Genomic DNA, 42,703 nt, shown 5'->3' with positions numbered 1-42,703 from the left:
GAGGCCCCTGGTCATGGGCCGAGTCCGTGCGATAGGCCCGGTGCGGCTTGCAGGCGAANGACAGGNACGTCTCAATAGAGATAACAGTGTTCTTATGGACGTTGCTGCGGGGCATGCGCAGACTGTGGCGATGGCCTTCAATGGAAGATCTCTCTAGATAGGCCTTAGGTCAGCACGAGCTGCGACTCGCCTCTGCTAACGCAATACCCGATCCAACACGGCCCCAAACCGCGCCGCATCCTGAAACCCGACAACGCGAGCATCAGCAACAGGCGCGCCTCCCGGTTCAAAGAACAGAATCCCCGGCGGCCCAAACAACTTGAATCGCTTCAACAGCTCGCGATCATCCGCATTGTTCTGCGTCACATCTGCCTGCAGCAACAACATACGCGACATCTTGCTGGCCACAGCCGGATCGGAAAACGTAAATCGCTCCATTTCGCGGCACGACACGCACCAATCCGCATAAAAATCCAACATCACCGGCCGAGTACTTTGCGCCAACAACGCATCCAGCTCGGCCGTATTGCGCACGCGCGTGAATTCCACATGACCCGCAGCAGCAACAGCCTGCCCTGCACTCTCACGCTGCACCAAATGCGACAGCGGCTGCAATACATCACGGCCACCACTGGCCGCTCCCACCAGCCACGCCGCACCCGCCAACGCCAACAATAAACCGATGCCCTTTGCGAACATACGGGGAGCCCCGGCAGTACCAGGCAGCGCGTCAAAAGCGCGCAACATTACCGCGCCCACGATGGCAAGGAAGGCCCAGCCCGTCATCTGCAGCCACGTCGGCGTGATAGGAATCAACATCCACCATGCCGTCGCCAACAACAACATGCCAAACAAGCGCTTGACGCCATCCATCCATGGGCCGGCCTTGGGCAGTAATGCCCCCGACGACGCTCCCACCACCAGCAAAGGCACACCCATGCCCCATGCCAGCGCAAACAGCGCCGCTGCCCCCAACACCACATCACCGGTCTGGGAGATATACAACAAGGCGCCCGCCAGCGGCGCTGCCACGCAGGGGCCCACGATCAACGCCGATATTGCCCCCATCGCCAGCGCGCCCGTCACGCGACCGCCAGGGATCCGCGCCGAACGGGCGGTCAGCCAGCTTTGCACCGCGCCTGGCACTTGAAAATCAAAGGCACCAAACGTTGCGACAGCCAACAGAACCAGCACTGCAGCGAATATCGCCAAGATCCAGGGTGTCTGCAACCACGCAGCCAAACCCGCTCCGCTCAGGCCTGCCGCTACACCGAGCGCCGTATAGACCACCGACATACCCAACACATAAGCCGCTGCCAAACCCAACCCGCGCCAGCGCCAGCGCCCTGGACGCTCGTCACGATTTCCTCCGACCACAATCGAAGACAGGATAGGAATCATGGGCAATACGCATGGGGTCAATGCCAACAGCAGCCCGAGCACCCAGAACACGCCGGCCGTCTTTAACCAACCCAAGCCGCTGATGGCATCCGCCAATCCGGTATCACCCGCTGACAATAGCGCTCCCAAGCCCTCAGACGACCCTGAGCGGTCCTGGACGCCGTTTGAAAGGCCAACCGTGGCCGCACTACTGATGGCCAAACCTGGGCCCGATGCGCGCGCATCAGCGCTATCCAGTGCATATCCTCCAGCCACCGGCTTGAGCTGGACCGTATGATCTGCCGGGGGATAGCACAGCCCCGCGTCTGCGCACCCTTGGCTGGTGACTTTCAACACAAAGGGCTGATCGCCGGCAACAGGCACGGTGATCGTCACCTGACGGTGATAGACCTCCATGTTCTTTTCGAATGTGGGGTCGTATTTGACTTCCCCTTGGGGATAAACCGGCGCTCCCAGGGTAACCGCCTCCGAGGGGTCGGCCGACAGCGCAAACCGCTCGCGATACATGTAGTATCCCGGCGCGATTCGATATTGGAGTTGCAGCGTTTGCGGACTCGTCATGACGGCCGTGAATGCAAATGCTTGCTCAGGCGGCAGAAAATCGTCCTCCGACAACGCAGCAGCCGGACGCCACGCAAGCAATACCCAGATCGCCAGCGCGAGCAGGACACTCCACCCATACCGCCTTGCCGACGGTGCACGAACCATAAACTGATGCATCACATTCTCTTTGTTACCCAATCCGCGAGACCGCCCATTTACAAACCGGAATGGCCACTCACTCACCACAAGGAAGATCAAACAGAGCGGCTCATCATTCCATAGGCGTGCCATTGGCCTGCTCGCGCACCCAATCCAGATACGGCGCGCTGCCGCCAATCACCGGCACGACGATGATTTCAGGCACCTCATACGGATGTAGTTTAGCCAACGCCTGTACGACGGCATGCTGTTGGCCAGCGGTCGTCTTGATCCACATCGGGATCTCATCGGCCCCCTCGATCTGACCTTGCCAGCGATAGATGGACAAAATGGGAGCACCGAGGTTCACACAGGCTGCCAAGCCATCTTCGACGAGGACATGGGCGATACGTTTCGCCAGCAACATATCCGGGGCGTTACTGATGACCAATACGATATCGTCTTCGCGCAACATGACGGCTCCTGAATACGGCTTGCACCGCAGTGTCGATCAGGTATCTTACTTCGTATGCCGTGCTGCGCGACGCCAGGACTGATCGTTACTCCGCCTGATCGGGGTTCGAGAAAAGCTGGCTCCACGTGGCATTACCCTTTGTGAAAGGCCATATCGCCATGTCAGACTCATGTTTGTTTTGCCGCATCGCACAAGGTCAAATTCCCGCCCACGTAGTGCACGAAGACGACGACACGCTGGCATTCCTGGACATCCACCCTGTCCGGCCAGGCCATGTGCTCATCATTCCCAAACAACACCACCCGTACTTTGAGGATATCCCGCAAGAGCAGGCCAACCATATCCTGGCCCTGGGCCAGTCCCTGTCACGGGTGATGAAGGCCCTATACCAGGTAGAGCGCGTCGCCTTTGCGTTTACCGGGATACATGTCGCGCATGCTCACGCGCACCTCATCCCCATGCACGAACTGCAGGACGTCACCTCTACGCAGTACATCGCCCAGAAAGATCTGGAATTCATCATGCCGCCGCAGCCGCCAGCCGAACAATTAGCGGCAACAGCGGGCCAGCTACGCGAAGCCCTCAAACAAGATTCCTGATTGGTCTCTGCCAGGTCTTCGTATGGCCACGGCCCCGTCTGATTGCGATCCGCGTCAAACAGGGATGATTGGTGAGCCGCAAAAACAAAGGCGAGCTCGAAAGCTCGCCTTTGCGCTTATCCACTGACCGGATTATTCGGCAGCGTTGTCAGCCTCAGTTTCCTGGACTTCAGGACGATCAACCAATTCCATGTAAGCCATGGGAGCGTTGTCGCCTTGGCGGAAACCCATTTTCAGGATGCGGGTGTAGCCGCCGTTACGGGCCGCAAAGCGGGGGCCGATTTCAGCGAACAATTTCACCACTGCATCGCGATCGCGCAGACGGGCAAAAGCCAGACGCTTGTTCGCCAGAGTGGGTTCCTTGCCCAGGGTGATCAGGGGTTCAACGACGCGGCGCAGTTCTTTCGCCTTGGGCAGCGTGGTCTTGATCGCTTCGTGGGTCAACAACGAAACGGCCATGTTGCGAAACATGGCAAGACGGTGGCTGCTAGTACGATTGAGCTTACGCAAACCATTACCGTGACGCATGATAAGTTCCTTTTGAATCTAAAGGCGGCGCATGCACCGCCAGGTTATCCGAATCTTCTATCGGCCTGTCGCCAGGCCGCGGTCCGGTGGAAAATCGTTAAATGAAGCGAATGGCTTAGGGACGTTCCAGACCCAACGGCGGCCAGTTCTCGAGCTTCATGCCCAAGGTCAAGCCACGTGCAGCCAGGACTTCCTTGATTTCGTTGAGCGACTTGCGACCCAGGTTCGGGGTCTTGAGCAGCTCGTTTTCGGTACGCTGGATCAGATCGCCGATGTAGTAGATGTTTTCGGCCTTCAGGCAGTTGGCCGAACGCACCGTCAGCTCCAGGTCGTCGACCGGGCGCAACAGCACCGGATCGATCTGCGGCGTGCCGCGGACCGGGGCTTCGTACGAATCGCCAGCACCTTCCAGCGCGGCAAACACGGAGATCTGGTCCATCAGGATACGGGCCGATTGACGGACGGCTTCCTCGGGCGAGATCACGCCGTTGGTTTCGATGTCCAGCACCAGCTTGTCCAGGTCGGTACGCTGTTCAACACGAGCGCTCTCGACGGCGTAGCTGACACGGCGCACGGGGCTGAACGAAGCATCCAACACGATGCGGCCGATGGTGTGCGTGCGGTCTTCGGACAGCGCGCGCACGTTACCCGGCACATAGCCACGGCCCTTTTCGACCTTGATCTGCATTTCCACTTTACCGGCGTCGGTCAGGTTGCAGATAAGGTGATCGGGGTTGATGATCTCGACGTCGTGCGGCAGTTCGATGTCGCTGGCCAATACGGCGCCAACACCGTTCTTGCGCAGCACCAAGGTGACTTCGTCGCGATTATGCAGCTTGAACACCACGCCCTTCAGGTTCAGGAGGATGTCTACGACATCTTCGCGTACACCAGGGATGGTGGAATATTCGTGCACCACACCGGTCATTTGGACTTCGGTGGGCGCATAGCCCGTCATCGAAGACAGCAAAATACGGCGCAGGGCGTTACCCAGCGTGTGGCCGTAGCCACGCTCGAAGGGTTCCATCACGATCTTGGCATGGTGGGTGCCGACCGGTTGAACTTCAATGGAACGCGGCTTCAGAAAACCTTGAGTGGACATGTACAGTATTCCTTTTCAATACCCTCGGCTCGTTACACCGATAAGGCTGATGGAAACAACAACATCAAGCAACGTCGGATCACCCGGCGTGTCTTGAAAGCAGCAGCAAAAAGCTGTTTATAACAACCGCAAAACCCGCTTGCGTGAATTTCACGCCAAGCGGGTTGCTGCGGGACTTGCCATCGACGATCAAGGCAAACAGCGCAACATGACTGCCGCGCTGGCCATGATTAACGCGAGTACAGTTCGACGACCATCGATTCGTTGATATCGCGAGCGACATCAGCGCGATCGGGCATCGCCTTGAAAGTACCGGCCATCTTGTTCGTGTCGACTTCCACCCATTGGGGGATGCCGATGCTCGACGCCAGATCCAGCGCTTCGCGGATACGACCTTGCTTCTTGGCTTTTTCGCGAACGGTGATCACGTCACCCGCTTTGACGATCAGCGAAGCGATGTCAGCGGTGTGGCCGTTGATTTCGATAGCGCGGTGGCTGACCAGCTGGCGAGCCTCGGCACGCGTCGAGCCAAAGCCCATGCGATATACCACGTTGTCCAGACGCGATTCCAACAGTTGGATCAGCGTTTCGCCGGTGTTGCCACGACGGCGCTCGGCTTCAGCGAAGTACTTGCGGAATTGCTTTTCCAGCACGCCGTACATGCGCTTGAGCTTTTGCTTTTCACGCAGCTGCAGACCGTAGTCAGAGGTGCGGGCACCCGAAGTGCGGCCATGTTGGCCGGGCTTGGAATCCAGCTTGCACTTGGAATCCAGCGAGCGGCGAGCGCTCTTCAGGAACAGATCGGTACCCTCGCGGCGCGAGAGCTTGCATTTGGGTCCAGTATAACGAGCCATGTGGATTCCCTTTAGATACGACGACGCTTCGGCGGACGGCAGCCGTTATGCGGCACGGGCGTGATATCGGCAATGCTCGAGATCTTGATGCCCAGTGCATTCAGCGCACGCACGGACGATTCGCGACCAGGACCGGGGCCCTTGATACGCACTTCGAGAGTCTTGATGCCATATTCCAGCGCCACGCGGCCTGCCGTTTCGGCAGCCACCTGTGCGGCGAACGGCGTCGATTTACGCGAGCCCTTGAAGCCTGCGCCACCCGAAGTCGCCCACGACAGGGCATTGCCCTGACGGTCGGTGATGGTGATGATGGTGTTGTTGAACGACGCGTGAACGTGCGCAATGCCGTCCGAGACGTTCTTCTTGACCTTTTTGCGTACGCGCGAGGCGCCGCTGGTAGAAGCTTTCGCCATAATCTAGTTCCTCGATTATTTCTTCAGGGACGCAGCAGCACGACGCGGTCCCTTGCGGGTGCGAGCGTTGGTGCGAGTGCGCTGGCCGCGCACGGGCAAACCGCGCTTATGACGCATGCCGCGGTAGGTGCCCAAATCGATCAAACGCTTGATCGAGAGTTGCACTTCGCGACGCAGGTCGCCTTCGACCGTGAACACACCAACGTGTTCGCGGATGCGTTCCAGTTCAGCGTCGGTCAGATCCTTGACCTTTTTGGAAAGGGGTACATTTGCAGCTTCGCAGATCTTGCGAGCGCGCGTACGACCGATGCCAAAAATGGCGGTCAGGCCGATCTCGGCGTGCTGTTGCGGCGGAATGTTAATGCCAGCAATACGGGCCATGACTGTTCCTTGAATAAATCCGTTGCGTGTCGCTAACCAGGGTTAGCCTTGACGCTGCTTGTGACGCGGGTCGGTGCAGATAACACGCACCACGCCGTGACGTTTAATAACTTTGCAGTTGCGGCAAATCCGCTTAACCGATGCCATTACTTTCATGGTTGACTCCTAATTTTCCGTAATCCGGGTTGCTCATTTCGAGCGGAACACAATTCTTGCCCTTGTCAGGTCATAGGGCGTGAGCTCCACAGTGACCTTGTCGCCCGGCAGAATCCGGATGTAATGCATACGCATCTTGCCGGAAATATGGCCTAACACCACGTGGCCGTTTTCGAGCTTGACGCGAAAAGTCGCGTTGGGGAGGTTTTCTAGAACCTCGCCTTGCATCTGGATGACGTCGTCCTTAGACATTCTCTTTGCTACCGCATCGGCAAACCTGAGGAGCCCTTGAAGTTCGCCTTTTTAAGGAGCGAATCATACTGGTGTGACATCATGTAGGCCTGGACCTGGGACATGAAATCCATCGTCACCACTACGATGATCAACAAGGACGTGCCACCAAAATAAAACGGTACATTCCAACGCATCACCAAGAACTCTGGGAGCAGACACACGAGGGTGATATACAGCGCACCCACCAGCGTCAAGCGCATCAGAATCTTGTCGATGTAGCGCGCTGTTTGCTCGCCCGGGCGGATGCCAGGCACGAACGCACCACTTTTCTTCAGGTTATCTGCCGTTTCGCGGCTGTTAAACACCAAAGCCGTGTAGAAAAAGCAGAAGAAAATAATCGCAGCCGAGTACAACGTGATGTAGAGCGGTTGACGAGGCTCCAGAGCCGCCGCCAGGTCACGCAACCACAGCATACTGTCACCCGTCGAGAACCAGCTGGTAATCGTGGCCGGGAACAGAATGATCGACGATGCGAAGATCGGCGGAATCACCCCAGCCATGTTCAGCTTCAACGGCAAGTGCGAGCTTTGACCACCGTAGATCTTGTTGCCCACCTGACGCTTGGCGTAATTCACTGTGATCTTGCGTTGCCCGCGTTCCACGAACACCACAAAAGCAGTGACCAACACCACCAAGGCCACGATAAACAAGGCCGACACCACCGACATTGCGTTGGTACGAACCAGATCCAGCAATCCAGCCAGCGCCGAAGGCAGCCCGGCAACAATACCCGAGAAAATCAGAATCGAGATACCGTTACCCAGACCACGCTCGGTGATTTGCTCACCCAGCCACATGACAAACATGGTGCCGGTCAGCAACGTCACGACCGTCGTGAAGCGGAACAGCATGCCTGGATCAATGACCAGGCCAGGCTGCGACTCCAGCGCCACCGAAATACCCACCGCCTGCACCAGCGCCAGCACGACCGTGCCATAGCGAGTGTATTGGGTGATCTTGCGGCGGCCGGCCTCGCCCTCTTTTTTGAGGGCTTCCAGCGACGGAACCACGACAGACATCAACTGCATGATGATCGATGCAGAGATGTACGGCATGATCCCCAAGGCGAAGATCGAAAAGCGCGACAACGCGCCGCCCGAGAACATGTTGAACAGGCCCAGGATACCGCCCTGGTTCTGGCGGAACAGGTCCGCCAGTGCGTCCGGATTAATACCCGGCACGGGGATGTGAGTCCCCAGCCGGTAAACCACCAAGGCCAGGACCAGGAACACGAGACGGCGTTTCAAATCGCCGTACTTCGGTCCGGTTTTGCCCAGTGCCTGTGCGTTAGCCACGTATTACCTCGCAATCAAGCAAGCGAGCCGCCCGCGGCTTCGATGGCGGCGCGAGCGCCAGCCGTCGCGGTGATGCCCTTGAGCGTCACTTTGCGCGAGAGTTCACCCGACTTGATGACCTTGGCGTAGCGGACTTGTTGGCCCACGACTCCAGCAGCCTTCAGTGCTTGCACATCGATTTCGTCGATGGGCAGGGCTTGCAGTTCCGACAAGCGGACTTCGGCGTACAGGTGCTGACCCAGGGGCGTGAAACCACGCTTGGGCAGACGACGCTGCAGCGGCATTTGACCGCCTTCGAAGCCGACTTTGTGGAAGCCGCCCGAACGCGATTTTTGACCTTTGTGGCCACGGCCGGCGGTTTTACCCAGACCCGAACCGATACCACGGCCAACGCGGCGCTTGGCGTGCTTGGCGCCCTCAGCGGGCTTCAGCGAATTGAGTTGAATATCCGACATCGTGATTCCTTAGGCTTCCGAGACGGAGACGAGATAATCCACTTTACGGATCATCCCGCGCACCTCGGGCGTGTCGACCAGAATGCTGCTGCTGTTCAGGCGGCGCAGACCCAGGCCACGAACGGTGTCGCGGTGGGATTGCTTGGTGCCGATGACCGAGCGCACGAGGGTAACTTTGATCTGCTTCTGAGACATGATTTACCCCAGGATCTCTTCGACGGTCTTGCCGCGCTTGGCAGCGACTTCCGACGGAGTCAGGGAAGCGCGCAGCCCATTCAGCGTGGCACGGACCATGTTGTAGGGATTGCTCGAGCCGAGGCTCTTGGCAACAACGTTACGCACACCCATCACTTCGAAGATAGCGCGCATCGGGCCACCGGCGATCACGCCGGTACCTTCGGCTGCCGGGGAAATCAGCACGGTGGAAGCACCATGCTTGCCCACGACGGTGTGATGCAGCGTGCCGTTCTTCAGCGCAACCTTGAACATGCCGCGACGGGCCTGTTCCATGGCTTTCTGAACGGACACCGGCACTTCACGCGCCTTGCCCTTGCCCATGCCGATACGGCCATCGCCATCACCCACCACGGTCAGCGCGGCGAAGCTCATGGTGCGACCACCCTTGACCACCTTGCTGACGCGGTTGACCGCGATCATCTTTTCGCGCAGGCCGTCGTCGTTCTCTTTTTCCGCGGCGCCTTTGCCTTGTACTTTAGCCATTTGACAAATCCTCGCTTAGAACTTCAGACCGGCTTCACGCGCGGCATCGGCCAGCGCTTTCACGCGGCCATGGTAACGAAAGCCCGAGCGATCGAAAGCGACCAGTTCGATACCGGCAGCCTTTGCCTTTTCGGCTACGCGCTTGCCCACCAGCGTGGCAGCGGCAGTATTGCCGCCCTGACCGGTTTGGCCGGCCAGTTGCGCACGCACTTCGGGTTCCAGCGTCGAAGCGCTGACCAGCACGCGATCGCCTTCCGGCGAAATGATGTTGGCGTAAATGTGCAGGTTCGAGCGGAAAATCGAGAGGCGGTGAACGCGCAACTCGGTGATCTTCCGGCGGGTAGGAACCGCACGACGCAAACGGGAAACTTTTTTGTCCATGATTCGTCCTTGCGTGCGCCGTTATTTCTTCTTGGTTTCTTTAATGACGACGCGTTCGTCCGCATAGCGCACGCCCTTGCCCTTGTAGGGTTCAGGTTCGCGATAAGCGCGGATTTCAGCGGCCACTTGACCGACGACTTGCTTGTTGGAGCCCTTGATGACGATTTCCGTCTGGGTGGGGCACTCAGCCTTGATGCCGGCGGGCAGCTTGTGCACGACGTCGTGCGAGAAGCCCAGCTGCAGCTTGACAGCGTCGCCTTGGATCTGGGCACGATAACCCACACCCACCAGGTTCAGCTTGCGCTCAAAGCCCTTGCTCACACCGGTCACCATGTTGGCGACCAGAGCGCGCACGGTGCCCGACATGGCGCCAGCGTGGCGCGAGTCGTCAGCGGCGACGAACGTCAGCTTGCCGTTGTCTTGTGCAATCGTGACATGACCGGTCAGCTCTTGGCTCAAGGTGCCCAACGGGCCCTTGACGGTGATCTGATCCTGTTGGATGTTGGCTTCAACACCCTTGGGCAGTTCTACCGGATATTTAGCGATACGTGACATTAGAATTTCTCCTTAGGCCACGTAGCACAGGACTTCGCCGCCGACGCCGTTTGCACGGGCCTTGCGGTCGGTCATAACGCCGCGCGAGGTCGAAACGATGGCCACGCCCAGGCCGTTCATGACCTGAGGAATGCTGCTACGGCCCTTGTAGATACGCAGACCGGGGCGCGAAACGCGTTCGATGCGCTCGATAACCGGACGGCCAGCGTAGTACTTCAGGGTGATTTCCAACTCAGGCTTAGCCTGCGTGCCTTTGACTTCAAAGCTGTCGATGTAGCCTTCATCCTGCAGCACAGCGGCAATAGCCGCCTTCAGCTTCGAGGAGGGCATGCTCACCGTAACTTTGTCAACTTGCTGCGCATTGCGAATGCGAGTCAGCATATCGGCGATGGGATCGCTCATGCTCATGTTTTTTCTCCTACCAGCTGGCCTTGGTGATGCCGGGGATTTCACCCTTCATCGCCATTTCACGCAGTTTGTGGCGAGTCAGCCCAAACTTGCGGAAGACACCACGCGGACGACCCGTGACCACGCAGCGGTTACGCTGGCGAGTCGGGTTGGCATTGCGCGGCAGTTGTTGCAGCTTCAGCCGAGCTTGGTAACGTTCTTCGTCGGTCTTCGACTGATCGTCGATGATCGCTTTCAATTCGACACGGCGAGCGGCGAACTTGTCAGCCAGCTTGGCGCGCTTGATATCGCGATTGATGAGGGAAAGTTTAGCCACGTCATCAGCCCCTTAGTTACGGAACGGGAAGCTGAAGGCGGTCAACAGTGCCTTGGCTTCATCGTCGGTCTTGGCGGTGGTGGTGATGCTGATGTTCAGCCCACGCAACGCGTCGATCTTGTCGTACTCGATTTCGGGGAAAATGATTTGCTCTTTCACCCCGATGTTGTAATTGCCGCGACCGTCGAATGCACGACCGGAAATACCGCGGAAGTCGCGCACGCGAGGCAACGCAACCGCCACCAGGCGATCCAGGAATTCGTACATGCGCTGGCCACGCAACGTCACCATGCAACCGATCGGGTAGTTTTCGCGGATCTTGAAACCAGCGATAGCCTTACGGGTCTTGGTGATGACGGGCTTTTGGCCGGCGATCTTCGTGAGGTCAGCAACAGCGTGCTCGATGACCTTTTTGTCGGCGACGGCTTCCGAGACACCCATGTTCAGGGTGACCTTGGTGATGCGCGGCACTTCCATTTGGCTCTTGTAGCCAAACTTTTCTTTCAGGTCAGGAGCAACTTTGCTCTTGTAGAGTTCTTGCAAACGAGACATGTCTGTCGCCCCTTACGCCTTGGCGCCGACAACGGCACCATTGGAACGGAACACGCGGACCTTGCGGCCGTCGACTTCTTTCACGCCGACGCGATCGCCCTTGCCGGTGGCCGGGTTGAACAGCGCCACGTTGGAAATATGGATCGGCAAGGTCTTTTCGACGATACCGCCAGGGTTGTTGGCCATGGGATTGGCCTTGACGTGCTTTTTGACGACGTTAACGCCTTCGACCAGGACGTGGTCGGCATCAACGCGAGCCAGCACGGTGCCACGACGCTTTCTGTCGCGGCCGGTCAGGACGATGACTTCGTCGCCTTTACGGATGTTGTTCATCGTGGGCTCCTTACAGCACTTCGGGGGCCAACGACACGATCTTCATGAAACGCTCGGTACGCAATTCGCGCGTAACGGGTCCGAAGATGCGGGTGCCGATGGGCTCCAGCTTGGCATTGAGCAACACGGCGGCATTGCCACCGAAGCGGATCAGCGAACCGTCTTTGCGGCGCACACCCTTGGCGGTACGAACCACCACGGCGTTGTAAATTTCGCCTTTTTTGACGCGCCCGCGCGGAGCCGCATCTTTGACGCTCACCTTGATGATGTCGCCGATACCGGCATAACGGCGCTTGGAGCCACCGAGCACCTTGATGCACATAACAGCGCGCGCACCGGTGTTGTCGGCCACGTCCAGCGTGGTCTGCATTTGGATCATGATTTTTCCTGTTCCAACTTAACTGGAATTACGATTTCCCGACCAGGGGATAGCGCGATTCCTGCCAGTTTTGGTCCCGTCAGGTCCGCCGAACGCCTTGAAGACATCTTCAAAACACTGCAGCGACCCTGGGTTGAAATCCTGCGGATACTTTCCCCGGTACCCTTATCGGCCTACCTCAGCCATCGGGCTGTAGCACATCGCCGGTACAGGCAACTCGGGAAAGTCTGTAATTCTAGCCTGCCCCATGATGGGATGCAAGCCTTTTGTGTAAAAAGTGTGCAATACGGCCACACCAGTAAAAAAGCGGCAAGGACGGATCGCATCCTCACCGCTTTTTTCCAAGAAGGCAGGCAACCGGGCAACCCCTGTAGCCTACCTACCCGGTTTGCATCATTAGATGATGCGGACTGCTTCGATCAAGCGCACCACGCTCCAGGACTTCGAGCGGGAGATCGGACGACCTTCAGCGATTTCGACGGTGTCGCCTTCGTTGTACTGGTTCGACTCGTCGTGTGCTTTGTATTTAGCAGAGCGCATGACGATCTTGCCATAGATGGGGTGCTTGACGCGGCGTTCGACCAGAACGACGACCGTCTTGTCCATCTTGTTGCTGACGACCTTGCCGACCAGCGTACGCTGGCGCTTGGCGACTTGAGTGGTTTGAGTTTCGCTCATGATTATTTCCCTGCCTTCTCGGTCAGCAAGGTACGAACGCGAGCGATGTCGCGACGTACATTGCGCAGCTGGGTGGTATTGCCAAGCTGCTGCGTGGCTTTCTGCATACGCAGACCGAATTGTGCCTTCAGCAGGCTCTCGAGCTCGGTGGTGAGCTCGGCGGCGTCTTTCGAACGGAGTTCGCTAGCTTTCATTGTGTACTCCTTAAGCACCGATATGACGCGCGACGAACGTGGTCGAGATCGGCAGCTTGGCAGCGGCCAGGCGGAACGCCTCGCGCGCCAGCTCTTCGCTGACCCCTTCCATTTCGTAGAGCACCTTGCCGGGTTGGATCTCGGCGACCCAGTACTCCGGGTTACCTTTACCATTACCCATCCGGACTTCGGCAGGCTTTTGCGAGATCGGCTTATCCGGGAAAATACGAATCCAGATACGGCCGCCACGCTTGATGTGACGGTTGATAGCACGACGAGCGGCTTCGATCTGACGGGCGGTCAGACGGCCACGGCCGGTGGCCTTCAGACCGAACTCGCCGAACGACACATGCGTGCCGCGCGTGGCCAGACCGGTGTTGCGGCCCTTCTGCTCTTTGCGATATTTTCTGCGAGAGGGTTGCAGCATGGTTATTCTCCTTCAGGAGCCGGAGCCGCATCCGCCTTGCGGGGACCACGGCCACGACCACCCGGACGACCCGGACGATCGCCACCAGGACGATCGCCACGCGGCGCGCGACGCGGACGGCGCTCTTCTTCACGCGGGGCTGCGGTTTCCGGCGGCAATTCGCCGTTGGCCAGCATGTCGCCCTTATAGACCCAGACCTTGATGCCGATCACACCGTAGGTGGTGTGGGCCTCAGAAGTGCCATAGTCGATATTGGCTTTCAGCGTGTGCAGCGGCACACGGCCTTCGCGGTACCACTCGGTGCGAGCGATTTCGATACCGTTCAGACGGCCCGAGCTCATGATCTTGATGCCTTGGGCGCCCAAACGCATGGCGTTTTGCATGGCACGCTTCATGGCACGGCGGAACATGATGCGCTTTTCGAGCTGTTGCGAGATCGAATCAGCGATCAATTGAGCGTCGGTTTCCGGCTTGCGGATTTCCTCGATGTTGACGTGCACAGGCACGCCCATCAAACGCTGCAGATCCGCCTTCAAGTTTTCGATGTCTTCGCCGCGCTTGCCGATCACCACACCCGGACGGGCCGAGTAAACAGTGATGCGTGCATTCTTGGCGGGACGCTCGATGATGACGCGACCAACAGAAGCGCTCTTGAGCTTTTTCTTCAGGTATTCGCGGACGCGGATGTCTTCGGCCAACATCGTGCCGAAAGCTTTGTCGTCTGCGAACCAACGCGAAGACCAATTACGGGTGACCGCGAGACGGAACCCAGTGGGGTGAATTTTCTGACCCATCGTGACTCCTTAGGCTCCGACCTTGACCGTGATATGGCAGGTCTGCTTCTCGATGCGGTTGCCGCGGCCCTTGGCACGAGCCGAGAAACGCTTCATCGATTGCGCCTTGTCGACGAAAATCGTGGTGACTTTCAATTCGTCGATATCAGCGCCGTCGTTGTGTTCGGCATTGGCGATAGCGGACTCGACAGCCTTTTTCAGGATGCCAGCGGCTTTCTTGGGGGAAAAGGTGAGGATATTCAGCGCCTGAGCAACCGACTTGCCGCGGATCAAGTCCGCAACCAGACGGGTTTTCTGGGCCGAGATGTGAACCCCACGGATAATGGCAGTAGTTTCCATCGCTTACCTCTTCGCCTTCTTGTCCGCTGCGTGGCCCTTGAACGTACGGGTCAGCGCGAACTCGCCGAGCTTGTGACCGACCATGTTCTCGTTGATATAAACGGGAACGTGCTGGCGACCGTTGTGCACCGCGATCGTGAGACCGATGAACTCGGGCAGGATCGTGGAACGGCGCGACCAGGTCTTGATCGGCTTCTTGTCTTTGCCCGCGACAGCCTTGTCCACCTTGTTGATGAGGTGGGCGTCGACAAACGGGCCTTTCTTGATCGAACGTGACATAGTGTTCGCCTCTTACTTGCGCTTGCGCCGTTGGACGATCATATTGTTCGTCCGCTTGTTGCGACGGGTCTTGAAACCCTTCGAGGGCGTGCCCCACGGGCTGACCGGTTCGCGTGCTTCACCGGTACGGCCTTCGCCGCCACCGTGCGGGTGATCGACCGGGTTCATGGCAACACCACGAACCGTCGGACGCACACCGCGCCAACGCATTGCACCGGCCTTGCCGATTTGGCGCAGGCTGTGTTCTTCGTTACCGACTTCACCGATGGTGGCACGGCACTCAATGTGAACGCGACGGACTTCGCCCGAACGCAGACGCACTTGAGCGTAGGTGCCTTCACGGGCCAGCAACACCGCCGATGCGCCAGCCGAACGCGCCATTTGGGCGCCCTTGCCGGGGATCATTTCGATGCAGTGGATCGTGGTACCCACGGGGATGTTACGGATGGGCAGCGTGTTACCAGCACGGATCGGGGCTTCGATACCCGAAACCAGCGTGGCACCCACTTCCAGACCGCGCGGCGCAATGATGTAGCGACGCTCGCCGTCGGCGTAGCACAGCAAAGCAATGTGCGCCGTACGGTTGGGATCGTACTCGAGGCGTTCGACCTTGGCCGGAATGCCATCTTTGTTGCGACGGAAGTCGACGATACGGTAGTGCTGCTTGTGACCACCACCACGATGACGAATCGTGATGTGACCGTTGTTGTTACGGCCGGAACCACGGGTCTTCTTTTCGAGCAGCGCAGCGTGCGGCGCGCCTTTGTGCAGGTTCGGGCTGACAACCTTCACCATGCCACGGCGGCCTGCCGAGGTCGGTTTTACTTTGACGAGGGCCATTTACTTCACCTCCGCAAAGTCGATTTCCTGGCCTTCTTTGAGCGCAACATAAGCCTTGCGCTCGGTGCGACGACGGCCCATGAAACGGCCAAAGCGCTTGACTTTGCCCTTACGGTTGAGGACCTGCACGGACTCGACCTGCACTTTGAACAGCAGTTCGACGGCAGCCTTGATTTCCGGCTTGGTAGCGTCAGCCACAACACGGAAAGCGACTTGCTGATTTTTTTCGGCGACGAAGGTGGCCTTTTCGGTCACCACCGGAGCCAAGATGACTTGCATCAAGCGTTCGGCGTTCATCCCAGCATCTCCTCGAGTTGAGCGATGGCCGGCTTGGTGATCAGCACTTTCTTGTAGTGGATCAGCGACAACGGATCGGCATAACGGGGCTCGACCACGGCAACATGCGGCAGGTTGCGGGTGGCGAGATAAACATTTTCATCAACGTTGTCCGTGATGATCAACACCGAATCCAGACCCAGGGTCTTCAGCTTGGACACTGCAACCTTGGTCTTGGGGGATTCGAGGTCGAACGTGTCGACAACAGCGATGCGGTCTTCGCGAGCCAACTGGGACAGGATCGAACGGATACCCGCGCGATACATCTTCTTGTTGACTTTTTGGCTGAAGTTTTCTTCAGGCGAATTCGGGAAGGTGCGACCACCCCCACGCCACAACGGCGACGAGGTCATACCAGCGCGAGCGCGGCCGGTACCCTTTTGACGCCAGGGCTTTTTGGTGGTGTGCTTGACTTCGGCACGGTCTTTCTGAGCACGGTTGCCGCTGCGGGCGTTGGCCTGGTAGGCCACGACCACTTGGTGAACCAGCGCTTCGTTGAAGTCGCGACCGAAAATGGTGTCAGGCGCGCTAAACGTCGCGGCTTCACCTTGGTCATTCAGGAGCTTGAGATCCATGTTGCTTACGCCCCCTTCTTGGCCGGCGCCTTGATGGCCGGACGCACGACGACATCGCCGCCAGCGTGACCGGGGACAGCGCCCTTGACCAACAGCAGACCGCGTTCGGCGTCAACACGCACGACGTCGAGGTTTTGAACGGTACGGGTAACATCACCCAAGTGACCAGACATGCGCTTACCCGGGAAAATACGGCCCGGATCTTGTGCCTGACCGATCGAGCCCGGAACACGGTGCGAACGGGAGTTACCGTGCGACGCGCGCTGCGAACCGAAGTGGTGGCGCTTGATCGTACCGGCGAAACCCTTACCGATGGTGGTACCCGTGACATCGACTTGCTGGCCGGCTTCGAAAACCGATTCAACAGCGATGACGGCGCCCGGCGTGAACTCGGCCAGACGGGCCGGATCCAGACGGAACTCTTTCAGGATGCTGCCGGCTTCGGTGCCAGCTTTGGCGTAGTGACCAGTTTGAGGCTGGGCAACACGCGAGGCACGACGGGTGCCATAAGCCACTTGGACTGCGGCGTAGCCGTCAGCTTCCAGAGACTTGATCTGGGTCACACGGTTGTTCGACACGTCCAGCACAGTCACCGGGATGGATTCACCTTCCTCGGTAAAAATGCGGGTCATGCCGACCTTGCGACCCACCAGACCCAGCCGATGCGCGGCGGGCGTGGGCGTCGAATTCGACATTGTTTTCTCCATTCCCGACTGCGATTGGTCGGGGCTAATCAGGCGAAAGGTAAAGGCTTTCACCCTACAGGGCCAAGTAACCAAAACCGCTTGCTTTACTACTGCGCTATTGCTACTGCACTAGCATGCGGCCAGGGTTGCTGTTGCCACAAAATGGCAAGCTTGGCATATTAGCATGATTTTTCCTGACAGCACAAGTAGTTAGGCGTAGACCGCTGTGCAGTGAGGAGGCCGGCTGCCGCGTATATGCAACACAAAATTTGCCGGATACACCTCAGCCGGCGGGCGACGCCCAAAAGAAAAAAGCCACACTCCCGGGGAATGTGGCCATTTTCAATGCCAGGCAGTTGACAGACCTGGCAGAGGCCCGATCGGGCCAGACAGCTTATTGCAGTGCGATTTCCACGTCGACACCAGCCGGCAGATCCAGGCGCATCAAAGCGTCCACGGTCTTGTCGGTGGGATCCACGATGTCCATCAAGCGCTGATGAGTACGGATTTCGAACTGATCGCGCGACGACTTGTTCACGTGAGGCGAACGCAGCACATCGTAACGACGGATACGCGTGGGCAGGGGCACCGGACCACGAACCACGGCGCCAGTGCGCTTGGCGGTGTCGACGATCTCGGCGGCAGACTGATCGATCAGCTTGTAATCAAAGGCTTTCAAGCGGATGCGGATCTTCTGGTTTTTCATGGTGTTTCCTAAAGAACGAAAAGCGAAGGCAGTTCAGAGGATACTGCCTTCGCTGGTGGGGGGTCGCCTTAGGCGATGATCTTGGCGACGACGCCGGCGCCGACGGTACGGCCGCCTTCACGGATAGCGAAGCGCAGACCTTCTTCCATGGCGATCGGAGCCAGCAGCTTGACGGTCATCGACACGTTGTCGCCCGGCAACACCATTTCCTTGTCCTTGGGCAGGTCGATCGAGCCGGTCACGTCCGTCGTACGGAAGTAGAACTGCGGACGATAGCCGTTGAAGAACGGCGTGTGACGGCCACCTTCTTCCTTGGACAGAATGTACACCTCGGCGGTGAACTCGGTGTGCGGCGTGATCGAACCCGGCTTGGCCAGCACTTGGCCACGCTCGACGTCTTCACGCTTGGTGCCGCGCAACAGAATACCCACGTTGTCGCCCGCTTGACCTTGGTCCAGCAGCTTGCGGAACATTTCCACGCCCGTGCACGTCGTCTTGACCGTCGGCTTGATACCCACGATTTCGATTTCTTCGCCGACCTTGACGATACCGCGCTCAACGCGGCCCGTCACCACCGTGCCACGACCCGAGATCGAGAACACGTCTTCCACAGGCATCAGGAACGCACCGTCAACCGCACGCTCAGGCGTCGGGATGTACGTGTCCAGCGCATCGGCCAGCGCCAAAATCGCTTGCTCGCCCAACTCGCCCTTGTCGCCTTCGAGCGCCAACTTGGCCGAACCCTTGATGATCGGGGTGTCGTCGCCGGGGAAGTCGTACTTCGACAGCAACTCGCGAACTTCCATTTCCACCAGCTCGAGCAACTCGGCGTCATCAACCATGTCGGCCTTGTTCAGGAACACGATGATGTACGGCACGCCAACCTGGCGGCTCAGCAGAATGTGCTCACGCGTCTGCGGCATCGGGCCGTCTGCGGCCGAGCACACCAGGATCGCGCCGTCCATCTGCGCAGCACCCGTAATCATGTTCTTGACGTAGTCCGCGTGACCCGGGCAGTCAACGTGCGCATAGTGACGGTTCTGCGTCTCGTATTCCACGTGTGCCGTGTTGATCGTGATACCACGCGCCTTCTCTTCCGGCGCTGCATCGATCTGGTCGTAGCCGCGGGCTTCGCCCCCGAACTTCGTCGACANCACGGTCGTGATCGCCGCCGTCAACGTCGTTTTGCCGTGGTCAACGTGACCAATCGTACCCACGTTCACGTGCGGCTTGGTACGTTCAAACTTGCCTTTTGCCATGATCTCTATCCTTTGACTTTCAAGGAAACTGGGATGATTGCCGCGCCTCGTGAGATAGTCGAGACGCGGCGACGGTATTTACTTTACTTTGCCCGAGCGGCGATGACTTCGTCAGCGACGTTCTTGGGAGCTTCGGAGTAATGCTTGAATTCCATGGTGTACGTGGCACGGCCTTGCGTCAACGAACGCAAGTTCGTGGCGTAACCGAACATCTCGGCCAGAGGAACCTCTGCCTTGATGGTCTTGCCACCGCCAACCATGTCGTCCATGCCTTGGACCATGCCGCGACGCGAGGACAGATCGCCCATCACGGTACCGGCGTAGTCTTCCGGGGTCTCGACTTCAACAGCCATCATGGGCTCGAGCAGCACGGGGCTGGCCTTGCGCATGCCGTCCTTGAAGGCCATCGAACCGGCCATCTTGAACGCGTTTTCGTTCGAGTCAACGTCGTGGTACGAACCGAAGAACAGCGTGACCTTGACGTCCACCACCGGATAACCGGCCAGGATGCCCGAAGGCAGCGTTTCCTGGATGCCCTTGTCAACCGCAGGGATGTATTCGCGAGGAACCACACCGCCCTTGATGGCGTCGACGAATTCGTAGCCACCACCCGGCTCGAGGGGTTCGAGCTTGAGCACCACGTGACCGTACTGACCACGACCGCCCGACTGCTTGACGAACTTGCCTTCGACTTCGTCGCAGGTCTTGCGGATGGTTTCGCGGTAGGCCACCTGGGGTTTGCCCACGTTGGCTTCCACGCCGAACTCACGCTTCATGCGGTCGACCAGAATTTCCAGGTGCAATTCGCCCATACCGGAAATAATGGTCTGGCCGGATTCTTCGTCGCTGCGCACGCGGAACGACGGGTCTTCCTGGGCCAGGCGCGACAGGGCCAAGCCCATCTTTTCCTGGTCAGCCTTGGACTTGGGCTCAACAGCCTGCGAAATCACGGGCTCGGGGAACTCCATGCGCTCGAGCAGAATGTGGGAATCCACATCGCACAGCGTCTCGCCAGTGGTCACGTCTTTCAGACCCACCACAGCGGCGATGTCGCCAGCCAGAACTTCCTTGATTTCTTCGCGGTTGTTGGCGTGCATCTGCAGCAGACGGCCAACGCGCTCTTTCTTGCCCTTGATCGGGTTGTAAACGGTGTCGCCCGACTTCAGGACGCCCGAGTACACACGCACGAAGGTCAATTGACCCACGAACGGATCGCTCATCAGCTTGAATGCCAGCGCCGACAGCTTTTCGCCGTCGTCAGCCTTACGCGAAACAGCATTGCCTTCGTCATCCTGACCATCGACCGGCGGAATGTCGATCGGGGAAGGCAGGTAGTCGATAACAGCGTCCAACATACGTTGCACGCCCTTGTTCTTGAAGGCAGTGCCGCACAGCATGGGCTGGATTTCGCCAGCGATGGTGCGTTGGCGAATGGCGGTGTTGATTTCGGCTTCGTCGAGCGTGCCCGATTCGAGGTACTTGTTCATCAGTTCCTCGGTGGACTCGGCAGCGGCTTCGACCAGCTTTTCACGCCATTCGTTAGCAACGCCTTCGAGTTCAGCCGGAATGTCGACGTAGTCGAACTTCGTGCCTTGGCTGGCTTCGTCCCAAATGATGGCCTTCATCTTGACCAGGTCGATGACGCCCTTGAAGGTGTCTTCGGCACCGATTGGAATCACGATAGGTACAGGATTGGCACGCAGACGCGTCTTCAGTTGGTCGTAGACCTTGAAGAAGTTGGCACCGGTACGGTCCATCTTGTTGACGAAAGCCAGGCGGGGCACGCCGTACTTGTTGGCTTGACGCCACACGGTTTCAGACTGCGGCTGCACGCCACCCACGGCGCAGTACACCATGCAGGCACCGTCGAGCACGCGCATGGAACGTTCGACTTCAATGGTGAAGTCCACGTGTCCCGGGGTGTCGATGATGTTGATGCGGTGCTCGGGGTAGTTGCCGGCCATGCCGCGCCAAAACGCCGTCGTAGCAGCGGACGTGATGGTGATGCCACGCTCTTGTTCTTGCTCCATCCAGTCCATGGTGGCTGCGCCATCATGCACTTCGCCAATTTTGTGGTTGACGCCGGTATAGAACAGGATACGTTCAGTCGTGGTGGTTTTCCCTGCATCGATGTGCGCAGAGATACCAATGTTGCGATAGCGCTCGATCGGGGTTTTGCGGGCCATGGTGGGTTAGTCCTTAAATTACCAGCGGAAATGGCTGAAGGCCTTGTTGGCCTCGGCCATCTTGTGCGTGTCTTCGCGTTTCTTCATTGCGGCGCCGCGGCCTTCCGCAGCGTCGATCAATTCGCCAGCCAAGCGCAGATCCATCGATTTTTCGCCGCGCTTTTTGGCGGCCTCACGCAGCCAACGCATTGCCAAGGCCAGGCGGCGCACGGGGCGCACTTCAACCGGCACTTGGTAGTTGGCACCGCCCACGCGGCGGCTCTTGACTTCGACGATCGGCTTGATGTTGTTGATCGCCAGGCTGAAAACCTCGATCGGCTCTTTGCCGGTCTTGGTTTGGACTTGCTCGAGGGCACCATAGACGATGCGCTCGGCGACGGCCTTCTTGCCGTCCAGCATGACGACGTTCATGAACTTGGCGAGTTCGACGCTGCCGAACTTGGGATCGGGCAGAATCTCGCGTTTGGGTACTTCGCGACGACGGGGCATGTTGCTTCCTTGTGTCTGTTCAGTTGAACCGAGTCTTGTGACACGGCCATGGCCACCCAATAAGGCGGCCCCTTACGTGCCGCGCACCGTCCTGAATTAGAGGTTGGCGCGGTTGCACTGTTTCGGCGGCGCTTGCGCGCAACCGGGGGTACTGCTGAAACTGTGGTGAGTAAGGCTTGATTAGGCCTTTTTCGGGCGCTTGGCGCCGTACTTCGAGCGAGCCTGCTTACGGTCTTTGACGCCTTGCAGGTCGAGCGAACCACGAACGATGTGGTAACGCACACCCGGAAGATCCTTTACACGACCGCCACGCACCAGAACCACCGAGTGTTCCTGCAGGTTGTGGCCTTCACCGCCGATGTACGAGATAACCTCGTAGCCGTTGGTGAGGCGAACCTTTGCGACTTTACGCAAAGCGGAGTTCGGCTTCTTGGGGGTGGTGGTGTACACGCGAGTGCACACGCCGCGACGTTGCGGGCAGTTTTCGAGCGCGGGGCTCTTGCTCTTGATGATGCTGACTTCGCGCGGCTTGCGCACGAGCTGGCTAATGGTAGGCATGACCTTTGAAATCCCTTTTACGTACCACTGGTAAGTACTTGAAGTACTCGTGTCTCTGGCGGATCGCCCCAAGAGGGCCGGCACACCAGTGAGAGGCAGTTCACGCAAAACCGCCTCAAACGTTTCTTACGTAAAAGAGCGGGTCTTGCAGACAAAACGCACAAAGGCCACCAGTCGTGGAATTGGCAAACCTTTATACGCGAATAAAGCAGTAAGCCCGTCAGCATAACCCAGAAGACGGCCCATGTCAAAGACTCCTGTATATCGACATGGAGCCCAATGAAAGGAACGCTAATTTACCGAGTACCGTACGACGGATTGATGACAGCTCACGCTTGCAGAGGTTTTTATCGGCCGGTCGTCCGAAGCGCTCTGGGATAGACGCGGACGCAAGACAGCCAGCCGAGGACGGCGCTTTTTTTATTGATCGGCGAACAGATAGCCGCTGCCATAGACGGTACGAATCGGCAGAATGACCCCTGCCAGCTCGGCTTTGCGCCGTAAACGGCTGACGATGACGTCGATGCTGCGCGAACCGCCGACCCGAGGGGTGGTGCCGGCAGCGCCGTCGAGATGCTTGTTCAACTCGGCCCGTGCGACTGCCTGCCCCGTCGCCTCCAGCAAGGTGCGAACGATATGGCGCTCGTTGGCGGACAGCGAAATGGAGACGCCCGAAGGTGCCATCAACGTCCAGTTCTGGTCGCGCAGTTCCCAGCTTCCGGTGGGATGGTTCGTCGCGACCGGTTCGGCGGTGTTGTCCGTCGCCGCTTGGGTGCGGCCGGGCAGCCGGCGACCAAGCGCCATCAGAACGCCAACGAGCTCACGGATGTCAAACGGGGACACCAGACATGCATCTGCGCCACTTTGCAGGCAGCGCAAACGGTTTTCCACCTGGAGATTGGTGCCCAACGCCACAACCCCCAGCGTAGGGGAAGTGCGTAAACGCGACACCAGGGCGTAACCGATCTCATCGAGCTCGCCAATGTCCAGGACGGCGGCATCGTAACCCCCGGCTCCCAGTTGGCCGAATAACTCGAGAGGCGTAGCGCAGCCGTGGGCGGCGATACCCGCTTGTTGCATGGCCGCAACTGATTTCCCGCAGGCAATCGAGTCGGGCATCATGATTAGGACTTTCAACTGCTTCATAGTGAAATTTCCAGATCCACCCCGGAACTCCTGCCCCCGCAGCCGACCTGCACGTATTGATAAGAATGTCGACAGTGTGGCGCCTTATTGCGCAAAACCTTAGTCAAGATTCGTCAACTTTGCGGTACTTAACATTCACACTGCTCGGCATTAGAGCAATAGTGTATCCCGCGGTATCATTCACGCTGTACGTGGGTTTTCACGTACTCGGAGCGGCAACGCGCCCCGCCGTAGAATTTAATGCAGCCAAGGGCTCCCTCACCTCAAACTCACTATGCAGATTGCCTCGCTGGAAGACGACCTGGACCAGGCCCGGCATATTCAGCAGGTTCTTGTTTCTGCTGGGTATACCTGCCATAGCTATCAGAACGGCCGCGACTTGTTGGCCGCTCTGCGCAGCCAGTCCTTCGACCTTATCTTGCTCGATTGGCAAGTCCCGGACATTGCCGGCGACGAGGTCTTGAGACATATACGCGCCACATTGGGCATGCAGATCCCGGTGATTTTCGTCACCAGCCGCACCCTCGAACAGGATCTGGTCGAAGGCTTGCAAGCTGGCGCCGACGACTATGTGGTCAAACCGCTACGTCCCGCCGAATTGCTGGCGCGCGTAAGCGCGTTGTTACGACGCTCGCAGGCAGCCTTGCCCGTGCCAGGGCCTTTTTCCGTGGCTGACTATCGTATTGACCCGGCGACCCGGTCGATTTCGCTGCGCGATCAAACGGTAACCCTTGCCCCGAAGGAATTCGAATTGGCTCAGCTCTTCTTCCGGAATGTGGGCCGGCTATTGTCACGCGATGTGCTCGCCGAAAGCGTGTGGAACCGTGAAATTCCCGCCACATCCCGGACGTTGGATACCCATTTGTCGAACATACGGCAAAAATTGCGGCTTCACCCGGAAAATGGGGTCCGATTGGTATCGTCATATGCCTTGGGTTATCGCCTGGAATTGATTGACGGCAATACAACAGTGTCCCCGGCCACTATCTAAGTAAGTACAACGGGCCGGGTATGTTCCCGAAAATTGATAAGTATTGCCCGCTTTTCATCGGAGAGTTTTCCACATGATATGGCGCTTTATCCGCCTGCTTGCCACATGGAGCGCGCTCGCTGTCAGCCCATTGGTCATGGCCCAGCCTGCGGGTGCGCTTGGCGATGATTTTGTCTACCGCATCCGGTCCGGCGATACGTTGATTGACTTGGCCAATCTTTACACGCGCAATAGTGCAAACTGGACAATATTGCAAAGCCACAACGCGGTCGGCGATCCCCTGCGCCTGGTGATAGGTTCGGAGTTGCGGATTCCTTTTGCATTGATTCCCGAAATCCCGGCGCCCACCACTGCAATGCACGTTAGCGGCCAGGCACAGGTCGACGGCATTCCCCTGCGTACAGGAATGTCCCTCAACGAAGGCGCCACGGTAACAACGGCTTCCGATGGGTTTGTTACCTTGCAGCTATCGGATGGCACCAAAATCACGCTACCAAGGGGGAGCGCGACGCAATTGGAACGTCTGCGCCAATTCGAAGGGGCCGCGCTGACTGACTCGATCTTGCACGTGGAGCAAGGCGAAGTCGATTCACACGTTGCGCCGTCGGGCCAAGGGGTAGGAAGATTCGAGATCCGCACGCCCGTCGCAGTCATGGGCGTGCGAGGCACCCGTTTTCGAGTACAAACAGCAGGCCAAGGCGCTCGCAGTGAGGTCCTTGAAGGCAGCGTACGCGTGAAGACATCGTCTGCTTCGAGCCAGCCCGTCGCCCTGTCCTCTGGCTATGGTGCGGCCATTGGCGCCAATGGAGCCCTCAATGTCCAACCACTCTTGCCCGCTCCCCAGCTTGGCCCCCCACAACGGGCGGGCTCCGGCCTATGGACGGCGCCCTTTTCTCCCGTACCGGGAGCCGTCGCATATCTGGTGCAGGTGTCTCGTGACCCGGAAGGTCTGGAGCTAACGTCGTCAGAGCAATTTGATAGCGCCGATATCCGCTTTGCAGCGCGCCGCCCCGGGACTCACTACGTGGCCGTACGCGCGATCGACGCAGCCGGCTTGGGCGGACGCGACGCCTATCTGGCATTTGAGGGCGCCAACGCGCTCATGTCCGCCTCGGGCCAGCCGATCATGCTTGGCGACGGTGGTGTGGTCACACTGACCGACTATTGAACGTCTGAGCGCCGCTCGAACCATGCCGATCAATAGAATAGATATCCGGCTCGAGCGCTCATACTTACGCCTGTTGCTCGGCGTCTCATTGGTGGCGTTTACGGCTTTGCTGGGCTGGCTTAATGGACTGGGGCGCCTGGATCAGCTGATCTACGACCGCGCTATTTCGCTGATCAATCGCCCTGCTCCAACCGATGTATTGATCGTCACGATTGACGACAGCGCTATCAATACCTTGGGGCGCTGGCCTTGGCCGCGCTCCTTACATGCCATGTTGCTGGAGCGCCTGCAGACTGCGCGTGCGGTGGGCTTGGATATCGTTTTTTCCGAATCCAACGTCCAGCGCACAGAAGACGACCGACTGTTGGTCAATGCCGTCCAACGGCATGGGCGTGTTGTATTGCCGATTGTCCTGGATAACCTTGACCGTCCTACCCGCGCGGAGCTGCCTCTGGCCTCGCTTGCCCAGGCTGCCGCCGGCTTGGGCTATATCAATGTCGATCCCGACGACGATGGTGTCCTCAGGCGCACGACATGGGCACGCAACACCGGAAATCTGCCATGGCATCAATTTGCGCTGACCATGTTGGAGGTAGGTGGTGATGCCCCGCAGGTGCGCCGCTTCTTGCCGCAATTACCGCCTGACGCCACGACGTTGATTCCGTATGCAGGTCCGCCAGGACATTTTCAATCCGTCTCGTATCTGGCGGTCTTGCGCGGCCAGGTTCCACCAGAAGCGATAAAGGATAAGTACGTCATCGTCGGCGCGTGGGCGACAGGCTTGGGGGATGTCTTTCCTTCACCGGTATCGCACAACACCAGCGGCATACAGGGCGTAGAGGTCATCGCCAACCTGCTGCAAGCGGCCCGCGAAGGGTCCATATTGGTACCGGCTCAGACTTGGCAAACAGCCCTGGCCGGCGCTATTCCCGTATTACTGTTGTGCCTGGCACTGCCCAGGTTGTCGCCTCGTCAGGCAATCCTGTGCAGTGCCGCCCTGCTCGGCGCGATTCTGGTCAGCACAATCGCCATCCTGTTTTTGTGGAACATATGGATCCCGCCCACTGCAGCACTACTCGGCGTCGCCCTCAGCTATCCGATATGGAGCTGGCGCAGCCAGGAAGCCGCACTGCGCTATATGAGCCGGGAAATGAAGCGGCTGCGCGTCGAGTACCCACCTGTACTCGACGAAACGACTCATTCCTTCGAGCACCGTATCGGACGTTCGCTGGATCATCACGTCCATGAGCTCGACCGCACGCTGACTCATGTACGTAACTTGCGCCGTTTTGTCGAGGATGGCCTGGACGGCATGCCCGACGCGACGATGGTGATCGACAAAAAAGGCCGGCTGCAATACAAGAACCGTCCCGCCGATGTGTATTTTGTACAACTCGGGATCCGGCTGCCCCGTATCGGACAGACTATCGCGCCAGCCCTCGAGCAGGCGTTTATCGCCCCTGCAACGCGCCAAACCGTACGCCAGGCACTGCTGCCTCCCGCCGACAACGATCAAGCGACTGACGGAACAAAAGACACCGAAACCGCGGCGGCTCGTACCAGCGTCGAAGTCCGCGATCGCGCAGAACATGATCTATTGATCCGCTGCGCGCCCATCCGCACGGCGCAAGGCGCTTATGCCGGTATGGTTGTCACGCTGAGCGACATCAGTACTGTGCGCCAGGCCGAACGTCAACGTGAGGAAACCCTGCGATTTATTTCTCACGATATGCGGGCCCCTCAAAACTCCATCCTGGCGCTCGTGGAGCTCGCGACAAAACCGCAGCAGACTGCGTCCGGGGCTGCCGATTCCCGCGTTGAGCAGACAGGACAACGCCCAGCCCCCCTGGTGCACGATGGCCAGCAAGGCGCGACAGATCACCCGCCTGCCCAAACGCTAACTCGTATTGCGCATCTGGCCAATCGTACCCTAAGGCTGGTGGACGACTTCATTCAGCTCAATCGTGCTGAATCCATGAGCATCGCCCGCGATCGGCTGGATCTTGTGGCCATGCTGCACGAGATCTCCGATGATTTCTGGGCCGCTGCACAAGCCCGCGCCATGACCCTGGACGTGCACTCATCTGTGCCTGTTGCCCTGGCGTATGGCGACTCGACACTTATCCTGCGCGCGCTCAGCAACCTGATCGACAACGCTCTCAAATATAGCGCCGACAACAGCACGATCCATGTGCGTCTTTCGCCCGATGCGGACACGTGGGCCATTGACATTCAGGACACCGGCCCTGGCATCGCGGTCGAGGATCAGGCACGCTTGTTTGAACCTTTTTTCCGCACGAAAACGGTACAAGACTCCACCACCGAAGGCTCGGGACTCGGCTTGGCTTTTGTGCACGCAGTCGCACAGCGCCATGGCGGCAGTGTTACGTTGAAAAGTGAGCTTGGCGTTGGCTCACGATTTACGTTCCGTTTGCCGGTAGGAACCGTCAGCGAAACAGATGCGTAATCACCGCAGGTTTGCCGGCGGTCACGACGAGTGTCGTGTTGTAGGGCGGCTGTGCGCTGTTGCGTATCGTCACCGCGTATTTACCCGGGCGCAACATGACGGTTTTTAACGGCGGGGTGACGCCGCGTGATACCCCATCAATCACGATCTCTCCCCATGGCCGTACATTAATGCTCACCCGCACGGGAGCCGGTGCCCTGCGCTCGGGTTTTACCGTAGCCGCTACTGGCGCAGTCGGAGTGACGGATGCCGTCGCGGTGGTATTGGGCTCATCGCCCTTATCCCCACTGGACGGTACCAGGAACCTTGGCGTCAAGTCAGGCGCTCGCGCTATCTGCAAACGAGATTCGGCAGACACGCGCTCGCCGCTCTCCATCGACTGCGATCGAGGCGCCGATGTCGGTTGTGTGGCAGACGAGGCGGTTTTTGCATCCGAACCACTTACCGCCAGTTCTGAATGCGTGATGACGGGCTCCGGCCCGCCGGACAAACGTCCCCACCAATACACAGCCACGCCCAGCGTGGCGATACCCAGCAGCACCGCCTGGATCACGGCCCGCAACGACGGTCCACGCGCAGGCCCACTATTACCGGCGTGGACAGACGATGGCAGCGGTGCAACCGTTTCTGCCGCGGGTTCGAATGGTTGCACCAATCTGGGCAAGGCCAGGAGTTCGGCGTAGGCCTGCATGGTCTGCGGCCGATCTGCCGGATTGATCGCCAGCCCGGCATCGATGGCTCGCAGAAAAGTGTCTGAGTACTTGCTGATTCCCAGCGTCTGCAATGGCTGATGTGTGTCCGCAACGCGGCGTTCGGCCGCTGGAGGCGGCTGTTGGCCTGCCACCAGAGAATAAGCGACGGCGCTCAACGCATAGACGTCTGTCCAGGGGCCTCGCGGCCAATCGGCGGATTCGGTATACAGCTCAAACGGGGCATAACCTGGCGTCAGCGTTCGAGGTCTCGACGAAGGTCCGTTCTCTGCCGAGAGGGCCATTAAATGCGCCCGGCCCGACTCGTCCAATCCGACCGAATGAACAGAAATGTCTCCGCAGATTCGGCCGGCCCGGTGCAATGCCTCGAGTTCAGGAATCAGTTCGGCAATAATGCGTTGAATACGTCCTTGGGGAACCCCGCCCGCAATCGTGGCGGCGATCGCGCTCAGCGGTCGATGTGCAAGTGGCGCGGCGCCGGCAAAGGGCCCGCGCGGTGTCGAAAAACCCGCAGAGGAAAGCATGGAAGCACTAAACGAGAAAGACGATCCTGTATAACAACATGTCGTTGCCCCTGTACTTGCCTGCCTATGATACGCGGCAAGCCGAGGGTGTTACGTTTTATAACGCCAATTATCAGTTAAAAGCACTTTTTGTGCATGACAGCACCCGCTATTAACGCATACAGCGGATATTATCCGAGCATCCTCCCGGTAGCGTTTCATAATCGATACGCCCGGAACAGGATGTGACGTTCCTTTTTACACCGGCATAGGCTTAATCGTTCATGAAGACTCGTGCTTTCTTGCCCATTTCGCTTTGCATCCTGGCCCTTCTTGGCGGTTGTGCCGGGATGGGGAAACTCAGCGAAGGCCCTCCTTCGCAGGCCGCACAGGATGCGTTAACGCAGGTTCAACAACAGTACTCCGCAGGCCAATACGGCACCGTCATCCGTACCGTAGCGACTTCCGACGATATTGCGACGGCGCCTAAATCGCTACGCATTGAGGCCTACAAATTGCAGGCTTTCAGTTATTGCGTACGCAATTATGCCCAACTTTGCGAAGAAACTTTCGTACGAATTTTGCAAATAGATTCAGATTTCACGCTGGCTCCCAATGAAGCCGGTCATCCGCAGTGGGGCCCCGTCTTTACGTCCGCCCAAGCCCGGTTCAATAAGTAATGTGACCGCGTAAAAGCAAAAACGGCCGCTGATTATTCAGCGGCCGTTTTTGCTTGAGCGCCGGCAGGTATTTAACCTGTCGACGCTCGTTGGCACCAAATTCGCCGTTAGACGGCAGAATTCTCGTCACCAGCACCTGACTGCGGTGCATCGGAAGCATCGCCCGACGCGCCCACCTCAGCGGCAACCGGCGCATCCTCGAAGGGATTCGCCTGCTGCCGTGCGGCTTCGCGCTCGGCGGCTTCGAGAGCTTCCTTGTCCTTGCGGGCAATGTGGTACGCCAGACCCGTACCTGCGGGGATCAGACGGCCAACAATGACGTTTTCCTTCAGACCACGCAGATCGTCGCGCTTGCCCATGATGGCGGCTTCGGTCAGGACACGCGTGGTTTCCTGGAACGATGCAGCCGAAATGAACGAATCCGTCGACAGCGAGGCCTTGGTGATACCCAACAGCACGTTGTCATACGTGGCTGGACGCTTGTCTTCGGCGGTGACGCGATCGTTCTCGTTCAACAACTCGGAACGCTCGACTTGCTCGCCCGGGATGAACTCGGTGTCGCCGGCATCGACGATGTTCACACGGCGCAGCATCTGACGAACAATCACTTCGATGTGCTTGTCGTTGATCTTCACGCCCTGCAGACGGTAAACGTCCTGCACTTCGTCGACGATGTAGGTCGCGAGCTTTTCGATACCCTGCAGACGCAGGATGTCGTGCGGATCGGCCGGGCCGTCAACAATCATTTCGCCCTTGTTCACCACCTGACCGTCGTGCACCAGCACCTGTTTTTCCTTGGGAATCAGGAACTCGTGGCTGACGCCTTCCAGGTCGGTAATGACCAGACGCTGCTTGCCCTTGGTGTCTTTACCGAACGACACGGTACCCGTGACGTCGGCCAACATACCGGCATCCTTGGGTGAACGGGCTTCGAAGAGCTCGGCCACACGCGGCAGACCGCCGGTAATGTCGCGAGTCTTTTGCGATTCCTGAGGAATACGCGCCAGCACTTCACCCACGGCAACCTGCTGCCCGTCACGCACGGTGATCAGCGCACCCACCGGGAACGAAATGTTCACCGAGTGATCGGTACCCGCGATCTTGACGTCTTCGCCATTGTCGTTGACCAGTTTGATCTGCGGACGCATGACGACTTTGCCGCCGCGCGTCCTGGGCGTGATCACAACCAGCGTGGACAGACCAGTGATTTCGTCGACCTGCTTGGCAACGGTAACGCCTTCTTCGATGTTCTCGAAGCGCACGGCGCCGCCGTACTCGGACACGATCGGGCGCGTCAGCGGATCCCACGTCGCCAGACGGGTACCTGCCTTGACGGCTTCGCCATCACCAACTAATACGGTTGCACCGTACGGGATCTTGTGACGTTCGCGCTCGCGGCCGTTGTCGTCGTAAATCGCCAATTCGCCCGAACGCGAGATCGCCACACGCTCGCCCTTGGCGTTGGTGACGTAACGCATGGTGCTGGCAAAACCGACTTTACCGTTGGACTTGGTTTCGACGGCGCTGGCCAGGGCCGAACGCGATGCCGCACCACCGATGTGGAACGTACGCATCGTGAGCTGCGTGCCCGGTTCACCGATGGACTGAGCAGCGATAACACCCACTGCCTCACCCACGTTGACGTGCGAACCACGGCCCAGATCGCGGCCATAGCAGTGCGCGCACAGACCATGACGCGTTTCGCAGGTCAGCGGCGTGCGGACCTTGACTTCGTCCACACCGATACGATCGATCAGATCGACCAGATCTTCGTCCAACAGCGTGCCTGCGGTGATCGCGGTTTCCTGCGTGTCAGGATTGACCACGTCAATCGCGGCAACACGGCCCAGGATACGATCGCGCAGCGGTTCGATGACTTCACCGCCCTCGACCAACGCCTTCATGGAGTAGCCTTGGCTGGTGCCGCAATCGTCTTCGGTGATCACCAAGTCTTGCGTCACGTCGACCAGACGGCGAGTCAGGTAACCCGAGTTTGCCGTCTTCAGTGCGGTATCGGCCAAGCCTTTACGTGCACCGTGAGTCGAGATGAAGTACTGCAGAACGTTCAGACCTTCGCGGAAGTTCGCAGTAATCGGCGTTTCGATAATCGAACCGTCCGGCTTGGCCATCAGGCCGCGCATCCCTGCCAACTGACGAATCTGGGCTGCGGAACCACGAGCGCCCGAGTCGGCCATCATGTAGATCGAGTTGAAGGATTCCTGGCGGACTTCTTCGCCGTGACGGTTGGTCACGGGCTCGGTCGCCAGTTGCTCCATCATCGCCTTGCCGACCTTGTCGCTGGCCTTGCCCCAGATGTCCACAACGTTGTTGTAGCGCTCTTGAGACGTCACCAGACCCGACGAGTACTGCTTGTCGATTTCTTTGACTTCGCGGCTGGCTTCGGCCAGGATGCCTTCCTTGGCTTTCGGGATCAGCATGTCGCCCATGGCGATGGAAATACCACCACGCGTGGCCAGGCGGAAACCCGATTGCATCAGCTTATCGGCAAAGATCACCGTGTCGCGCAAACCGCAACGGCGGAACGACTGGTTGATCAGGCGCGAGATTTCTTTCTTCTTCAGTGCCTTGTTCAGCACCGTGAAGGGCAGGCCCTTGGGCAGGATTTCCGACAGCAGCGCACGGCCGACCGTCGTTTCGTGACGGCGCAGAACCGGTTGGAATTGACCTTGGTCATCGCGCTCGTGCTCGACCAGACGCACAGTGATGCGCGTCTGCAGCTCGACTTCGCCGTTATCGTAGGCACGCTGGACTTCGGCCACGTCGGTAAAGAAGATGCCTTCGCCCTTGCCGTTGATACGCTCGCGAGTCGTGTAATACAGACCCAACACGATATCCTGCGACGGCACGATTGACGGTTCGCCGTTGGCCGGGAACAGCACGTTGTTCGATGCCAGCATCAGCGTACGGGCTTCGAGCTGGGCTTCCAGCGACAGCGGCACGTGAACAGCCATCTGGTCACCGTCGAAGTCGGCGTTGAATGCCGCGCAAACCAACGGGTGCAGCTGGATGGCCTTGCCTTCGATCAGCACCGGCTCGAACGCCTGGATACCCAAACGGTGCAGCGTGGGCGCACGGTTGAGCATCACCGGGTGTTCGCGAATGACTTCTTCGAGGATGTCCCACACCACGGGCTCTTGGCTTTCGACCAATTTCTTGGCAGCCTTGATGGTCGTGGCCAGACCCATCATCTCCAGACGATTGAAGATAAAGGGTTTGAACAGTTCCAACGCCATCAGCTTGGGCAGACCGCACTGATGCAGCTTGAGCTGCGGACCCACCACGATGACCGAACGGCCCGAGTAGTCGACGCGCTTGCCCAACAGGTTTTGACGGAAACGACCGCTCTTACCCTTGATCATGTCGGCCAGCGACTTCAGCTGGCGCTTGTTGGCGCCAGTCATGGCCTTGCCGCGGCGACCGTTATCGAGCAGCGAGTCGACGGCCTCTTGCAGCATGCGCTTTTCGTTGCGCAGGATGATTTCGGGAGCCTTCAGCTCGAGCAGACGCTTCAGACGGTTGTTGCGGTTGATGACGCGGCGGTACAGATCGTTCAGATCCGAGGTCGCGAAACGGCCGCCGTCCAGCGGCACCAGCGGGCGCAGATCCGGCGGCAGCACCGGCAAGACTTCCATGACCATCCATTCGGCTTTGATGCCGGACTTCTGGAAGCCCTCGAGGACTTTCAGACGCTTGGAGATCTTTTTGATCTTGGCTTCGGAGCTGGTGGCCTTCAGTTCGCCGCGCAGTGTTTCGACTTCGCGATCGATATCGATGGTGCGCAGCAATTCGCGCACGGCTTCGGCACCCATCAGGGCGCTGAAGTCGTCACCGTATTCTTCGGTCTTTGCCAGGAAGTCATCGTCCGACATGATCTGGCCGCGCTTGAGCGGCGTCATGCCAGGTTCAATCACGCACCAGGCTTCGAAATACAGCACGCGCTCGATGTCGCGCAGCGTCATGTCGAGCACCATACCCAGGCGCGACGGCAGGCTCTTCAGGAACCAGATGTGCGCGACCGGGCTGGCCAGCTCGATGTGGCCCATGCGCTCACGGCGCACCTTGGCTACGGTGACTTCGACGCCGCACTTTTCGCAGATGACGCCGCGATGCTTCAGACGCTTGTACTTGCCGCACAAGCATTCGTAGTCTTTGATCGGGCCAAAGATCTTGGAGCAGAACAGGCCATCGCGTTCGGGCTTGAACGTACGATAGTTGATCGTTTCGGGCTTACGGACTTCACCGTAAGACCACGAACGGATTTTCTCGGGCGACGCGATGCCGATCTTGATGGCATCAAACTGCTCGTCTTGCGAGACTTGCTTGAATAGGTCGAGTAGCGCTTTCATTAGTTACGCTCCAAATCCATGTCCAGGGCCAACGAGCGGATTTCCTTGACCAGCACGTTGAACGATTCCGGCATACCGGCATCGATGACGTGATCGCCCTTGACGATGTTTTCGTATACCTTGGTGCGGCCCGTGATGTCGTCGGACTTCACCGTCAGCATTTCTTGCAGGGTGTAGGCGGCGCCGTATGCTTCCAGCGCCCACACTTCCATTTCCCCGAAACGCTGGCCACCGAACTGCGCCTTACCACCCAGCGGCTGCTGAGTCACCAGCGAGTACGGGCCGGTCGAACGCGCGTGCATCTTGTCGTCGACCAAGTGGTGCAGCTTCAGGTAGTGCATGTAGCCCACAGTCACCGGACGCTCGAATTGCTCGCCGGTACGGCCGTCGAACAGCCATGCCTGAGTGCGCGAATCCGTCAGCTTCATGCGTTTGGCAACCTCATCGGGGTACGCCAATTCCAGCATCGTGGTGATTTCTTCCTCGGTGGCGCCGTCAAACACCGGCGTCGCGAACGGCACGCCGTTCTTGAGGTTGCGCGCCAACTCCATGACTTCGTCATCGGTCAGGGTGTCGAGGTGTGCGCTGGTACCAGTGGTGTTGTACACCTTGTCCAGGTATTCACGCACGTTCTGCACCTGCGCCGTACGCTCATCACGCAGCATGTCGGCGATGCGATGACCCACGCCCTTGGCAGCCCAGCCCAAGTGAACCTCGAGCACCTGCCCGACGTTCATCCGGGACGGCACGCCCAGCGGGTTCAGCACGATGTCGGCAGGCGTACCGTCGGCCATGTGCGGCATGTCTTCGACCGGGGTAATACGCGAGACCACACCCTTGTTGCCGTGACGGCCGGCCATCTTGTCGCCAGGCTGCAAACGACGCTTGACAGCCAGGTAGACCTTGATCATCTTGAGCACGCCCGGGGGCAGCTCGTCGCCTTGCGTGAGTTTCTTGCGCTTTTCTTCGAAAGCCAGATCGAATTGATGGCGCTTTTGCTCGAGCGATTCTTTGGCCTGCTCCAGCACGACAGCGTGAGGCTCATCGGCCAAACGGATGTCGAACCACTGCCAGCGGTCCAGATCAGCCAAGTATTCCTTGGTGATGCTGGCGCCCTTGGCGAGCTTGCGCGGACCGCCGTTGACGGTCTTGCCGACCAACAGCTTTTCGATACGATCGAACTGATCGTTTTCAACGATGCGCAGCTGGTCATTCAGGTCTTGGCGATAACGGCGCAGTTCATCGTCGATGATGGACTGAGCACGCTTGTCGCGCACGATGCCTTCACGCGTAAACACCTGGACGTCGATCACCGTGCCGACCATGCCCGAGGGCACGCGCAGCGAGGTGTCTTTCACGTCGGACGCTTTTTCACCGAAGATGGCGCGCAGCAGTTTTTCTTCCGGCGTCAGTTGGGTCTCGCCCTTAGGCGTGACTTTACCGACCAGCACGTCATCGGCAGTGACTTCGGCACCGATGTAAACGATGCCGGAATCATCCAGGCGATTCAGCTGGGTTTCGGCCAGGTTGCTGATGTCGCGGGTGATTTCCTCAGGTCCGAGCTTGGTGTCACGCGCAACAACCGTCAGTTCCTCGATGTGGACCGAGGTGTAGCGGTCATCAGCCACAACCTTTTCGGAGATCAAGATCGAGTCTTCGAAGTTGTAGCCGTTCCAGGGCATGAACGCGATCAGCATGTTCTGACCCAGAGCCAATTCGCCCAGGTCGGTCGATGCGCCATCGGCCAGCACGTCACCCTTGGCGACCTTGTCGCCGCGAGCCACGATGGGACGCTGGTTGATGTTGGTGTTCTGGTTGGAACGGGTGTACTTGATCAGGTTGTAGATGTCGACACCGACTTCGCCAACGACGTTTTCGTCGTCGTTGACACGAATCACGACACGCTCGGCGTCAACGTGGTCGACCACGCCGCCACGCAAGGCCTGCACGGTCGTGCCCGAGTCGACAGCCACCGTACGCTCGATCCCGGTACCCACCACGGGTTTCTCGGGACGCAAGCAAGGCACGGCCTGACGTTGCATGTTGGCGCCCATCAGTGCACGGTTGGCGTCATCGTGCTCCAGGAACGGAATCAGCGATGCAGCGACCGACACGATCTGCGACGGCGCAACGTCCATGTAGTGCACGTTGGCGGGAGCCGTCAACATGGTTTCGCCGGCTTCGCGGCAAGCCACCAGGTCATCGATGAAGCGGCCTTCGTCATCCAGCGCGGCGTTAGCCTGCGCGATCACGTAGTTGCTTTCTTCGATGGCGGACAGGTAGTCGATCTGGTCGCTGACCTTGCCGTCGATGATCTTGCGGTAAGGCGTTTCCAGGAAACCGTACTCGTTCAGACGAGCGTACAGCGCCATGGAGTTGATCAGACCGATGTTCGGGCCTTCCGGCGTTTCGATCGGGCACACGCGGCCATAGTGCGTGGGGTGCACGTCACGGACTTCGAAGCCCGCGCGCTCGCGCGTCAGACCGCCCGGGCCCAGAGCGGAAACACGACGCTTGTGCGTGATTTCCGACAGCGGGTTGGTCTGGTCCATGAACTGCGACAACTGGCTCGAACCGAAGAACTCCTTGATGGCAGCCGAGATCGGCTTGGAGTTGATCAGGTCGTGCGGCATCAGGTTTTCGGTCTCGGCCTGGCCCAGACGTTCCTTGACGGCACGCTCGACACGCACCAGACCGGCGCGGAATTGGTTTTCGGCCAATTCGCCGACGCAACGCACACGGCGGTTGCCCAAGTGATCGATGTCATCGATCTGGCCACGGCCGTTACGCAGCTCGACCAACACCTTGATGGTTTCAAGAATGTCTTCGTTGGTCAGCGTCATCGGACCGGTGATGTCCTCGCCACGGCCCAGACGGCTGTTGACCTTCATACGGCCAACGCGCGACAGATCGTAGGTTTCTTCGCTGTAGAACAAACGCTGGAACAGAGCCTCGACGGCGTCCTCGGTGGGAGGTTCGCCAGGACGCATCATGCGGTAGATAGCCACACGCGCGGCCATCTGGTCCGCGGTTTCGTCGGTACGCAGCGTTTGCGAGATGTACGGACCACGATCCAGGTCGTTGGTGTACAGCGCCTGGAAATCCAGAACATTGGCCGCACGCAGTGCGCTCAGCACGCTTTCGGTGATCTCGTCGTTGGCATGTGCCACGACCTCGCCGGTATCAGCGTCGACGATGTTCTTGGCCAGCACGCGGCCATACAGGAATTCTTCAGGCACGGAAATGCGCTGGATGCCGGCGGCAGCCATGTCGCGCAAATGCTTGGCGTTGATGCGCTTGTCTTTTTCGACGATCACGGTGCCGTCACGGCTCGTGATGTCGAAGCGCGCCATTTCGCCTTTCCAACGCTCGGGCACGAACTCAATCATGCCGCCTTCGCTCTTCAACTCGAAATTGTCGAAGTCGAAGAAGTGCGCCAGGATCGATTCCGGCGTCATGCCGATGGCCTTGAGCAAAATCGTCACGGGCATCTTGCGACGACGGTCGACACGGAAGAACAGGACGTCCTTCGGATCGAATTCGAAGTCCAGCCACGAACCGCGGTAAGGAATCACGCGGGCCGAGAACAGCAACTTGCCGGAGCTGTGCGTTTTGCCGCGATCATGTTCGAAGAACACGCCGGGCGAACGGTGCAGCTGCGAAACGATGACACGCTCGGTGCCGTTGATGACGAAAGAACCCGTGCCCGTCATGAGCGGAATTTCGCCCATGTAGACTTCTTGTTCCTTGACTTCTTTGATGGTTGGTTTGCTGACTTCGCGATCCAGCAGCACCAGGCGCACCTTGGCACGCAACGGTGAAGCGTAGGTCAGACCGCGCTGTTGGCATTCCTTGACGTCGAACACCGGCTCGCCAAGCACGTAGCTGACGAATTCCAAGCGCGCCATTCCGTTATGGCTGACAATCGGGAAAATCGACGAAAACGCCGCCTGCAGACCGTCGCTGTCGCGCTCGGATGGAACGGTGTCCGCCTGCAGGAAAGTTAGGTAGGATTGAAGCTGAGTCGCCAGCAGAAAAGGAACGTTTTGAACGTCTTCACGCTTAGCGAAGCTTTTGCGGATGCGCTTTTTTTCGGTGTACGAGTAAGGCATGAGCACTCCGACTCGAGGGGTTGCATGGGCCGTCAACCACGGCCCCAGGTGATACGACTCCAGAAAACCCCTCTGTAAAGGGCACCCTGCCAGCAGGGGTTTCCTGGAAACGCAAAAGCCCGGGGACGGCAAACTGCGCTGTCCCCGGGCAGTTGACGCAAGGTCTTACTTGACTTCGACCTTGGCGCCAGCTTCTTCCAGCTTCTTCTTGGCGGCTTCGGCGTCAGCCTTGGCGATGCCTTCCTTGACGGGCTTCGGAGCGCCGTCGACCAGGTCTTTGGCTTCCTTCAGACCCAGGCCGGTCAATTCACGGACGGCCTTGATGACGCTCACCTTGTTGGCGCCGGCTTCAGCCAGCACAACGGTGAATTCGGTTTGCTCTTCAGCAGCGGCAGCAGCGCCACCAGCAGCGGGAGCAGCCACAGCCACAGCGGCGGCAGCAGCCGACACGCCAAACTTCTCTTCCATTTCCTTGATCAGCTCGGACAATTCGAGCACGGTCATGCCAGCGATGGCGTCAAGGATTTCAGCTTTGTTAAGTGCCATTTTTCAGAACTCCAAAATTGGATAAATGCCAGGTTGGTTGTCGCTCGGTCGTTCAGCGAATTCCGTAAGGGGAGGCTTACGCCGCCGCCTTTTGATCGCGCACAGCGGCGAGGCCACGGGCGAACTTGGTCGGAACTTCGTTGAGCGTACGCACGAATTGCGCGATCGGGGCTTGCATGGTGCCCAGCAGTTTCGAGAGCAACTCTTCGCGCGAAGGCATGGTGGCCAAAGCCTTCACGCCGTCTTGGTTCAGCAAGTTGTTGGGCAATGCGCCCGCCTTGATGACCAGCTTGTCGTTGCTTTTCGCGAAACCAGCGAGGACCTTGGCCGCCGATACCGGATCTTCGCTGATACCATAGATCAGCGGACCGGTCAGCTGTTCGGACAACGGCTCGAAAGCCGTGCCGGAAACAGCACGACGGGCCAGCGTGTTTTTCAGAACACGCAGGTAAACGCCCGATTCACGCGCAGTTTTGCGCAGTACGGTGACAGAGGCGACGTCCAGACCACGATACTCGGCGATAACAATCGATTGGGCCTTGGCAACAGCGGCCGAGACTTCCTCGATTACTACCGCTTTCTCTTGACGATTGAGACTCACGGTTTGAACACTCCATCAAAAGACGCCTGGGGCCTTATGGCCTTACGCGTCAACCGAATGCGGCGCCTGGTTGAGTTCTTCGGGTAAAGAAATCTTCCTGGGGACGCCGTCTACGCTGGATCCAGACTCGTTAGCTCTGGGATTAAGCAGGACATCGACGGTACAGCTGCCGTGTCCTGCTCCAGCGGTCTTTGACAGCAGCATCCAGCAAAATTGCCGGATGCGGCCCAAAGTACGTTATGCCAGCAGCGATTAGGCTGCGAGCGAAGCTACTTCCACGCGAGCACCGCCGCCCATGGTGGACGAAACGGCGAGCTTGCGCAGGTAAATACCCTTGGCGGCAGCGGGGCGAGCCTTTTGCAGGGCGTCGACCAGAGCAGCCAAGTTGGATTGCAACTGTTCCACGCCGAACGAGGCGCGGCCGATGGTGGCGTGAATGATGCCAGCCTTGTCGGTACGGTACTGAACCTGACCGGCCTTGGCGTTTTTCACGGCGGTGGCGACGTCAGGCGTCACGGTGCCGACCTTGGGGTTGGGCATCAAGCCACGGGGACCCAGGACTTGGCCCAGGGCACCCACGACACGCATCGTGTCGGGCGAAGCGATGACCACGTCAAAATCGATCTGGCCACCTTTGATGCGCTCGGCCAGGTCGTCCAGGCCCACGATGTCAGCGCCAGCAGCGCGGGCGGCTTCGGCCTTGTCGCCTTGGGCGAACACGGCGACGCGCACGGACTTGCCGGTGCCAGCGGGCAATACCACCGAACCACGTACCAATTGGTCCGATTTCTTGGGGTCGATACCCAATTGAACAGCCACGTCGATGGACTCATCGAACTTGGCGGTAGCGGTTTCCTTGACCAGGGTCAGGGCTTCGCTGACGGGATACAGCTTGGTGCGATCGATCTTTTGAGCGATAGCAGCGGCGCGTTTGGACAGTTTTGCCATGATTAGACCCCTTCAACCGTGATGCCCATGCTGCGGGCGCTACCAGCGATCGTGCGAACGGCGGCTTCCAGGTCGGCCGCGGTCAGATCGGGTTCCTTGGTCTTGGCGATTTCTTCAGCCTGGGCGCGCGTCAGCGTACCGACCTTGTCGGTATGGGGCTTGGACGAGCCCTTTTGAACGCCAGCAGCCTTCTTGATGAGGACCGTCGCAGGCGGGGTCTTCATGATGAAGGTGAAGCTCTTGTCGGCGAAAGCGGTGATCACCACCGGAATCGGCAGACCGGGCTCCATGCCTTGGGTCTTGGCGTTGAACGCCTTGCAGAATTCCATGATGTTCAGGCCACGCTGACCCAGAGCCGGGCCAATCGGGGGGGAGGGGTTAGCCTTACCAGCTGGGACTTGCAGCTTGATAAAGCCGACGATCTTCTTCGCCATGCTTTGCTCCTTACGGGTTCAAACGCCTGCCACCATTGGCGGCGGGCTCCCCGGGGTTAAAAATCAGGTCTTTTCGACCTGGCTGAAATCGAGTTCGACAGGCGTCGCGCGACCAAAAATGGTGACGGACACACGGACTTTGCTCTTTTCGTAGTTGACTTCTTCGACGTTGCCGTTGAAGTCCGCAAACGGACCTTCTTTCACGCGAACCATCTCGCCAACCTCGAACAGAATCTTGGGGCGGGGTTTCTCGACGCCCTCTTCCATCTGGGAGAGGATCTTTTCGACTTCTTTTTCAGAAATCGGCGTGGGACGATTGCCCGAGCCACCCAAAAATCCGGTGACGCGGTTGGTGTTTTTCACCAAGTGCCAGGTTTCGTCGGTGAGGTCCATCTCGACCAGGACATAGCCCGGGAAAATGCGACGCTCGGTGATCGATTTCTGACCACCTTTGACTTCGACGACTTCTTCCGAAGGCACCAAAATACGGCCAAACGACGTCTGCAAGCCCGCGCGCTCAATGCGCTCGTTCAAGGCTTTGTGGACGCTTTTTTCCATGCCTGAATACACATGGACGACATACCAGCGCTTACTCATTTGGCGTCCTTATTTCCAGCCCAGCAACAGGCCGTAGAGTATCCATTCGATGCCCTTGTCGAGCACCCACATCAACAATCCCATCACCGCGACAAAGGCAAACACGATGCCTGTCATCTGGGTGGTTTCCTTGCGCGAAGGCCACGTAACCCGTTTGGCTTCGTTGAAGGACTCGCTGGCGAAACTGAGGGTGCGGCGACCAGGCTCACTGAACCAGGCGATCACAGCGGCGATCACCAATCCCCCGACAAATACGCCGATACGGGCGACCATAGGCTGTGCACTCAGCACCGAGAAGCCCACGATGCCAGCAATGATAACGAGAACAGCCAACCCAAGCTTGATGCGGTCGGCGGTACTGGTTACGGTTTCTACGCTGGTATTAGACATTTTGCGACGCGAGCCGGCCGTAATGCGCGACTGGCGGTGATCTCCCGGCGAATTTAAGAGCGAGCGGGGTTGAAACAAACAGGGCCAAGTTGGTCACGAATGACTGCAAACGTGGCAGGGGCAGTAGGAATCGAACCTACAACCTTCGGTTTTGGAGACCGACGCTCTGCCAATTGAGCTATACCCCTAGACTCTTGCGAGTGATGCATGGCAACTTGCGGAACCATACATAGTACTACTTTTTTGACAAACATGGGAAGCGGGCCCAAAAGGGCCAGCTTCCCGGTACTGAATACTGCAGACCTTAGGCGATGATCTTGGCGACGACGCCGGCGCCGACGGTACGGCCGCCTTCACGGATAGCGAAGCGCAGACCTTCTTCCATGGCGATCGGAGCCAGCAGCTTGACGGTCATCGAC

General features: G+C 58.7%; 51 protein-coding genes, 1 tRNA gene and 1 pseudogene. 5 read left to right on the top strand and 48 right to left on the bottom strand.

All coding sequences use genetic code 11. From position 1 onward, the window contains the following. Positions 1–195: 195 nt before the first annotated feature. Positions 196–2,121: a protein-disulfide reductase DsbD gene (gene dsbD / locus ACNA0I_RS15635; RefSeq protein ID WP_415806913.1), complete on the bottom strand. Its 1,926-nt coding sequence runs from the start codon at positions 2,119–2,121 to the stop codon at positions 196–198. Between the two features lie 94 nt (positions 2,122–2,215). After that, positions 2,216–2,557: a divalent-cation tolerance protein CutA gene (cutA, locus tag ACNA0I_RS15630; RefSeq protein ID WP_415806912.1), complete on the bottom strand. Its 342-nt coding sequence runs from the start codon at positions 2,555–2,557 to the stop codon at positions 2,216–2,218. A gap of 158 nt (positions 2,558–2,715) precedes the next feature. Here cutA and ACNA0I_RS15625 point away from each other — a divergent pair, with 158 nt between their 5' ends. Continuing rightward, positions 2,716–3,156 (top strand): HIT family protein, encoded by a 441-nt coding sequence (locus ACNA0I_RS15625; RefSeq protein ID WP_415806911.1) that lies wholly within the window; start codon positions 2,716–2,718, stop codon positions 3,154–3,156. A gap of 132 nt (positions 3,157–3,288) precedes the next feature. Here ACNA0I_RS15625 and rplQ read toward each other — a convergent pair whose 3' ends face one another. The 35 genes and pseudogenes from rplQ to ACNA0I_RS15450 form a co-directional block, all read right to left on the bottom strand. Then, a complete protein-coding gene (gene rplQ / locus ACNA0I_RS15620; protein WP_415806910.1) occupies positions 3,289–3,684 on the bottom strand; it encodes a 50S ribosomal protein L17 in 396 nt (131 codons plus the stop codon). 115 nt (positions 3,685–3,799) lie between these two features. Continuing rightward, on the bottom strand, positions 3,800–4,786 hold the full coding sequence (locus ACNA0I_RS15615; RefSeq protein WP_094823916.1) for a DNA-directed RNA polymerase subunit alpha: 987 nt from the start codon (positions 4,784–4,786) through the stop codon (positions 3,800–3,802). A 230-nt stretch (positions 4,787–5,016) separates the two neighbouring features. Further along, positions 5,017–5,640: a 30S ribosomal protein S4 gene (gene rpsD, locus ACNA0I_RS15610; RefSeq protein WP_415806909.1), complete on the bottom strand. Its 624-nt coding sequence runs from the start codon at positions 5,638–5,640 to the stop codon at positions 5,017–5,019. 11 nt (positions 5,641–5,651) lie between these two features. After that, positions 5,652–6,053 (bottom strand): 30S ribosomal protein S11, encoded by a 402-nt coding sequence (rpsK, locus tag ACNA0I_RS15605; protein WP_006216516.1) that lies wholly within the window; start codon positions 6,051–6,053, stop codon positions 5,652–5,654. 15 nt (positions 6,054–6,068) lie between these two features. Next, the gene (gene rpsM, locus ACNA0I_RS15600) at positions 6,069–6,434 is read right to left on the bottom strand and encodes a 30S ribosomal protein S13 (protein WP_012251748.1); all 366 of its coding nucleotides are present in this window, start codon (positions 6,432–6,434) and stop codon (positions 6,069–6,071) included. Positions 6,435–6,476: 42 nt separating this feature from the next. Next, entirely contained in the window at positions 6,477–6,590 is a 114-nt protein-coding gene (rpmJ, locus tag ACNA0I_RS15595) for a 50S ribosomal protein L36 (protein ID WP_003806928.1), read from the bottom strand. A 33-nt stretch (positions 6,591–6,623) separates the two neighbouring features. Then, entirely contained in the window at positions 6,624–6,842 is a 219-nt protein-coding gene (infA, locus tag ACNA0I_RS15590) for a translation initiation factor IF-1 (protein WP_003806927.1), read from the bottom strand. Positions 6,843–6,850: 8 nt separating this feature from the next. Continuing rightward, a complete protein-coding gene (gene secY / locus ACNA0I_RS15585) occupies positions 6,851–8,179 on the bottom strand; it encodes a preprotein translocase subunit SecY (RefSeq protein ID WP_094823918.1) in 1,329 nt (442 codons plus the stop codon). A gap of 14 nt (positions 8,180–8,193) precedes the next feature. Further along, the gene (gene rplO / locus ACNA0I_RS15580) at positions 8,194–8,634 is read right to left on the bottom strand and encodes a 50S ribosomal protein L15 (protein WP_094823919.1); all 441 of its coding nucleotides are present in this window, start codon (positions 8,632–8,634) and stop codon (positions 8,194–8,196) included. 9 nt (positions 8,635–8,643) lie between these two features. After that, positions 8,644–8,829 carry a 50S ribosomal protein L30 gene (rpmD, locus tag ACNA0I_RS15575; protein ID WP_094823920.1) on the bottom strand — a complete coding sequence of 62 codons (186 nt, stop codon included), beginning with the start codon at positions 8,827–8,829 and terminating at the stop codon, positions 8,644–8,646. A gap of 3 nt (positions 8,830–8,832) precedes the next feature. Next, positions 8,833–9,354 (bottom strand): 30S ribosomal protein S5, encoded by a 522-nt coding sequence (rpsE, locus tag ACNA0I_RS15570; protein ID WP_012251752.1) that lies wholly within the window; start codon positions 9,352–9,354, stop codon positions 8,833–8,835. Between the two features lie 15 nt (positions 9,355–9,369). Next, a complete protein-coding gene (gene rplR, locus ACNA0I_RS15565; RefSeq protein WP_094823921.1) occupies positions 9,370–9,735 on the bottom strand; it encodes a 50S ribosomal protein L18 in 366 nt (121 codons plus the stop codon). 21 nt (positions 9,736–9,756) lie between these two features. Further along, positions 9,757–10,290: a 50S ribosomal protein L6 gene (gene rplF, locus ACNA0I_RS15560; protein WP_415806907.1), complete on the bottom strand. Its 534-nt coding sequence runs from the start codon at positions 10,288–10,290 to the stop codon at positions 9,757–9,759. Between the two features lie 12 nt (positions 10,291–10,302). Then, a complete protein-coding gene (rpsH, locus tag ACNA0I_RS15555; RefSeq protein ID WP_415806906.1) occupies positions 10,303–10,698 on the bottom strand; it encodes a 30S ribosomal protein S8 in 396 nt (131 codons plus the stop codon). Between the two features lie 10 nt (positions 10,699–10,708). Then, a complete protein-coding gene (gene rpsN / locus ACNA0I_RS15550; RefSeq protein ID WP_415806905.1) occupies positions 10,709–11,014 on the bottom strand; it encodes a 30S ribosomal protein S14 in 306 nt (101 codons plus the stop codon). Positions 11,015–11,026: 12 nt separating this feature from the next. Further along, complete coding sequence (rplE, locus tag ACNA0I_RS15545) at positions 11,027–11,566, bottom strand: 50S ribosomal protein L5 (RefSeq protein WP_094823924.1); 540 nt, start codon at positions 11,564–11,566, stop codon at positions 11,027–11,029. Positions 11,567–11,578: 12 nt separating this feature from the next. Then, positions 11,579–11,899: a 50S ribosomal protein L24 gene (rplX, locus tag ACNA0I_RS15540; RefSeq protein ID WP_094823925.1), complete on the bottom strand. Its 321-nt coding sequence runs from the start codon at positions 11,897–11,899 to the stop codon at positions 11,579–11,581. A gap of 10 nt (positions 11,900–11,909) precedes the next feature. After that, positions 11,910–12,278 (bottom strand): 50S ribosomal protein L14, encoded by a 369-nt coding sequence (rplN, locus tag ACNA0I_RS15535; RefSeq protein WP_003806916.1) that lies wholly within the window; start codon positions 12,276–12,278, stop codon positions 11,910–11,912. 396 nt (positions 12,279–12,674) lie between these two features. Then, positions 12,675–12,956: a 30S ribosomal protein S17 gene (rpsQ, locus tag ACNA0I_RS15530; RefSeq protein ID WP_094823926.1), complete on the bottom strand. Its 282-nt coding sequence runs from the start codon at positions 12,954–12,956 to the stop codon at positions 12,675–12,677. Between the two features lie 2 nt (positions 12,957–12,958). After that, positions 12,959–13,150 carry a 50S ribosomal protein L29 gene (rpmC, locus tag ACNA0I_RS15525; RefSeq protein WP_094823927.1) on the bottom strand — a complete coding sequence of 64 codons (192 nt, stop codon included), beginning with the start codon at positions 13,148–13,150 and terminating at the stop codon, positions 12,959–12,961. A gap of 10 nt (positions 13,151–13,160) precedes the next feature. Continuing rightward, positions 13,161–13,577 (bottom strand): 50S ribosomal protein L16, encoded by a 417-nt coding sequence (rplP, locus tag ACNA0I_RS15520; RefSeq protein ID WP_006389610.1) that lies wholly within the window; start codon positions 13,575–13,577, stop codon positions 13,161–13,163. Positions 13,578–13,579: 2 nt separating this feature from the next. Then, positions 13,580–14,371, bottom strand: coding sequence for a 30S ribosomal protein S3 (gene rpsC, locus ACNA0I_RS15515; protein WP_415806904.1), 792 nt, complete (start codon positions 14,369–14,371; stop codon positions 13,580–13,582). 9 nt (positions 14,372–14,380) lie between these two features. Next, positions 14,381–14,710, bottom strand: coding sequence for a 50S ribosomal protein L22 (rplV, locus tag ACNA0I_RS15510; protein WP_066124713.1), 330 nt, complete (start codon positions 14,708–14,710; stop codon positions 14,381–14,383). Between the two features lie 3 nt (positions 14,711–14,713). Beyond that, entirely contained in the window at positions 14,714–14,989 is a 276-nt protein-coding gene (rpsS, locus tag ACNA0I_RS15505; protein WP_094823929.1) for a 30S ribosomal protein S19, read from the bottom strand. Positions 14,990–15,001: 12 nt separating this feature from the next. After that, positions 15,002–15,829 carry a 50S ribosomal protein L2 gene (gene rplB / locus ACNA0I_RS15500; protein ID WP_094823930.1) on the bottom strand — a complete coding sequence of 276 codons (828 nt, stop codon included), beginning with the start codon at positions 15,827–15,829 and terminating at the stop codon, positions 15,002–15,004. Next, on the bottom strand, positions 15,830–16,126 hold the full coding sequence (gene rplW / locus ACNA0I_RS15495; RefSeq protein ID WP_094823931.1) for a 50S ribosomal protein L23: 297 nt from the start codon (positions 16,124–16,126) through the stop codon (positions 15,830–15,832). It abuts the gene before it with no gap. Beyond that, positions 16,123–16,740: a 50S ribosomal protein L4 gene (rplD, locus tag ACNA0I_RS15490; protein ID WP_094823932.1), complete on the bottom strand. Its 618-nt coding sequence runs from the start codon at positions 16,738–16,740 to the stop codon at positions 16,123–16,125. The genes rplW and rplD overlap by 4 nt, the downstream gene beginning before the upstream one ends. Before the next feature lie 5 nt (positions 16,741–16,745). After that, positions 16,746–17,435 carry a 50S ribosomal protein L3 gene (gene rplC, locus ACNA0I_RS15485; protein ID WP_415806903.1) on the bottom strand — a complete coding sequence of 230 codons (690 nt, stop codon included), beginning with the start codon at positions 17,433–17,435 and terminating at the stop codon, positions 16,746–16,748. Between the two features lie 385 nt (positions 17,436–17,820). After that, entirely contained in the window at positions 17,821–18,132 is a 312-nt protein-coding gene (rpsJ, locus tag ACNA0I_RS15480) for a 30S ribosomal protein S10 (RefSeq protein ID WP_012251770.1), read from the bottom strand. 68 nt (positions 18,133–18,200) lie between these two features. Next, positions 18,201–19,285: pseudogene (gene tuf / locus ACNA0I_RS15475) on the bottom strand (elongation factor Tu); the annotation flags it as partial. Between the two features lies 1 nt (position 19,286). Further along, on the bottom strand, positions 19,287–19,391 hold a 105-nt coding region (locus ACNA0I_RS15470), incomplete at its 3' end, for a GTP-binding protein (protein ID WP_032127001.1). A gap of 83 nt (positions 19,392–19,474) precedes the next feature. After that, on the bottom strand, positions 19,475–21,577 hold the full coding sequence (gene fusA, locus ACNA0I_RS15465; protein WP_415806902.1) for an elongation factor G: 2,103 nt from the start codon (positions 21,575–21,577) through the stop codon (positions 19,475–19,477). An 18-nt stretch (positions 21,578–21,595) separates the two neighbouring features. Then, positions 21,596–22,066, bottom strand: a complete 471-nt coding sequence (rpsG, locus tag ACNA0I_RS15460) for a 30S ribosomal protein S7 (protein WP_050450091.1) — start codon at positions 22,064–22,066, stop codon at positions 21,596–21,598. Between the two features lie 180 nt (positions 22,067–22,246). Beyond that, positions 22,247–22,624, bottom strand: coding sequence for a 30S ribosomal protein S12 (rpsL, locus tag ACNA0I_RS15455; RefSeq protein ID WP_005017264.1), 378 nt, complete (start codon positions 22,622–22,624; stop codon positions 22,247–22,249). Between the two features lie 420 nt (positions 22,625–23,044). Next, a complete protein-coding gene (locus tag ACNA0I_RS15450; protein ID WP_415806901.1) occupies positions 23,045–23,770 on the bottom strand; it encodes a response regulator transcription factor in 726 nt (241 codons plus the stop codon). Positions 23,771–24,044: 274 nt separating this feature from the next. Between ACNA0I_RS15450 and ACNA0I_RS15445 the strand changes: the two genes are divergently transcribed. The 3 genes from ACNA0I_RS15445 to ACNA0I_RS15435 all read left to right on the top strand — a co-directional run bounded on the left by ACNA0I_RS15445 (position 24,045) and on the right by ACNA0I_RS15435 (position 28,396). Continuing rightward, positions 24,045–24,761, top strand: coding sequence for a response regulator transcription factor (locus ACNA0I_RS15445; RefSeq protein ID WP_415806900.1), 717 nt, complete (start codon positions 24,045–24,047; stop codon positions 24,759–24,761). Between the two features lie 73 nt (positions 24,762–24,834). After that, the gene (locus ACNA0I_RS15440; RefSeq protein WP_415806899.1) at positions 24,835–25,929 is read left to right on the top strand and encodes a FecR family protein; all 1,095 of its coding nucleotides are present in this window, start codon (positions 24,835–24,837) and stop codon (positions 25,927–25,929) included. A 22-nt stretch (positions 25,930–25,951) separates the two neighbouring features. Next, positions 25,952–28,396: a CHASE2 domain-containing protein gene (locus ACNA0I_RS15435; RefSeq protein ID WP_415806898.1), complete on the top strand. Its 2,445-nt coding sequence runs from the start codon at positions 25,952–25,954 to the stop codon at positions 28,394–28,396. On the opposite strand, the gene ACNA0I_RS15430 is transcribed toward ACNA0I_RS15435, so the two are convergent. After that, positions 28,377–29,630: a serine/threonine-protein kinase gene (locus ACNA0I_RS15430; RefSeq protein WP_415806897.1), complete on the bottom strand. Its 1,254-nt coding sequence runs from the start codon at positions 29,628–29,630 to the stop codon at positions 28,377–28,379. The two genes, ACNA0I_RS15435 and ACNA0I_RS15430, sit on opposite strands and share 20 nt — an antisense overlap. Before the next feature lie 263 nt (positions 29,631–29,893). On the opposite strand from ACNA0I_RS15430, the gene ACNA0I_RS15425 reads away from it, so the two are divergent. Then, complete coding sequence (locus ACNA0I_RS15425) at positions 29,894–30,289, top strand: TssQ family T6SS-associated lipoprotein (protein WP_415806896.1); 396 nt, start codon at positions 29,894–29,896, stop codon at positions 30,287–30,289. Between the two features lie 107 nt (positions 30,290–30,396). On the opposite strand, the gene rpoC is transcribed toward ACNA0I_RS15425, so the two are convergent. The 10 genes from rpoC to ACNA0I_RS15375 all read right to left on the bottom strand — a co-directional run bounded on the left by rpoC (position 30,397) and on the right by ACNA0I_RS15375 (position 42,699). Then, on the bottom strand, positions 30,397–34,656 hold the full coding sequence (rpoC, locus tag ACNA0I_RS15420; protein ID WP_415806895.1) for a DNA-directed RNA polymerase subunit beta': 4,260 nt from the start codon (positions 34,654–34,656) through the stop codon (positions 30,397–30,399). Beyond that, complete coding sequence (gene rpoB / locus ACNA0I_RS15415; RefSeq protein WP_415806893.1) at positions 34,656–38,768, bottom strand: DNA-directed RNA polymerase subunit beta; 4,113 nt, start codon at positions 38,766–38,768, stop codon at positions 34,656–34,658. Before rpoB ends, rpoC begins: the two co-directional genes overlap by 1 nt. A 165-nt stretch (positions 38,769–38,933) precedes the next feature. After that, positions 38,934–39,314, bottom strand: a complete 381-nt coding sequence (gene rplL / locus ACNA0I_RS15410; RefSeq protein ID WP_094823944.1) for a 50S ribosomal protein L7/L12 — start codon at positions 39,312–39,314, stop codon at positions 38,934–38,936. Positions 39,315–39,390: 76 nt separating this feature from the next. Next, positions 39,391–39,915 (bottom strand): 50S ribosomal protein L10, encoded by a 525-nt coding sequence (rplJ, locus tag ACNA0I_RS15405; RefSeq protein ID WP_415806892.1) that lies wholly within the window; start codon positions 39,913–39,915, stop codon positions 39,391–39,393. Positions 39,916–40,167: 252 nt separating this feature from the next. Then, positions 40,168–40,863, bottom strand: coding sequence for a 50S ribosomal protein L1 (gene rplA / locus ACNA0I_RS15400; protein WP_415806891.1), 696 nt, complete (start codon positions 40,861–40,863; stop codon positions 40,168–40,170). A gap of 2 nt (positions 40,864–40,865) precedes the next feature. After that, the gene (rplK, locus tag ACNA0I_RS15395; RefSeq protein ID WP_415806890.1) at positions 40,866–41,297 is read right to left on the bottom strand and encodes a 50S ribosomal protein L11; all 432 of its coding nucleotides are present in this window, start codon (positions 41,295–41,297) and stop codon (positions 40,866–40,868) included. 63 nt (positions 41,298–41,360) lie between these two features. Next, positions 41,361–41,894 (bottom strand): transcription termination/antitermination protein NusG, encoded by a 534-nt coding sequence (gene nusG / locus ACNA0I_RS15390; protein ID WP_006389586.1) that lies wholly within the window; start codon positions 41,892–41,894, stop codon positions 41,361–41,363. 9 nt (positions 41,895–41,903) lie between these two features. After that, on the bottom strand, positions 41,904–42,284 hold the full coding sequence (secE, locus tag ACNA0I_RS15385; RefSeq protein WP_094823948.1) for a preprotein translocase subunit SecE: 381 nt from the start codon (positions 42,282–42,284) through the stop codon (positions 41,904–41,906). Between the two features lie 112 nt (positions 42,285–42,396). Continuing rightward, positions 42,397–42,472: transfer RNA gene (locus tag ACNA0I_RS15380), tRNA-Trp, on the bottom strand. Between the two features lie 116 nt (positions 42,473–42,588). After that, positions 42,589–42,699, bottom strand: coding sequence for an EF-Tu C-terminal domain-related protein (locus ACNA0I_RS15375; RefSeq protein ID WP_415807031.1), 111 nt, complete (start codon positions 42,697–42,699; stop codon positions 42,589–42,591). Between the last annotated feature and the right edge of the window lie 4 nt (positions 42,700–42,703).

The organism is Bordetella muralis, assembly GCF_965139205.1.
Classification (GTDB): domain Bacteria; phylum Pseudomonadota; class Gammaproteobacteria; order Burkholderiales; family Burkholderiaceae_B; genus Bordetella_A; species Bordetella_A muralis.
Note: the sequence above shows the minus strand (reverse complement) of the source record. Positions and strands in the feature narration are given on the sequence as shown.

Bases quoted from the DNA above. Each gene is read 5' to 3' on its own strand.
- dsbD (WP_415806913.1), bottom strand. From the start codon at position 2,121: ATGCATCAGTTTATGGTTCGTGCACCGTCGGCAAGGCGGTATGGGTGG.
- cutA (WP_415806912.1), bottom strand. From the start codon at position 2,557: ATGTTGCGCGAAGACGATATCGTATTGGTCATCAGTAACGCCCCGGAT.
- ACNA0I_RS15625 (WP_415806911.1), top strand. From the start codon at position 2,716: ATGTCAGACTCATGTTTGTTTTGCCGCATCGCACAAGGTCAAATTCCC.
- rplQ (WP_415806910.1), bottom strand. From the start codon at position 3,684: ATGCGTCACGGTAATGGTTTGCGTAAGCTCAATCGTACTAGCAGCCAC.
- ACNA0I_RS15615 (WP_094823916.1), bottom strand. From the start codon at position 4,786: ATGTCCACTCAAGGTTTTCTGAAGCCGCGTTCCATTGAAGTTCAACCG.
- rpsD (WP_415806909.1), bottom strand. From the start codon at position 5,640: ATGGCTCGTTATACTGGACCCAAATGCAAGCTCTCGCGCCGCGAGGGT.
- rpsK (WP_006216516.1), bottom strand. From the start codon at position 6,053: ATGGCGAAAGCTTCTACCAGCGGCGCCTCGCGCGTACGCAAAAAGGTC.
- rpsM (WP_012251748.1), bottom strand. From the start codon at position 6,434: ATGGCCCGTATTGCTGGCATTAACATTCCGCCGCAACAGCACGCCGAG.
- rpmJ (WP_003806928.1), bottom strand. From the start codon at position 6,590: ATGAAAGTAATGGCATCGGTTAAGCGGATTTGCCGCAACTGCAAAGTT.
- infA (WP_003806927.1), bottom strand. From the start codon at position 6,842: ATGTCTAAGGACGACGTCATCCAGATGCAAGGCGAGGTTCTAGAAAAC.
- rplO (WP_094823919.1), bottom strand. From the start codon at position 8,634: ATGTCGGATATTCAACTCAATTCGCTGAAGCCCGCTGAGGGCGCCAAG.
- rpmD (WP_094823920.1), bottom strand. From the start codon at position 8,829: ATGTCTCAGAAGCAGATCAAAGTTACCCTCGTGCGCTCGGTCATCGGC.
- rpsE (WP_012251752.1), bottom strand. From the start codon at position 9,354: ATGGCTAAAGTACAAGGCAAAGGCGCCGCGGAAAAAGAGAACGACGAC.
- rplR (WP_094823921.1), bottom strand. From the start codon at position 9,735: ATGGACAAAAAAGTTTCCCGTTTGCGTCGTGCGGTTCCTACCCGCCGG.
- rplF (WP_415806907.1), bottom strand. From the start codon at position 10,290: ATGTCACGTATCGCTAAATATCCGGTAGAACTGCCCAAGGGTGTTGAA.
- rpsH (WP_415806906.1), bottom strand. From the start codon at position 10,698: ATGAGCATGAGCGATCCCATCGCCGATATGCTGACTCGCATTCGCAAT.
- rplE (WP_094823924.1), bottom strand. From the start codon at position 11,566: ATGTCTCGTTTGCAAGAACTCTACAAGAGCAAAGTTGCTCCTGACCTG.
- rplX (WP_094823925.1), bottom strand. From the start codon at position 11,899: ATGAACAACATCCGTAAAGGCGACGAAGTCATCGTCCTGACCGGCCGC.
- rplN (WP_003806916.1), bottom strand. From the start codon at position 12,278: ATGATCCAAATGCAGACCACGCTGGACGTGGCCGACAACACCGGTGCG.
- rpsQ (WP_094823926.1), bottom strand. From the start codon at position 12,956: ATGAGCGAAACTCAAACCACTCAAGTCGCCAAGCGCCAGCGTACGCTG.
- rpmC (WP_094823927.1), bottom strand. From the start codon at position 13,150: ATGAAAGCTAGCGAACTCCGTTCGAAAGACGCCGCCGAGCTCACCACC.
- rplP (WP_006389610.1), bottom strand. From the start codon at position 13,577: ATGCTGCAACCCTCTCGCAGAAAATATCGCAAAGAGCAGAAGGGCCGC.
- rpsC (WP_415806904.1), bottom strand. From the start codon at position 14,371: ATGGGTCAGAAAATTCACCCCACTGGGTTCCGTCTCGCGGTCACCCGT.
- rplV (WP_066124713.1), bottom strand. From the start codon at position 14,710: ATGGAAACTACTGCCATTATCCGTGGGGTTCACATCTCGGCCCAGAAA.
- rpsS (WP_094823929.1), bottom strand. From the start codon at position 14,989: ATGTCACGTTCGATCAAGAAAGGCCCGTTTGTCGACGCCCACCTCATC.
- rplB (WP_094823930.1), bottom strand. From the start codon at position 15,829: ATGGCCCTCGTCAAAGTAAAACCGACCTCGGCAGGCCGCCGTGGCATG.
- rplW (WP_094823931.1), bottom strand. From the start codon at position 16,126: ATGAACGCCGAACGCTTGATGCAAGTCATCTTGGCTCCGGTGGTGACC.
- rplD (WP_094823932.1), bottom strand. From the start codon at position 16,740: ATGGATCTCAAGCTCCTGAATGACCAAGGTGAAGCCGCGACGTTTAGC.
- rplC (WP_415806903.1), bottom strand. From the start codon at position 17,435: ATGTCGAATTCGACGCCCACGCCCGCCGCGCATCGGCTGGGTCTGGTG.
- rpsJ (WP_012251770.1), bottom strand. From the start codon at position 18,132: ATGAAAAACCAGAAGATCCGCATCCGCTTGAAAGCCTTTGATTACAAG.
- fusA (WP_415806902.1), bottom strand. From the start codon at position 21,577: ATGGCCCGCAAAACCCCGATCGAGCGCTATCGCAACATTGGTATCTCT.
- rpsG (WP_050450091.1), bottom strand. From the start codon at position 22,066: ATGCCCCGTCGTCGCGAAGTACCCAAACGCGAGATTCTGCCCGATCCC.
- rpsL (WP_005017264.1), bottom strand. From the start codon at position 22,624: ATGCCTACCATTAGCCAGCTCGTGCGCAAGCCGCGCGAAGTCAGCATC.
- ACNA0I_RS15450 (WP_415806901.1), bottom strand. From the start codon at position 23,770: ATGAAGCAGTTGAAAGTCCTAATCATGATGCCCGACTCGATTGCCTGC.
- ACNA0I_RS15445 (WP_415806900.1), top strand. From the start codon at position 24,045: ATGCAGATTGCCTCGCTGGAAGACGACCTGGACCAGGCCCGGCATATT.
- ACNA0I_RS15440 (WP_415806899.1), top strand. From the start codon at position 24,835: ATGATATGGCGCTTTATCCGCCTGCTTGCCACATGGAGCGCGCTCGCT.
- ACNA0I_RS15435 (WP_415806898.1), top strand. From the start codon at position 25,952: ATGCCGATCAATAGAATAGATATCCGGCTCGAGCGCTCATACTTACGC.
- ACNA0I_RS15430 (WP_415806897.1), bottom strand. From the start codon at position 29,630: ATGCTTTCCTCTGCGGGTTTTTCGACACCGCGCGGGCCCTTTGCCGGC.
- ACNA0I_RS15425 (WP_415806896.1), top strand. From the start codon at position 29,894: ATGAAGACTCGTGCTTTCTTGCCCATTTCGCTTTGCATCCTGGCCCTT.
- rpoC (WP_415806895.1), bottom strand. From the start codon at position 34,656: ATGAAAGCGCTACTCGACCTATTCAAGCAAGTCTCGCAAGACGAGCAG.
- rpoB (WP_415806893.1), bottom strand. From the start codon at position 38,768: ATGCCTTACTCGTACACCGAAAAAAAGCGCATCCGCAAAAGCTTCGCT.
- rplL (WP_094823944.1), bottom strand. From the start codon at position 39,314: ATGGCACTTAACAAAGCTGAAATCCTTGACGCCATCGCTGGCATGACC.
- rplA (WP_415806891.1), bottom strand. From the start codon at position 40,863: ATGGCAAAACTGTCCAAACGCGCCGCTGCTATCGCTCAAAAGATCGAT.
- rplK (WP_415806890.1), bottom strand. From the start codon at position 41,297: ATGGCGAAGAAGATCGTCGGCTTTATCAAGCTGCAAGTCCCAGCTGGT.
- nusG (WP_006389586.1), bottom strand. From the start codon at position 41,894: ATGAGTAAGCGCTGGTATGTCGTCCATGTGTATTCAGGCATGGAAAAA.
- secE (WP_094823948.1), bottom strand. From the start codon at position 42,284: ATGTCTAATACCAGCGTAGAAACCGTAACCAGTACCGCCGACCGCATC.
- ACNA0I_RS15375 (WP_415807031.1), bottom strand. From the start codon at position 42,699: ATGACCGTCAAGCTGCTGGCTCCGATCGCCATGGAAGAAGGTCTGCGC.